48 protein-coding genes (1 of these 48 cut by a window edge) are annotated in these 57671 nt (G+C 56.7%); 28 read left to right on the forward strand and 20 right to left on the reverse strand.

Going from position 1 to position 57671, the window contains the following annotated elements; translation table 11 throughout:
- From ACQY5R_RS03105 to ispG, 5 genes are all read left to right on the forward strand, one after another.
- Window positions 1-197: the 3' portion of an alpha/beta fold hydrolase gene (locus ACQY5R_RS03105; protein WP_428604351.1), read on the forward strand. The gene continues 583 nt to the left of window position 1, outside the view; the window shows 197 of its 780 coding nt (coding positions 584-780); its start codon lies beyond the left edge, outside the window; the stop codon is at window positions 195-197.
- A gap of 201 nt (window positions 198-398) precedes the next feature.
- Window positions 399-2039, forward strand: coding sequence for an ATP-binding protein (locus ACQY5R_RS03110; protein WP_428604353.1), 1641 nt, complete (start codon window positions 399-401; stop codon window positions 2037-2039).
- Window positions 2040-2273: 234 nt separating this feature from the next.
- Window positions 2274-3494 carry an argininosuccinate synthase gene (locus ACQY5R_RS03115; RefSeq protein WP_428604356.1) on the forward strand — a complete coding sequence of 407 codons (1221 nt, stop codon included), beginning with the start codon at window positions 2274-2276 and terminating at the stop codon, window positions 3492-3494.
- Window position 3495: 1 nt separating this feature from the next.
- A complete protein-coding gene (locus tag ACQY5R_RS03120; RefSeq protein ID WP_428604359.1) occupies window positions 3496-3762 on the forward strand; it encodes a PilZ domain-containing protein in 267 nt (88 codons plus the stop codon).
- Between the two features lie 3 nt (window positions 3763-3765).
- Entirely contained in the window at window positions 3766-4986 is a 1221-nt protein-coding gene (gene ispG / locus ACQY5R_RS03125) for a flavodoxin-dependent (E)-4-hydroxy-3-methylbut-2-enyl-diphosphate synthase (RefSeq protein WP_428604361.1), read from the forward strand.
- A gap of 32 nt (window positions 4987-5018) precedes the next feature.
- Here ispG and ACQY5R_RS03130 read toward each other — a convergent pair whose 3' ends face one another.
- The 4 genes from ACQY5R_RS03130 to ACQY5R_RS03145 all read right to left on the reverse strand — a co-directional run bounded on the left by ACQY5R_RS03130 (window position 5019) and on the right by ACQY5R_RS03145 (window position 9213).
- Window positions 5019-6386 carry a patatin-like phospholipase family protein gene (locus ACQY5R_RS03130; RefSeq protein WP_428604364.1) on the reverse strand — a complete coding sequence of 456 codons (1368 nt, stop codon included), beginning with the start codon at window positions 6384-6386 and terminating at the stop codon, window positions 5019-5021.
- A 63-nt stretch (window positions 6387-6449) separates the two neighbouring features.
- Entirely contained in the window at window positions 6450-6863 is a 414-nt protein-coding gene (locus ACQY5R_RS03135) for a DUF6858 family protein (RefSeq protein WP_428604366.1), read from the reverse strand.
- 113 nt (window positions 6864-6976) lie between these two features.
- On the reverse strand, window positions 6977-7681 hold the full coding sequence (locus tag ACQY5R_RS03140) for a Crp/Fnr family transcriptional regulator (protein WP_428604368.1): 705 nt from the start codon (window positions 7679-7681) through the stop codon (window positions 6977-6979).
- 182 nt (window positions 7682-7863) lie between these two features.
- Window positions 7864-9213 (reverse strand): TrpB-like pyridoxal phosphate-dependent enzyme, encoded by a 1350-nt coding sequence (locus tag ACQY5R_RS03145; RefSeq protein WP_428604371.1) that lies wholly within the window; start codon window positions 9211-9213, stop codon window positions 7864-7866.
- A gap of 285 nt (window positions 9214-9498) precedes the next feature.
- Here ACQY5R_RS03145 and uup point away from each other — a divergent pair, with 285 nt between their 5' ends.
- The gene (gene uup / locus ACQY5R_RS03150; protein WP_428604373.1) at window positions 9499-11409 is read left to right on the forward strand and encodes an ATP-binding cassette ATPase Uup; all 1911 of its coding nucleotides are present in this window, start codon (window positions 9499-9501) and stop codon (window positions 11407-11409) included.
- Between the two features lie 34 nt (window positions 11410-11443).
- Here uup and ACQY5R_RS03155 read toward each other — a convergent pair whose 3' ends face one another.
- Entirely contained in the window at window positions 11444-13192 is a 1749-nt protein-coding gene (locus ACQY5R_RS03155; protein ID WP_428604376.1) for a diguanylate cyclase domain-containing protein, read from the reverse strand.
- 245 nt (window positions 13193-13437) lie between these two features.
- Between ACQY5R_RS03155 and ACQY5R_RS03160 the strand changes: the two genes are divergently transcribed.
- From ACQY5R_RS03160 to ACQY5R_RS03195, 8 genes are all read left to right on the forward strand, one after another.
- Window positions 13438-13992 (forward strand): tetratricopeptide repeat protein, encoded by a 555-nt coding sequence (locus tag ACQY5R_RS03160; RefSeq protein ID WP_428604378.1) that lies wholly within the window; start codon window positions 13438-13440, stop codon window positions 13990-13992.
- A gap of 196 nt (window positions 13993-14188) precedes the next feature.
- Window positions 14189-15577: an ATP-dependent RNA helicase DbpA gene (gene dbpA / locus ACQY5R_RS03165; RefSeq protein ID WP_428604380.1), complete on the forward strand. Its 1389-nt coding sequence runs from the start codon at window positions 14189-14191 to the stop codon at window positions 15575-15577.
- A gap of 256 nt (window positions 15578-15833) precedes the next feature.
- On the forward strand, window positions 15834-16325 hold the full coding sequence (locus ACQY5R_RS03170) for an inorganic diphosphatase (protein ID WP_428604382.1): 492 nt from the start codon (window positions 15834-15836) through the stop codon (window positions 16323-16325).
- A gap of 400 nt (window positions 16326-16725) precedes the next feature.
- On the forward strand, window positions 16726-19641 hold the full coding sequence (gene soeA, locus ACQY5R_RS03175) for a sulfite dehydrogenase subunit SoeA (protein WP_428604384.1): 2916 nt from the start codon (window positions 16726-16728) through the stop codon (window positions 19639-19641).
- Window positions 19638-20363 (forward strand): 4Fe-4S dicluster domain-containing protein, encoded by a 726-nt coding sequence (locus ACQY5R_RS03180; protein ID WP_428604386.1) that lies wholly within the window; start codon window positions 19638-19640, stop codon window positions 20361-20363. The genes soeA and ACQY5R_RS03180 overlap by 4 nt, the downstream gene beginning before the upstream one ends.
- Before the next feature lie 70 nt (window positions 20364-20433).
- The gene (locus tag ACQY5R_RS03185) at window positions 20434-21414 is read left to right on the forward strand and encodes a dimethyl sulfoxide reductase anchor subunit family protein (RefSeq protein ID WP_428604388.1); all 981 of its coding nucleotides are present in this window, start codon (window positions 20434-20436) and stop codon (window positions 21412-21414) included.
- Between the two features lie 25 nt (window positions 21415-21439).
- Window positions 21440-22255, forward strand: coding sequence for an esterase/lipase family protein (locus ACQY5R_RS03190; protein ID WP_428604391.1), 816 nt, complete (start codon window positions 21440-21442; stop codon window positions 22253-22255).
- A gap of 112 nt (window positions 22256-22367) precedes the next feature.
- Window positions 22368-22907 carry a hypothetical protein gene (locus ACQY5R_RS03195; RefSeq protein WP_428604393.1) on the forward strand — a complete coding sequence of 180 codons (540 nt, stop codon included), beginning with the start codon at window positions 22368-22370 and terminating at the stop codon, window positions 22905-22907.
- 22 nt (window positions 22908-22929) lie between these two features.
- Here ACQY5R_RS03195 and ACQY5R_RS03200 read toward each other — a convergent pair whose 3' ends face one another.
- Together ACQY5R_RS03200 and ACQY5R_RS03205 are read right to left on the reverse strand one after the other, a co-directional pair.
- On the reverse strand, window positions 22930-23811 hold the full coding sequence (locus ACQY5R_RS03200; RefSeq protein WP_428604395.1) for a hypothetical protein: 882 nt from the start codon (window positions 23809-23811) through the stop codon (window positions 22930-22932).
- A 145-nt stretch (window positions 23812-23956) separates the two neighbouring features.
- Window positions 23957-24835, reverse strand: a complete 879-nt coding sequence (locus ACQY5R_RS03205) for a DMT family transporter (protein ID WP_428604398.1) — start codon at window positions 24833-24835, stop codon at window positions 23957-23959.
- Window positions 24836-25174: 339 nt separating this feature from the next.
- Here ACQY5R_RS03205 and ACQY5R_RS03210 point away from each other — a divergent pair, with 339 nt between their 5' ends.
- Window positions 25175-26644 (forward strand): extracellular solute-binding protein, encoded by a 1470-nt coding sequence (locus tag ACQY5R_RS03210; protein WP_428604400.1) that lies wholly within the window; start codon window positions 25175-25177, stop codon window positions 26642-26644.
- A 23-nt stretch (window positions 26645-26667) separates the two neighbouring features.
- Window positions 26668-29277 (forward strand): EAL domain-containing protein, encoded by a 2610-nt coding sequence (locus ACQY5R_RS03215; protein WP_428604403.1) that lies wholly within the window; start codon window positions 26668-26670, stop codon window positions 29275-29277.
- 6 nt (window positions 29278-29283) lie between these two features.
- On the opposite strand, the gene ACQY5R_RS03220 is transcribed toward ACQY5R_RS03215, so the two are convergent.
- From ACQY5R_RS03220 to ACQY5R_RS03235, 4 genes are all read right to left on the reverse strand, one after another.
- Window positions 29284-29778, reverse strand: a complete 495-nt coding sequence (locus ACQY5R_RS03220; protein WP_428604406.1) for a hypothetical protein — start codon at window positions 29776-29778, stop codon at window positions 29284-29286.
- Between the two features lie 186 nt (window positions 29779-29964).
- Complete coding sequence (gene nei, locus ACQY5R_RS03225) at window positions 29965-30795, reverse strand: endonuclease VIII (protein ID WP_428604409.1); 831 nt, start codon at window positions 30793-30795, stop codon at window positions 29965-29967.
- Between the two features lie 25 nt (window positions 30796-30820).
- On the reverse strand, window positions 30821-32257 hold the full coding sequence (locus tag ACQY5R_RS03230) for a pyridoxal phosphate-dependent decarboxylase family protein (protein ID WP_428604412.1): 1437 nt from the start codon (window positions 32255-32257) through the stop codon (window positions 30821-30823).
- A 98-nt stretch (window positions 32258-32355) separates the two neighbouring features.
- Window positions 32356-34899: an EAL domain-containing protein gene (locus ACQY5R_RS03235; RefSeq protein WP_428604414.1), complete on the reverse strand. Its 2544-nt coding sequence runs from the start codon at window positions 34897-34899 to the stop codon at window positions 32356-32358.
- Between the two features lie 252 nt (window positions 34900-35151).
- Here ACQY5R_RS03235 and yegQ point away from each other — a divergent pair, with 252 nt between their 5' ends.
- The 3 genes from yegQ to ACQY5R_RS03250 all read left to right on the forward strand — a co-directional run bounded on the left by yegQ (window position 35152) and on the right by ACQY5R_RS03250 (window position 37182).
- On the forward strand, window positions 35152-36471 hold the full coding sequence (gene yegQ, locus ACQY5R_RS03240) for a tRNA 5-hydroxyuridine modification protein YegQ (RefSeq protein ID WP_428604416.1): 1320 nt from the start codon (window positions 35152-35154) through the stop codon (window positions 36469-36471).
- Between the two features lie 170 nt (window positions 36472-36641).
- On the forward strand, window positions 36642-36827 hold the full coding sequence (locus ACQY5R_RS03245; protein WP_428604419.1) for a PA3496 family putative envelope integrity protein: 186 nt from the start codon (window positions 36642-36644) through the stop codon (window positions 36825-36827).
- Between the two features lie 163 nt (window positions 36828-36990).
- Window positions 36991-37182: a hypothetical protein gene (locus tag ACQY5R_RS03250; protein ID WP_428604421.1), complete on the forward strand. Its 192-nt coding sequence runs from the start codon at window positions 36991-36993 to the stop codon at window positions 37180-37182.
- Between the two features lie 73 nt (window positions 37183-37255).
- Here the strand turns inward: ACQY5R_RS03250 and ACQY5R_RS03255 are convergent, their stop codons facing one another.
- Window positions 37256-38101 (reverse strand): LysR family transcriptional regulator, encoded by an 846-nt coding sequence (locus ACQY5R_RS03255; protein ID WP_428604424.1) that lies wholly within the window; start codon window positions 38099-38101, stop codon window positions 37256-37258.
- A gap of 189 nt (window positions 38102-38290) precedes the next feature.
- On the opposite strand from ACQY5R_RS03255, the gene msrB reads away from it, so the two are divergent.
- Window positions 38291-38860, forward strand: a complete 570-nt coding sequence (gene msrB, locus ACQY5R_RS03260; protein WP_428604427.1) for a peptide-methionine (R)-S-oxide reductase MsrB — start codon at window positions 38291-38293, stop codon at window positions 38858-38860.
- A gap of 10 nt (window positions 38861-38870) precedes the next feature.
- On the opposite strand, the gene ACQY5R_RS03265 is transcribed toward msrB, so the two are convergent.
- The 4 genes from ACQY5R_RS03265 to ACQY5R_RS03280 all read right to left on the reverse strand — a co-directional run bounded on the left by ACQY5R_RS03265 (window position 38871) and on the right by ACQY5R_RS03280 (window position 41737).
- Window positions 38871-39281, reverse strand: coding sequence for a Mov34/MPN/PAD-1 family protein (locus ACQY5R_RS03265; RefSeq protein ID WP_428604429.1), 411 nt, complete (start codon window positions 39279-39281; stop codon window positions 38871-38873).
- 173 nt (window positions 39282-39454) lie between these two features.
- Window positions 39455-40513, reverse strand: a complete 1059-nt coding sequence (locus ACQY5R_RS03270) for a DUF3549 family protein (protein WP_428604432.1) — start codon at window positions 40511-40513, stop codon at window positions 39455-39457.
- Window positions 40514-40540: 27 nt separating this feature from the next.
- Complete coding sequence (locus ACQY5R_RS03275; protein ID WP_428604434.1) at window positions 40541-40984, reverse strand: YcgN family cysteine cluster protein; 444 nt, start codon at window positions 40982-40984, stop codon at window positions 40541-40543.
- Between the two features lie 465 nt (window positions 40985-41449).
- On the reverse strand, window positions 41450-41737 hold the full coding sequence (locus tag ACQY5R_RS03280; RefSeq protein ID WP_428604436.1) for a hypothetical protein: 288 nt from the start codon (window positions 41735-41737) through the stop codon (window positions 41450-41452).
- 159 nt (window positions 41738-41896) lie between these two features.
- Here ACQY5R_RS03280 and ACQY5R_RS03285 point away from each other — a divergent pair, with 159 nt between their 5' ends.
- The gene (locus tag ACQY5R_RS03285; RefSeq protein WP_428604439.1) at window positions 41897-42739 is read left to right on the forward strand and encodes a tetratricopeptide repeat protein; all 843 of its coding nucleotides are present in this window, start codon (window positions 41897-41899) and stop codon (window positions 42737-42739) included.
- Between the two features lie 17 nt (window positions 42740-42756).
- On the opposite strand, the gene sthA is transcribed toward ACQY5R_RS03285, so the two are convergent.
- The gene (sthA, locus tag ACQY5R_RS03290; RefSeq protein ID WP_428604441.1) at window positions 42757-44154 is read right to left on the reverse strand and encodes a Si-specific NAD(P)(+) transhydrogenase; all 1398 of its coding nucleotides are present in this window, start codon (window positions 44152-44154) and stop codon (window positions 42757-42759) included.
- Between the two features lie 169 nt (window positions 44155-44323).
- Between sthA and ACQY5R_RS03295 the strand changes: the two genes are divergently transcribed.
- On the forward strand, window positions 44324-44461 hold the full coding sequence (locus tag ACQY5R_RS03295; protein ID WP_428604443.1) for a hypothetical protein: 138 nt from the start codon (window positions 44324-44326) through the stop codon (window positions 44459-44461).
- Between the two features lie 55 nt (window positions 44462-44516).
- On the opposite strand, the gene ACQY5R_RS03300 is transcribed toward ACQY5R_RS03295, so the two are convergent.
- Window positions 44517-44951 (reverse strand): host attachment protein, encoded by a 435-nt coding sequence (locus tag ACQY5R_RS03300; RefSeq protein WP_428604446.1) that lies wholly within the window; start codon window positions 44949-44951, stop codon window positions 44517-44519.
- A gap of 436 nt (window positions 44952-45387) precedes the next feature.
- Here ACQY5R_RS03300 and ACQY5R_RS03305 point away from each other — a divergent pair, with 436 nt between their 5' ends.
- The 6 genes from ACQY5R_RS03305 to ACQY5R_RS03330 all read left to right on the forward strand — a co-directional run bounded on the left by ACQY5R_RS03305 (window position 45388) and on the right by ACQY5R_RS03330 (window position 56198).
- Complete coding sequence (locus ACQY5R_RS03305) at window positions 45388-49635, forward strand: EAL domain-containing protein (protein WP_428604449.1); 4248 nt, start codon at window positions 45388-45390, stop codon at window positions 49633-49635.
- Between the two features lie 153 nt (window positions 49636-49788).
- Window positions 49789-50058 carry a hypothetical protein gene (locus ACQY5R_RS03310; protein ID WP_428604452.1) on the forward strand — a complete coding sequence of 90 codons (270 nt, stop codon included), beginning with the start codon at window positions 49789-49791 and terminating at the stop codon, window positions 50056-50058.
- Between the two features lie 276 nt (window positions 50059-50334).
- Entirely contained in the window at window positions 50335-51498 is a 1164-nt protein-coding gene (ercA, locus tag ACQY5R_RS03315; protein WP_428604454.1) for an alcohol dehydrogenase-like regulatory protein ErcA, read from the forward strand.
- Complete coding sequence (locus tag ACQY5R_RS03320; RefSeq protein WP_428604457.1) at window positions 51482-53233, forward strand: NahK/ErcS family hybrid sensor histidine kinase/response regulator; 1752 nt, start codon at window positions 51482-51484, stop codon at window positions 53231-53233. The genes ercA and ACQY5R_RS03320 overlap by 17 nt, the downstream gene beginning before the upstream one ends.
- 130 nt (window positions 53234-53363) lie before the next feature.
- Entirely contained in the window at window positions 53364-54371 is a 1008-nt protein-coding gene (gene cobS, locus ACQY5R_RS03325) for a cobaltochelatase subunit CobS (RefSeq protein WP_428604460.1), read from the forward strand.
- Window positions 54372-54380: 9 nt separating this feature from the next.
- On the forward strand, window positions 54381-56198 hold the full coding sequence (locus tag ACQY5R_RS03330; RefSeq protein WP_428604463.1) for a cobaltochelatase CobT-related protein: 1818 nt from the start codon (window positions 54381-54383) through the stop codon (window positions 56196-56198).
- A 45-nt stretch (window positions 56199-56243) separates the two neighbouring features.
- Here the strand turns inward: ACQY5R_RS03330 and ACQY5R_RS03335 are convergent, their stop codons facing one another.
- Both ACQY5R_RS03335 and ACQY5R_RS03340 read right to left on the reverse strand, forming a co-directional pair.
- Window positions 56244-56921 (reverse strand): ABC transporter ATP-binding protein, encoded by a 678-nt coding sequence (locus ACQY5R_RS03335; protein ID WP_428604465.1) that lies wholly within the window; start codon window positions 56919-56921, stop codon window positions 56244-56246.
- Window positions 56921-57631 carry an ABC transporter permease gene (locus ACQY5R_RS03340; RefSeq protein WP_428604468.1) on the reverse strand — a complete coding sequence of 237 codons (711 nt, stop codon included), beginning with the start codon at window positions 57629-57631 and terminating at the stop codon, window positions 56921-56923. Before ACQY5R_RS03340 ends, ACQY5R_RS03335 begins: the two co-directional genes overlap by 1 nt.
- Window positions 57632-57671 lie beyond the last annotated feature (40 nt).

Below are 57671 nucleotides of genomic sequence, written 5' to 3' on the forward strand. Positions count from 1 at the left end.
GTCCAGTTTATACCGGCCCTACGCTGTTTATCTACGGTGAACTTTCGGATTACCTGCAACCGGCGGCGCAGCCGATCATACAGTGTTTGTTTCCTCATGCCCGTCTGGAGGAGATTCCGCAGGCCGGACATTGGGTTTATGCCGAGCAACCCCAGGCATTCTCTGCCCGGTTGGACGCATTTCTGGATAACTTCTGACACCCTGAACATTCTTTTTTCGGCACGCGTGCTGACGGGCGGTCTTGATGTCATTCAACCTGTCGCAGTGTATTTTTAAAGGCGCACCGCCAATCGGTAGGGGTTAAATTATTCACAACATGCCGGCGCAATGTGCGGTATTCTTTTGCCTATAACTCTTCCTAAAGCAAAAAAACAGATAATCAAGAGTGGGGCCCGACAATGATGGACAGCACGCAAACCGAGATCGGCAGGGTTACCGAAGTACGCGAAAACATCATGATTGCCGAACTGACCCGGATGGATGGCGAAGATTTTCCCGTTGTCACCACTGCGTCCGATGAAGTGGCGGTGGGCCAGTTGGGGGCCTACATGATGGTCAAGCAGCGCGGCATTGAGGTGGTGGTCATGGTGATCAGTGCCGGTCAGGAACGTCTGGATGGCGGTGGTGTTTGTGGCACCCTGACCCTGGTGCCCCTGGGTGAGCTGGATAAGGATCATCGTTTTCACCGCGGTGTGATTCATTATCCAACACCCGGTGCGGCGGTGCACGTCGTACGTCCCGATGAGATTGCCATCCTGTTCGAAAAGTTTCAGTCCACCGGTTTTGAACTGGGTTACCTTCCCACCCTCACCTCCATGGGGGTCTGTCTCGATCCTACCGCCCTGTTTGGGCGCCACATGGCGATTCTGGGTCAATCCGGCGCCGGCAAGTCCTGGTCGGTGGCCAGCATTTTACAACGCACCGTCAAGGTGATGCCGAAAGCGAAGGTGATCCTGCTCGATCTGCACGGCGAATATGTCTGGAGTGATGGGGATGAACACCACTCTGCGTTTGAGGAGGGAACTTATCGCTATCTGGATGCGCGCAACCTGGAGATCCCCTACTGGCTGCTGACCTATGGTGAGTTGGTGGATCTGTTGATCGATCGCGATGACGCCAAGGCCTCCACGCAAATGGCGTTTCTGCGTGAAGTGCTGTTGATGTTGCGACGTAAGGCCAACAGCGGCATGGAGGATGCCCATATCACCATCGATTCGCCGGTCTATTTCTCCCTGGCGGAGTTGTTTCACCAGTTCAAACGGGCCAATGAACAGGTGACCGATTTCGGTAAGGTTAAAGGGGCGTTGTATGGTCAGTTCGATGAGTTTCTGATCAAGATGCAGAGCCGTTTTAACGATGTCCGTTACGATTTCCTGTTCAAGCCGAAAAGACGCAAATCATCCGCCTCTCTGGTGGATCTGCTGCAAGAATTTGTCGGTTTGGTTGAGCCGCAGCGACAGATCACGGTGATCGATTTCAGTTCGGTGCCGTTTGATGTGCGGCCGACGGTATCTGCACAGATCGGCCGGCTCGCCTTTGAATTCAACTACTGGAACCCCCAGTCCCGGGAGTTTCCTCTCCTGCTGGTGTGCGAAGAGGCCCACAATTATATTCCGCGTGAAGCCGGTACCCAGTTCGAGGGCACCCGCCGCTCGATGGAGCGGATCGCCAAAGAGGGGCGCAAGTACGGCGTGGGGCTGGCGGTGGTCAGTCAGCGCCCCCATGAATTGTCGGAGACTGTCCTGGCGCAGTGTGGCAGCTTTATCTGCCTGCGGGTAACCAATCCGGACGATCAGCAGTATATTCGCGATCTGGTACCGGATGCGGAGTCCAATCTGGTGAATATCCTGGCCGCACTGGGACGGGGCGAGGCGATGGCCCTGGGCGAAGCGGTGCCCTTGCCGACCCGTTTCCAGTTCCATCTGCCCAATCCAGCGCCGAACAGCAACGATATAGACTTCTACAATATGTGGCGTGATGGCCCCGGCACGGTCGATGTGGAAGCAATCGTGCGCCGTTGGCGACGCCAGGGACGTTGAGCCGTCCCATAAGATGAGTCGCTGGCCCAGAGCGAAAGCAGATTAACCGTGAAAAACGCGAAGTACGCGAAATAAGGACCCGCAAGGGACGAATTGATTTCGTGATTTTCGCGGTTAAATAAAGGTCGTCCCGCGGCCCCAGGTGCTGGTACGAAAGTCGCCTGACTGGGTTATAATACTACGCTTTCTTGACGGTATTGCCGTATGGTCGGCAGCAATTTACGGAGTTTCCCCATGTCAGCGTCTGGCGTAAAAAAGGTCGTACTCGCATATTCGGGTGGTCTGGATACCTCAATCATCCTTAAATGGCTTCAGGAGGAGTATGGATGTGAGGTGGTGACCTTTACCGCCGACATCGGTCAGGGAGAAGAGGTCGAACCGGCTCGTGCCAAGGCGCAGGCGGCCGGGGTCAAGGAGATCTATATCGATGACCTGACCGAAGAGTTTGCGCGGGATTTCGTGTTCCCCATGTTTCGCGCCAATACCATCTATGAAGGTGAATACCTGCTGGGAACCTCTATCGCCCGGCCGCTGATCACCAAGCGATTGATCGAGATTGCCAAAGAGACCGGCGCCGACGCCATCTCTCATGGTGCCACCGGAAAGGGCAATGATCAGGTACGCTTCGAGCTGGGCGCCTACGCGCTGATGCCGGATGTGAAGATCATCGCCCCCTGGCGTGAATGGGATCTGCTCTCGCGCGAAAAGTTGATGAAGTACGCCGAGGAGCACGGCATTCCGGTGGAGATGAAGCGCAAGGGCAAATCCCCTTACTCCATGGATGCCAATCTGCTGCACATCTCCTACGAAGGCTACGACCTGGAAGATCCCTGGTGTGAGCCGTCGGAGGAGATGTGGCGCTGGAGTGTGTCGCCGGAAGCGGCGCCCGATACCCCTACCTACATCGAACTCACTTTTGAAAAGGGTGACGTGGTGGCCATTGACGGTGAAGCCATGAGCCCGGCCAAAGTGATGACCGAGCTGAACCGGATAGGCGGCGCCAACGGTATTGGAAGGGATGATATCGTCGAGAACCGTTATGTCGGTATGAAATCGCGCGGCTGCTACGAGACACCGGGCGGCACCATCCTACTCAAGGCACACCGCGCCATGGAGTCCCTCACTCTGGATCGCGAGTCCGCTCACCTGAAGGATGAGTTGATGCCCAAGTATGCCGAATTGGTCTACAACGGTTACTGGTGGAGCCCGGAGCGCGAAATGCTGCAGGCGGCCATCGACCAGACCCAGACCGTGGTGAATGGGGTGGTACGACTGAAACTGTATAAAGGCGGCATCATGGTAGTAGGCCGTAAATCGGAAACCCACAGCCTGTTCGACGAATCCATCGCCACCTTCGAAGATGACGCCGGGGCCTATGACCAGAAGGATGCTGGCGGCTTCATCAAGCTCAACGCCCTGCGTCTGCGTGTGGCGGCCCGCCGTCGCAATCGCTGACATGAGCCAGGTGACGGATAATCGCGAGCACACCCGCTTTGCCCTGCGTTCCCAGGTAAAACTGGTGGACGCCGAGGGCAAACAGCGGGAGGTCTACACCAAGGATCTTTCACATGGTGGCCTGTTTTTGATTATCAAGGAAGAGCCACTCCCGGCCGTTGATTCGGAAGTCGAGGTGACGGCGATGGATATTGAAGACCCGTTGCCGCAACGTGCTGTAGTGGTGAGGACCGAACCTGGCCGAGGCATCGCCATCAGGTTTTTATAACCCATGTCCAAGCAGACGATTAAACGTGCTACAACCGTGGCGGTTCGCGTCGATGGCGTGACCATTGGCGGGGGATCACCCGTTGTCATCCAGTCGATGACCAATACCGACACGGCGGATATCGCGGCTACCGTCCGTCAGGTGACGGAGCTGAGCCGTGCCGGCTCCGAACTGGTGCGTGTCACGGTCAACACCGAAGAAGCGGCCCGTGCCGTCGCACCGATCCGTGACGGATTGGATAAGTTAGGCGTGAATGTCCCGCTGGTGGGCGATTTTCATTTCAACGGCCATAAGTTGCTGCAGAAATATCCAGACTGCGCCCAGGCGTTGGCCAAGTACCGGATCAATCCGGGCAACGTGGGAAGAGGGGCCAATCGGGATGAAAAGTTTGCCGCCATGATCGAACTGGCTTGCCGTTATGACAAGGCAGTACGCATCGGCGTCAACTGGGGCAGCATGGATCAAGAGTTGGTGGTGCGCATGATGGACGAAAACGCCCGTGCCGCCGAACCGCTGGATAATGACCGGGTGATTCGTGAAATCATGGTGGTATCGGCACTGGATAACGCTCGGCGTGCCGAGGAGTTGGGACTGGGGCGTGAGCGGATTCTCCTCTCCTGCAAAATGAGTGGCGTGCAGGATTTGATTGGGGTCTATCGGGAACTCTCTCGGCGTTGTGACTATGCCTTGCATCTCGGCTTGACCGAGGCGGGCATGGGCTCCAAGGGGATCGTCGCTTCCACCGCCGCCCTGGCGGTGCTGCTGCAGGAGGGTATCGGCGACACCATCCGTATCTCCCTGACTCCGGAACCGGGTGGCGCCCGTACCCAAGAGGTACAGGTGGCTCAGGAAATTCTGCAGTCCATGGGATTGCGCTCATTCACCCCCATGGTCATCGCCTGTCCCGGTTGCGGGCGCACCAGTAGCGTATTCTTTCAGCAATTGGCCCAGGAGATCCAGGCCTATCTGCGTCAGCAGATGCCACTGTGGCGCGACCGGTATCCCGGTGTGGAAGAGATGAACGTTGCGGTAATGGGCTGTGTGGTCAACGGACCGGGCGAGAGCAAGCATGCCAATATCGGTATCAGCCTGCCCGGCAGTGGCGAGGTGCCGGTGGCCCCGGTGTATGAAGATGGGGAGAAAACCGTCACCCTGAAAGGGGAGCATATTGCCGAGGAGTTTCAGCGCTTGGTCGAGCAGTATGTGATGCGCCACTACGGCTGAAAATACCCCAGTTTACGCGTGTTGATCTGTCGCTATTTAAATCCGACCTGTTCCGCATAGATATCTTTCAGCAGACGTTTAAATTCGGGATGGTTTAGCAACTGTTGTTGTCCTGCGTCGATCAAACGTTGTGCCGCCTGCTTCGGCAGGTTGAAATCCGTGGGGATGGTGGAGAGCGGTTCGCCATCAATCTGCCCCGGACTCTCTTCCAGGTTGATTTCAATAATATAGAGCTCAGGCTGACAGCGGGTTTTATCCTGGCAGGGGCCGGCGCCATTCTCCTTTAGCCAAGGGCCCATCTGACTGTGCAGATACGCCTTGGTCTCGAAGTTATAGTTGCTGAGCGGTGTAGTGCTGGCCGCATCCAGAATCACCGATTGCGGCGGATGGTCCGGGCTCTTTTCCCACTCACTGGGCAACCGCGCGGCGGCGTCGATTTCGATCAGCACGATGCGCTTGGCTTGCTCCACCACTTTACGTTGTTTGGCGTCATTCAGACCATCATGAATGACGATCTGGTCCACCATCGCGCGCAGTCCCAGGTTGTCGGCCAGGCCGCCATCCAGTAAATGGATGTAGGGGTGTGCCGGCTGATTCAGGTAACGGTTCCAGGTTTTGGCCAGCCGATAACGTCTGGGGTTGGTGTGTTTTTCCGTCAGGCCGATCTGTACCCATTCCGGGATAGGATAGCCGCAACTGCCGGCCCGGTTGTTCAGGACGATAGGGGTGAAGATAAGCGGAACCGCGCTGGAGGCGGCGACGGCCCGGGCAACCGGGAAGTGGTCGCTATCCGAACAGATCAGGGAGAACAGTTCCGGGGTGAAGCCGAAGCGGCTGCCTTTAAACAGATCGGTGGCGTTGATGATCACGACCGGTCCCTGGTTGTCGAACAGCTCGCTCAGTGTGTGCTCGCCGAACAATTTCTCCCGGAAATACTCATCCAGTATATCGCCGGAACCGAACGTGGTGGATGAGAGGCGAGACAGGTTATCCAGGGACAACAGGCGTTGGCGAATTTCATCCCGGACATTTTTTTCAATGAAGTCGTTTCGAAAGGTCTTGAATAGCTGTTCGCCATAGAGGCCGTAGTAAGCGGCGATGATGCTACCCCCAGACACCGCGGAAATGATGTCCACCTTATCCAGCAGGGATGCCGCATTAGGCAGGGTGGTGAGCGGGGTCTGATGTAATGCTTCCATGACCCCATAAGCGAAGGCGGAGGCGCGGTTGCCGCCCCCGGAGAGGGTCATCAGCACGATGGTGGAATCCGTCGAGTAGGTAGTTTCGATCGGTTTGGCTACCACCAGGGGTGGATTGTCGGGAAACCGGGCGGTACTGGCGCAGCCGCTAATCAGCAACAGGCTGGTCAGTATGGCGTATACCTGTTGAAATCGATTCATGGAAGCGAGAGTGTGTCCTGTTTTTGACTGTCGCAGGATTACCCCATCCGACGGGTGTGCTTGTCAAGCCGACGAATCGTTTGTTTCCCGATTCTGTATTGCCCGAGCCCAGCTCTCCATGGCGGTGTTGGCGACAGGCATGGGCGCCTCCATGAAGGTGATATGAAAGCTCTCCGGTAGTTCAACGACGCCGATTGAGCGGGGGCGTACAGCCATGGCCTGGGGTGTCGGCAGGGTAAAACCGAAACAGAAAACGATATTGCTCGCGGCCAGGATATCTTCATGAATCTGACCATTCGGCAAGGCGCTTGTATGGGCGTAATGATCAAAGACGGCGATAAAGGTCGCGGCGGAATCGGCTTCGATACAGCTTTTAAGGTGGTTGAGTATCTGCTCGACACTACGAAAGGTGGTCTCTGATTTGCCAATCTCCAGCGAGAACAGGGAGTATGACTCTCGCGTGAGGGATTGCTGCATGGCGGGCTCCTGAAGAATGCTGTGTGAATTCCATAACTCAATCAATTTGCTCAGAGGTTAATGGCTTCAGCGGGCCCGTGCATTGAAAAATCTCAATGTCACAAAATTGTTTGTCAATTGTCAGCAATAAATTCGAGATTGCGTATGTCCAGCAGATATTTATTTGGTTCGGTCTCCACCAGCAGACTCTGGCGTTTGAATTCGGCGATGGTCCGACTGGCGGTTTCGGTGGTGATGCCGAGCATCGCCCCCATATCCTCCCGGGGGAACAGTTCGCACTCACTGGATTCCTGATTGCGTACCAGTCGCAGCAACAGCCGGGCGACCCGCTGTTTGGCGGAACCGGTAGAGAGCTCGGTGAGCCAGGCATCGGCCTCTTCCAGCGCTCGCTGCCAGCGATTCAGCAGTTCCTGGTGTAATTTTGGATTGGTTTTTGACAGTGCCTGCACGACGCTGACCGGCAGACTGCAGGCCTGGGTCGGTTGCAGCACTACCGCATCATGTTTGTAGGGCTGGCCCAAAAGTGCTTCCAGTCCGGTGACATCGGTAGAGCGGATCAACCGCACGATACGTTGCGTCCCGTCGGGCAGGTACTGGATCAGTTTCAGTACGCCACTGCGGATGGTATACAGCCGATCGGCCTGGTCGCCCGCACGGTAAAGGGTTGAACCGGCAGGTAGGGTGTACAGATCAATGGGCTGATGGATAGTGTCGAAATCCTTCTCATCCAAACCGGCAAACAGCACGGAATTACGCAGCGTACAGCTGATGCAGTCGGCAACGCCTTCCCAGGCTTCTTTATCGGAGAGGTTTTTCATTCACAGTACTCTATATGAGGGACCCGGTATCCATTACACAGGGGAGTATTTCAAATTATACCCCAGTTGTGTCGCCAACTTTCAGTAGAGGTAGCCGGAGGGACGGCGAGCCGCTGTTTTACAGTAATGCGGTTCGGGCCCCACCGGCGGTCTACGGGTTGGATGTCGTCCCCGGTATCCGGTCACCCTACCTTCGGAAGATGGGCCAGAGACTTTTTGATCGCCTCTTCCGGATAGTCATAATCCTCCAGTTCGCCGGCAAAGAAGCGGTCGTAAGAGGTCATGTCAAAATGTCCATGGCCGGAGAGGTTGAACAGTAAGGTCTTGGCTTCGCCGGTTTCGGCACAGCGCCGCGCTTCACGGATGGTGGCGGCGATGGCGTGGGTCGATTCCGGAGCCGGTACAATACCCTCGCTCTTGGCAAACAGCACGCCCGCCTCAAAGGTTTCGATCTGGGGCACCGCCACCGCACCCAATAGCCCTTCGTTGTAAAGTTGACTGATCAATGCCGAGTCACCGTGGTAGCGCAGACCGCCGGCATGAATACCGGGGGGCATGAAGTCGTGGCCCAGTGTGTACATTTTCATCAGCGGGGTCAGGCCGATGGCGTCGCCGAAGTCATAGGCGTAGGTACCCTTGGTCAGTGTCGGGCAGGAGGTAGGTTCTACGGCGACCAGTTCCACCTGTTTGCCTGCCGCCTTGTCGGCAAAGAACGGGAAGGCGATACCGCCGAAGTTGGAGCCACCGCCACAGGGGGCAAAGATCATGTCAGGGTATTCGCCGACCATGGCTAACTGCTTTTTCGCCTCTTCGCCGATAATGGTCTGGTGCAGCAGCACGTGGTTTAACACCGAGCCCAACGCATAGTTTGTGTCGGGACGGCCGGCGGCGATCTCCACTGCTTCGGAAATGGCGATACCCAGCGAACCTTCACTGTTCGGATCCTTGGCCAGTATGGAGCGACCGGATTCGGTCAGGTCGGTAGGGCTGGCATGAACGTTTGCGCCCCAGGTGCGCATCATGGTGCGGCGATAGGGTTTTTGGCCATAGCTGATCTTGACCATAAATACTTCCACATCCAGGCCGAACATCTGTCCGGCCAGTGCCAGGGAGCAACCCCACTGTCCGGCGCCGGTCTCGGTGGTCAGTTTCTTGATACCTGCCTGCTGGTTGTAGTAGGCCTGGGCCACCGCGGTATTTGGCTTGTGAGAACCGGCCGGGCTGACCGATTCATTCTTATAGAAGATCTTGGCCGGCGTGTTCAGCATCTTTTCCAGACGATGGGCGCGGTACAGCGGGGAAGGGCGCCATAGGCGCAGCACCTCGCGCACTTCGTCCGGGATCTTGATCCAGCGCTCGGCGCTCACCTCTTGTTTAATCAACTCTTCAGGAAAGATGGCAGCCAGGGCATCCGGCCCCACCGGGTTACCGTCGGGCCCCAGCGGCGGGGAGGGTGGATTCGGCATATCGGCCACCACGTTATACCAATGGGTGGGCATCTCGGATTCTTTTAATAGAATCTTGGTCTTCATCTCAAGGCTACTCCCAAGTTTTTGTAGTTTGGAGGGATCAGATCTGCGGGTCTCTGTCGGACCGATCCCGCAATCTTCACATATTAGGTGTGCCCGATGCCACCGTTTTAGCCCACATTGACCCGAGAGAAGGATAGAGGAAGTTTCCGTTGTAATTAAATTCATCTGTGCGGGAGACTGGCTTATAAAGGTGAAAACCATCAATAATATAGTTCGTCGTTATCCTCTGGCAGCTGGCTACGGTACAATCGGCGTCCCTTGGAGCAACGGTGTGATGGGTGAACAATGGCGCTGATCAATCTGCGCAAGATACAGCTGGGCTTTGGTGGTCCGGCCCTGCTGGACAATCTGGACCTAGCGATTGAGCGCGGCGAGCGGATCTGCTTGCTGGGACGCAATGGCGTCGGTAAGTCGACCCTGATGAAGCTGATCGCCGGTGAATTGCAGGCGGATGACGGGGAGTTCTCCATCCAGCAGGGAGCGGTGATCACCCGCCTCACCCAGGAGGTTCCGGAAGGCATAGAAGGCTCGGTGTTTGACGTGGTGGCGACCGGCTTGGGTGAATTGGGCGATCTGGTACGTCGCTTTCACCAGATTAGTCATCAACTGGCCACCGAAAGCAGTGACAAGTTGCTGGATCAACTCTCCCGGGTGCAGCATGAGCTGGAGGCAGTGGACGGCTGGCAGTCCGAGCAGCGGGTCGAGACGGTGATCTCCAAACTCTCCCTGGATCCGGATATCGCCTTTGCCGCGCTCTCCGGTGGTTTGAAACGCCGCGTGCTACTCGCCCGTGCCCTGGTGCAGGCGCCGGATCTGTTGCTGTTGGATGAGCCGACCAACCACCTGGATATCGCCTCTATCGATTGGTTGGAAGAGTTTCTGCTCAGTTACGACGGCACGCTGCTGTTCGTTACCCACGACCGTATGTTCCTGCGCAAACTGGCTACCCGTATTATCGAACTGGACCGGGGGCAACTCACCGACTGGCCGGGCGACTACGAAAACTTCCAGCGCCGCAAGGCCGAGATGCTGAATGCGGAAGAGAAGGCCAATGCCCGCTTTGACAAGAAGCTGGCCCAGGAAGAGGTGTGGATCCGTCAGGGCATCAAGGCGCGGCGCACCCGCAACGAAGGCCGGGTGCGCGCCCTACAGGCGTTGCGTGCCGAGCGCAAACAGCGTCGTGAACGCGCCGGCAATGTCAGCATGGCGCTGCAACAGGCCGAGCGCTCCGGCAAGCTGGTGATCGAGGCGGAAGGGATCAGCTATGCCTGGGATGGCAAGCCGATTGTGCGTGACTTCAGCACGACCATCATGCGGGGGGATCGTATCGGTGTCATCGGACCCAACGGGGCCGGCAAAACCATACTGCTCAACTTGCTGTTGGGTAAGCTGAAGCCGGACAGCGGTACGATCAAGCACGGCACCAAACTGGAGGTGGCTTACTTCGATCAGCTGCGCGCCCAGTTGGATGACGAGAAGTCGGTGATGGATAACGTCGCCGACGGCAGCGACAAGGTGGAGATCAACGGCAGCAGCAAACATGTGATCAGTTATCTGCAGGATTTCCTGTTTATGCCGGACCGGGTGCGACAGCCGGTCAAGGCGCTTTCCGGCGGTGAGCGTAACCGGCTTTTGCTGGCACGCCTGTTCAGCAAGAGCGCCAATGTGCTGGTGATGGATGAGCCGACCAACGACCTGGATGTGGAGACCCTGGAGCTGCTGGAAGAGCTGCTGCTGGATTATCAGGGTACCCTGCTGCTGGTGAGTCATGACCGGGTGTTTCTCAACAACGTGGTGACCAGTACCCTGGTATTTGAAGGTGAAGGGCAGATCAACGAATACGTGGGCGGTTACGATGACTGGCTCAGCCAGCGCAAGGTGCCGGCGGTGCCAACCATAACCCAATCTGTACCGGCTAAGTCTGTGCAGGCAAAATCGACTCCGGCCAGACAGGCGCCGGTTGTGTCGTCCGGCAAGCCGAAAAAACTGAGTTATAAGGATCAGCGTGAACTGGATGCTCTGCCCAAGCTGATCGAGCAGTTGGAAGGGGAGTTGGAAAAACTGCAGATGATGGTTGCTGATCCCGCTTTCTATAAGCGCCCCCAGGAGGAGAAAGCCGAGACGCAGCGACAGTTGCAGGAGACTGAGTTGGCGCTCGAAACCGCATACGGGCGTTGGGAAGAGCTGGAGTCATAAGCAGTCGGACTGAACGCTACAGCTATTGTCCTACTCAGGTTGCAAAGCAGATTTCGGATCGTTTGGTCTTCGCTTTATATAAGGCAACATCTGCTTGTTGCAGTAGCTCGTCCGGGGTTAGGCCATGCTCGGGGAACACGCTGGCGCCGATACTGGCGCCTATTTCCAGAACGTGATTGTTGATGAGGAAGGGTTCCTGCAAAGCACGTATAATCCGGTCGCCGATTTTCTGGACGAACCCGTAGTCACTGATAAATTCCAATAATATTGCAAACTCATCACCGCCGATCCTGGCCAGCAGATCCGTCTCTCGCAGACAGGTCTCAATTCTCCTGCATACTTCGATCAGTAGTGCGTCACCGACATGGTGTCCGTGTCGATCATTGACGGGCTTGAATAGATCCAAATCCACCAGCAGAACACTGAACTTCCTCTCGGATCGTTTGGCCAGCTTTACCGTCCGATCCATGGTGTCGGCAAATTTCCTGCGGTTTGCAATGCCCGTCAGCGGGTCTTCATAGGATTTCTTCTCCAGTATCCGTTCCATCTGTTTTTGCATAATGACGCTGGCGAGCGCATTGGAGACGGTTTCAAGAAACTGGACTTCAAGTGGGGATTGCCTATGGCCATGCATGACGTAGAGGTTAATGACTCCCAGGGTTCTATTTTTATCCAATATCGGAATGCAGTAGTGGCCGTGGGGTTCCATTCCATTTGGGCGAATTTCGTGGTGATGATCGATCTCCGTCTTGTGGATAATGGTTCCATGCTTTGCCGCCTTACCACACAGGCAGGTGCCAAAATCCACCCGTCCACATTTTTGTAATAGCGGTTCGCCAAGATTTTGTGAGGCGACCATTTCCAAGCTGGTGCCGTCATCGCCTGCCAGAAATATACAGCCCTTCGATTCAACTGCCAGCCATTTGACGTTAAGGATGATATCGAGGCATCTACGCAGGATTTCGTGTAGATTTTTGTTGCCATGTGCGACGGTCAAAACATCATAGAGTGCGGAAGCCGCTTCGGCCCGCTTTTTCGTCATCTCATTGGATTCATCCAGCAGGGCGGTGGTAAAGACACCTCCCTGAATCAGAGAAACAATGACGATCACCATCGCCGCCAACAGATAGGTATCGATGTAATTTGAAAAGGTTCGGGTGAACTCGACCGGTATGAAATCGACCCCCAACATGGCGGTGTAATGCATCGATGCAATGGCAACCCCCATGATGATGGCGGCAAAAATCTTCAAGGTTAGCCGCTGCAGGATCGGTGAACTACGGAAATAGTTGAGTAAGACGATGGCAATGGATGAGACCGCAATGGCGATAACAATAGATAAGACAACAATAGGCCAGGCGTACTCCATGGTTGCATTCATCACCATTGCCGCCATACCCGTATAATGCATACCGGCGATGCCGGATCCAACGCCCGTACCAAACAGCATGGCTTTGGCCGGTTTGATCTCCTGCCTGGAACGTATGGGGACAACGGCCATCGAACAGACCCCTACGGCGAGCGCCAATGACAACAACGTCATGGTGGTATCGTAGTGGACAGGAATAGGCAGATGAAATGCGAGCATGGCAATAAAGTGCATGCCCCAGATGCCTGTTCCGAGACTCAGGCCGAAGGCGGAGATCCACACGCTGTCCCATTTCCAGTTTGTGGAGGAGTAGATACGCGTGACACTGGTGAGGGCGACAAATGCAGAGATGATTGCCACTGCAATGGAAAGGACAACCAGAGAATGGCTGTAACTCCCTATTAAGTACTGCATGTCATCCCCTGAAATCAAATCGCCTTAGGCTATTTAGTATATGTTAAACGTCTGTCAGATTGTATTGAATCTGATGCAACTTTGACTGACCGGTGGAGATAACTCTGGCCCGATTGTCTGGGTGACGTTTGTGACCGACAAGCGGAATCCGTCCGGGTGTTTGGATCGATAAGTGAAGGGCGATCTGCCCCTACCGTTTCAATAACCTACAATATAACCGGGACTTTCAAATTGAGGATAACCGGATGGTTGGTCTGACTCATAAGCTGATGTTTACCATGCTCTGCGTGGCTACGGCAGTCATGGCGGCAGAACCGCCGCATGATCGGCTGCTGGATCAGCGCTTTGCCGAACTGAAGCAGGCGCCGGATGAGTCGCGTGCGCGTGAAATCGAACAGGCGATCTGGAAACTGTGGATGAAGTCAGGGAGTGCCGAGATCGATAAGTTGATGCAGCAAGCGCTGGAGGCGCGCCGCTGGGGAGATTACGACAAGGCGCTCGGACTGTTGGATCGAATGATCGAGATGGATCCCCAATATGCCGAAGCATGGAACCAACGGGCCACCATCCATTTTCTGCGGGACGAGTATGAGCCGGCCTTGGCGGATGTTGCCAGAACACTGCAACTGGAGCCGCGCCATTTTGGTGCCATGGCCGGTCGCGGTGTCATCCGGCTGCACCAGGGGAAGACGGCCCTGGCCATCCAGAGCATCAAGGCGGCGATGGATTACCACCCCTTCCTGAAGGAACGGACACTGGTACCGGCGCAGTTTTTAGCGCCATCTGCAGAGCCGCGTTAACACCGGGCGTTACATTCGATTTTCAAGCCTGCGATATCGAGTCCACAGTATTTAGTGGGGCGCCGGGCCGGTTATGGCGTATGATGACCGCCGTTAACCAGTCAGAACGCAGCGCATACATTTCCCAGTCGTGTCCCCGGGTACGCTGTTAGCCGATGAATGCTCACACTGTCAATACCTCGATAGGACAAATCACGTGAACGCCACCCCCTTCTCTGCGTTGAATCTGCATGCCGATCTGCTAAATAACCTGGCAACCTTGGGCTATGCCCGGATGACCCCGATACAGGCCCAAAGTCTGCCGCCGATTCTGGCCGGGCAGGATGTCATCGCCCAAGGCAAGACAGGATCAGGCAAGACGGCGGCGTTTGGACTGGGGTTGTTACAAAGGCTCGACGTGAAGCGTTACCGGGTTCAGTCGCTGGTGCTCTGTCCTACCCGGGAACTGGTGGATCAGGTCGCCAAGGAGATCCGTCGCCTGGGCCGGGGTATTCACAATATCAAAGTGCTGACCCTGTGTGGTGGCATGCCGTTTGGTCCCCAAGTGGGCTCACTGGAGCACGGTGCCCACATTATCGTTGGCACCCCGGGACGGATCGAGGACCACCTTGGCCGCGGCACGTTGAAGCTGGAGGCTGTGCATACCCTGGTACTGGATGAGGCGGACCGCATGCTGGACATGGGTTTTCAGGAGGTACTGGATCGGATTATTGAGCAGATACCGAAGCCGCGGCAGACACTGCTGTTCAGCGCCACGTTTCCCGATCAGATACAGGCGATTGCCCAGCGCATCATGAACCGACCGGCGATGGTGAAGGTGGCATCGACTCATGACAATCTCAGCATCGAACAGCACTTCTACAAAGTGAGTGACGGCAAACAGCGTCTGACCGCCCTGCGCCTGCTGTTGCAACAGTTTCGTCCGGAGTCGGCGCTGGTGTTTTGCAACACAAAAAAAGAGACCCAGGCGGTGGCCGACCAGTTATGCAGCGCCGGTTTCAGCGCCCTGGCCCTGCATGGCGATCTGGAGCAGCGGGATCGCGATCAGACATTGATCCGTTTCGCCAACCGTAGTGTCTCGGTATTGGTAGCGACCGATGTGGCCGCTCGCGGACTGGATATTGATGCGCTGGATGCAGTAATCAACTATCACATCGCCCATGATACGGAGAGCCATTTGCACCGTATCGGCCGCACCGGTCGTGCCGGTAGCACGGGCATCGCCTGCTCGCTGTACAGCGATAAAGAGAGCCATCGGGTGGCGCAACTGGATGCCGGTATCGATCCGATCCTGGACAGCGAACCGTTACCTCCCCTCGATCTTCTGGATAAACCGCCACTGAAACCCGCCATGGCGACACTGCAGATTGACGGGGGCAAGAAGCAGAAGATACGTCCGGGCGATATCCTGGGCGCCTTGACCGGAGAACAGGGGATTACCGGCCAACAGGTGGGTAAGATCCATCTGGCCGATAACTGGGCGTTTGTCGCGGTGAGTCGAAATGCGCTGAAACCAGCACTGAAGAAACTGACCGAAGGGAAATTGAAAGGGCGCTCGTTTCGGGTTCGGCTGATCGGCGATTAATAAGGATAGCGTGGAGAGGTGCCGGTAGCGGGTTTTAAATAGTCGCGACTGGATTCAAATGAGGCATCTGTTTCGGTCATGGCGGCCTGATCTATCTGACCCTGTTACCGGTACGTTGCCTTGATGATTAAACCGCTAGGATACATACCAGATCCGTGGGACGGCACGTTTTTTGCGCCCACGCGCATGCTTCAAAATCACTGACAAGGTAAGCAATATCACAGGATCGAAAGCGGAATTCCGCTATTCTCAAGATATGGTTTCACTTGAAGATCAAATCCATGGCCCTCCCGAAGTGGAGGTGGTGATTGAGATCCCGCGCGGCAGTTTTCTCAAGCGCGGCAGTAACGGACTCGTCGATTTTGTTTCGCCGCTACCTTGCCCGTTTAATTACGGTTGTGTACCGGCTTATATCGGTGGTGAGGGGGATCTGCTGGATGCGGTGGTGCTGGGGCCGCGGTTGCCGCTGGGGACGCGGGTGACGGTAAGGGCCTGGGGGGCGATCGGCCTGTCGGAACGCTTTATGTATGACGATAAGTTGATCTGCAGTGTCGAACCGCTGCGTGACAACCAGCGTCGTCTGGCGCTGCGTTTTTTCCACATTTACGCCCGCTGCAAGGGGTGGCTCAATTTCTTGCGGGGGCGAAAGGGGGCTACCCGCTGCGAAGGCTGGGGTTCCGCCGCTGCGGCGATCGCGCGGGCGAGGCCGATCGGGCCGGATTGGCGCGGTCCCCAGGTGCCTTATTAGGCTAGCCTGCCAGATTTTCCTCTATACAGCTCTGCTTGGAATACGGGTGATGTCCATGCATCGTGCTGGGTTTCTACCGACCCTATGCGTTCCCACGCGGAGCGTGGGAACGAGGGATACGGTTTCTGCGTGGACACAAAAAAACATCAACGCAAGTGTAGGGGCAACCCCCCGTGGTTGCCCGATGTTTCCGGGCTCCGGGTACCGGGCAGGCACGGGGGCCTGCCCCTACACGGCGTGATGCGATAAGCCTATGATTTATAAGGTAGGGTAATCCCTTCCTGCCCATTCACTCACTCCATGTCTCTATAAACAGCGCTGTAGTTGCGGTGGCAACAAATAGAATATTAGAATAAGATTAATTAATGATTTTTGTCATTCACTGATCCGGGAACTGCCCATGCAAGATCCAACCACCCAATCCGATAACGACCTGGGCCGCGTGGAGGTCAAAACCACCACCTGCTACATGTGCGCCTGCCGTTGCGGTATCCGGGTGACCCTGCGGGATGGTGAGATCCGGCATATAGAGGGTAACCCCAAGCATCCCCATAACCAGGGGGTGATCTGCGCCAAGGGTTCCTCCGGCATCATGAAGCAGTATTCACCGGCCCGTATAACCCAGCCGTTGTTGCGTAAGCCGGGTGCGGAGCGGGGCACCTCGGAATTTGAGGCCATCTCCTGGGAACAGGCGTTTGAAATGATCAGCGAACGGCTGGCCCGCATCCGCGCCGAGGACCCGAAGACATTCGCCCTGTTCACTGGCCGCGATCAGATGCAGGCCCTTACCGGCCTGTTTGCCAAGCAGTTCGGCACGCCTAACTATGCGGCTCACGGCGGCTTCTGCTCGGTCAATATGGCGGCCGGCATGATCTACACCATCGGCGGTTCATTTTGGGAGTTTGGCGGCCCGGACCTGGACCGGGCCAAGCTGTTCGTGATGATCGGTACTGCCGAGGATCACGACTCCAACCCGTTGAAGATCCACATCTCCAAGTTCAAACGGCGCGGCGGTCGTTTTATCTCCATCAATCCGATCCGCTCCGGCTACTCGGCCATCGCCGATGAGTGGGTGCCGATCAAGCCGGGCACCGACGGCGCGTTGATTCTGGCGATCAACCACGAGTTGATCAATCAGGGGCTGTTCGACCGGGAATTCCTGATCCAGTACTCCAATGCTGCCGAACTGGTGGTGGACGATCCGCGACGCGACGATCACGGCCTGTTCAAGCGTTTCGAAATGCATGTGGAGGAGGGTTGTTTCGATCCGGAGAACAAGCTCTGGTGGGACCGGGATCTGGACAAGGAGATCTCCACCCATACGCCGGGCAGCGATCCCCGGCTGCTGGGGGCGTTTCGGCTGGAGGATGGCACCCGGGTGAAACCGGCCTTCCAGTTGTTAAAGGAGCGGCTGGAGGAGTACACCCCGGAGTGGGCCGAGGGGATTACCGGCATACCCGCCGAGACCATCCGCCGCCTGGCCCATGAGATGGGCGTCACCGCCCGCGACCAGAAGATCGAATTGCCGATTCAGTGGACCGATAGTTGGGAGAACGAGCATGAGTCGATCACCGGCAACCCGGTGGCGTTCCACGCCATGCGCGGCATCGCCGCCCACTCCAACGGTTTCCAGTCGATCCGCGCGCTGAGTATTCTGATGACCCTGCTCGGCACCATCGACCGGCCGGGCGGTTTCCGCCACAAGGCGCCGTTCCCGAGGCCGATTCCCCCCTGCCCCAAGCCGCCCAACTCACCGGATGGGGTCAAACCCAACACGCCGCTGGACGGCATGCCGCTGGGCTGGCCGTCGAAGCCGGAGGATCTGTTTGTCGACGAGCAGGGCGAGGCGGTGCGCCTGGACAAGGCGTTCTCCTGGGAGTATCCGCTGTCGGTGCACGGCTTGATGCACAATGCCATTACCAACGCCTGGCGCGGTGATCCCTACTCGATCGATACCATGCTGCTGTTCATGGCCAACATGGCCTGGAACTCTTCCATGAACACCGAGCAGATCCGCCACATGCTCACCGACATGAACGAGGAAACCGGTGAGTACAAGATCCCGTTCCTGATCGTCTGCGACGCCTTCCAGTCGGAGACGGTGGCCTTTGCCGACCTGGTGCTGCCCGATACCACCTATCTGGAGCGTTACGATGCCCTCTCCATGCTGGACCGGCCGATCTCTGAATTCGAGGGGCCGGTGGATTCGGTACGCATCCCGGTGGTGCCGCCGACCGGCGAATGCAAGCCGTTCCAAGAGGTGCTGGTGGAGCTGGGCAGCCGGCTCAAGCTGCCGGCTTTCGTTACGGCGGCCGGCGAGCGCAAGTATCGCGACTATCCGGACTTCATCACCAACTACGAGACTTCACCCGGCTCCGGTATCGGCTTCCTGGCCGGTTGGCGCGGCAAGGGGGGTGAGAAGTTCCTCAAAGGCGAGCCCAATCCGCGCCAGTGGGAGATGTACCAGAAGAACGATTGCTACTACCACTACAAGTTGCCCAAGTCCTACCAGTACATGCGTAACTGGAACAAGGGTTATCTGCACTGGGCGCGCAACCACGGCATGATCCGTTATGCCGAACCGATTACCATCCATCTCTACTCCGAGGTGTTGCAAAAGTTTCGTCTGGCGGCCCAGGGCAAGGGCAAGGGACGCCAGCCGCCGGAGCGGCTGCGCAAGCGCATCGAGATGCACTTCGACCCGCTGCCGTTCTACAGTGAGCCGCTGCTCTCCCGGTTGGTGGATACCCACGAGTATCCGCTCAATGCCCTGACCCAGCGTCCGATGGCGATGTACCACTCCTGGGACTCCCAGAATGCCTGGCTGCGGCAGATCCATACCCATAATTACCTGTTCGTCAATCCGGCCCTGGCACATGCCAAGGGGATCGATGACGGTGACTGGATCTGGGTCGAGTCACCCACCGGCAAGGTGCGCTGTATGTGCCGCTACTCCGAGGCGGTGGAGCCGGGCACGGTCTGGACCTGGAACGCGATCGGCAAGGCGGCCGGTTCTTGGGGGTTGTCGCCCCAGGCCAACGAGTCGCAGAAGGGTTTCCTGCTCAATCACCTGATCCCGGAGGAGCTGCCGCCCTGCGAGTCGGGCGAACACCTCTCCAACTCCGACCCGGTCACCGGCCAAGCAGCCTGGTTCGATGTACGGGTGAAGATCTACAAGGCGGATCCGGATGAACCTGCCCAGACATCGCCCCAGTTCGGTGCCATGAAACCGCTGCCGGGACAAAAGGTACGTCGCGGCCGTTGGCAGGCGTTTTTCGCCGGCAAGCTGGGCAGAAAGAAGGGGAGCCGCGTATGACTCAACTGGCACTGGTTATTGATCTGAATGTCTGCGTCGGTTGTCACGCCTGTGTCACCAGCTGCAAGGAGTGGAACAGCTCCGGCTGGGCCGGTCCGATGCCGGACGAAAATCCTTACGGCGCCGATCCCAGCGGGGTCTTCTTCAACCGGGTGCAGACTTACGAGGTGGGTTGTTTTCCGCACACCGAGACGGTTCATTTCCCTAAGTCCTGCCTGCACTGCGAAGATCCGCCCTGTGTGCCGGTCTGTCCCACCGGGGCCAGCTACAAGCGTGAGGATAACGGTATCGTACTGGTGGATTACGACAAGTGCATCGGCTGTAAATACTGCTCCTGGGCCTGTCCCTACGGTGCCCGTGAGATCGATGCGCAGAACAAAGTGATGAAGAAGTGCACCCTCTGTGTCGATCGGGTCACCGATGAGACGCTGCCCGAATCGGAGCGCAAGCCTGCCTGTGTGCTGGCCTGTCCCACCTCGGCGCGCATCTTCGGTGATATTCACGATCCCGACTCCGTTGCCTCGGTAGCGATCCGCGAGCAGGGCGGTTATCAGCTGCAGCCGGAGTGGGGCACCCAGCCGGCCAACCACTATCTGCCGCGCCGCCGCAGCCAGATGCAGATTCATGAAGATGAGTTGATCCGAGCGGATAATCCGTTGCGCAAGGAAGAGGTGGAAATGCCGATCGAGCAGGGCGATACCCTGGACGATGTGGCTTGGTAGTCCGATAGAGTGGGAACGCTTTTTGTGCCCACGCCGACGGTGCTAGCGGATTTATGAACAGGACAAAACGATGCATCCAGCTTTTTCAGTAATTTTTCTCACCACCCTGATTGGTATCGGGCAGGGACTGTTTCTGGCGCTGTTTACCGGCCAAGTGTATGCCCTGGCCAATCTGATCCCGGTGCAGGAGAGCCTGGGCTTTTATGCCGTCGGCAGTCTCGTCTCACTGCTGTTTCTACTGCTTGGACTGATTGCTTCCGTGTTTCATCTGGGACGTCCTGAGCGCGCCTGGCGTGCCGTCACCCAGTGGCGCACCTCCTGGTTGTCGCGCGAGGTGATTGTCCTGCCGTTTTTCATGCTGCTGGTGTTTCTCTATGGCGTGGCCCACTTCTTCGGCATGACCGAGCCGCTGTTCACGGTGTCGGATACCTTGCCGGTGGATCTGACGCTGCTTATCGGTCTGCTGGCCAGCGTGATGGCGTTTGCCCTGTTTATCTGTACAGCGATGATTTATGCCAGCCTGAAATTTCTGCAGGAGTGGCACACGCCGCTAACCGTGACCAACTACACGCTGCTGGGACTGGCTTCCGGTTTCATGTTTGCCGCCGCCGCTTCCGCCTATATCGATCTTGGCTTGGTGTCGTTGTTTGGCACATGGGCGGTCATCTTTACCTTATTGGGTGCGCTCTCCCGTGGCGCGTCACTGGTGCGTAACCGGGCGCTACGCAACAAATACGGATTGCGCACCGCGATCGGCGTGCGGCATCCCAATATGAAACAGTTGAGTCAGGGTTTCATGGGAGGCGCCTTCAACACCAAAGAGTTTTTTCACGGCCGTACGCCGGGGGCACTGAAGCTGATCCGCTGGTTCTTTTTGTTGGCGGTGTTTCCGCTGCCGGTGGTGTTGATTGCTACGGCGTATAGCCTGGAGTCGACATCACTGCCGATAGCGGCCTTTGTATTGCAATATCTGGGATTGATCGCCGAGCGCTGGTACTTCTTTGCCGAAGCGAAACATCCACAGAATATCTATTACCAGTCGATGGCCTAATGGCCGGTATCTAAGGGAGGCAGATATGAAAAAGCTGAAACGATTGCTGGCTGTGTGGGCGCTACTGTTTGCCAGTGCGCCGCTGCAGGCCGATGTGGCGGTACTGGTGCACGGTTATTTGGGCAGCGCCGCCTCCTGGGAGGAGAGCGGGGTCAATGCAGTGCTGATGGCCAACGGCTGGAAGCGGGCTGGCATCCTACGTACCGATCCCTACGGCGTGGAGTTGATTCCGGTAGTGGGCGATGAGGGTGATAACAGCCTCTACCAGGTGGAGTTGCCGTCCCTGGCGCCGATGATGGTGCAGGCGGATCAACTGCAGGCCATGCTGCAGCAAGTGGCCGAATTGCATCCGGACGAGCCGATTGCCCTGGTGGCCCATTCAGCCGGCGGTGTCGTGGCACGTATTGTCCTGGTGCGGGGTGGTGTACCCCACGCAAAGGCGTTGATCACTATCGCCTCACCCCATCTCGGCACCGGCCGGGCGGTGCAGGCGTTGGAGAGTACCGATATCCCCTATCCGTTCTGTCTGGTACAGAACTTCTTCACTGGCGGCAAGACCCGTCTGCTGCGTGAGTCCCGTGGAGCGTTGGTGGATCTGGTGCCGGCCCAACCGGGCAGTCTGCTGTTTTGGCTTAACAGCCAACCCCATCCGCACATCGCCTATCACTCCATCGTACGTCCCGGCCCAGTCGGGCTTGGTGATGAACTGGTGCCCGCTTTCAGTCAGGATATGAATCGTATCCCGGCCCTGCAGGGGCAATCCGATGTGACGGTGGTGAGCGCTCCCCATAGTCTCAATGTTCAGGACGGTGTTGTGCTGGCTCAGTTACTGAAGGAGTGAGTGCGGCCGCTTTGGATTGTTATCAGGCACATACTGCGCGCGAGGGAAACTTGTTACAGCCGCCTTGTTAAACTATGGTTGTAATTAATGAGGCGGTTACCTGAGGTGTGTAATGGGCAATGTCGCTGATTTCTCGAAGTACAAAGCGCGCAGGGATTACGACCAGCAATTGGTGAACAAGGGATGGGTGCCGACCCGGTTGGACGCGCAAGCGGTGGGTGGCGTATCGATATATATTTACGATGATCACACCCGATTGTTGCTCTATTCTGTGATTGATCCTGCCAGCCTGAAAGCTATCGCACGGCGGGTTCGGCATTCCGAACAGGGTGATCTGCTCTCACTGGCGGAGAAATTGAGCGGATTGATCAACGATTTCTCACAACACCCGCCATTTCAGGGCGACCGGCGTTTACCCCTTATCGCGCAGGCGGCTGCCTGGTTCACCGGTTTTTCCCTCTCTTTGATCAACCGTTACTCGCTAAAGCGTGAGTCGATCGTCATCTTCAGGTTGGTGGATATCGAAAACCGGGAGAGTGCTTTCCACCTGGCGCATCTGGAGTGGCCGGAAGTGATGGACCGGCAGTTGGTCGAGTCTCAGCTTTCGGGGATGGCCCGGTCTCTTCGTCGTGATCTGTTCGGGAGTGGCTGACGCGGATAGAGCGGTTGTATCACTAGCGGATCAGCTTTTCCGCGTCGGCGATTACAACGGATACCGCTTTTCCCGCCGAGCGCTGCGCTGCCCAGCCGAGAAAGGGTTGAGCCAACCCGCGCTGCTGACCGAAATAGTTCAGATCCATATTTAGATAGTCACCGGCACGGTTGATCACCACCTGCTCTGTGATGCCGTCATGCAGCGTGGCGATCGTGAGTTGTTCCCACTCAACCGAATAACCGGCCCGTTGCGCTTTCTGGATTTGTTCGACCAGTATTCTCAAGTCACGGGCAATCGTTTCGCAGCGTGCCTGTTTGTCTGCGCGATCGTCCAGCGTGCGGAAAACAAAGATCAGACCATCGCCGGTTTCATAGATCGCCCCTTGCCGGTGCGTGATACGCCAGCCGCCCCGTGGTACGTGAGATGCGGAGGGTGTCTTTGTCGGGGGCTCACCTGATTCATGCGCGCAGTCATGCAGTTGGCAGTAGCGGTCGATGATCCGCTGTTCCATCGATCCGGCCTCGGCGATTTCCGGGCCACTGATCACGATCGGTGTATTGTCGACGAAAATAATAAGTGGACCGGAGTGGTCCGGTTCAATGTCGATCCGGCTTTGATAGCTGAGTGCTTGCACTTGTGACTTGAGCTGGTCGATGAATGATTTCGATTCCCGCCGCCAACGCGCCAGTTTCAACTGCGCCCGGCTCTTTTGGTGCTGTTCGAAGGCGCTCTCACGGTAACTCTTTTGGTAGGCGGTGATCAGTTCGTCCAGGGCGATGGAGGCGAAGTCATAGCGCGCCAACTTGTCTGATTCGGCTATGCGCGTGGCCAGGTCGTGGAACGGTTTTTTGGCGATGGCCGCATCGGCCGCCCAAGTGGGACCCAAACCGAACAAAAGCATGGCGGTTACGCCATAGATGCCTAGCGGTTTTCGGATTATCCGCCATATAGGGTACGGAGAGGATGTCATGATGTCCCAGTATAGGGCTTTCATCGCCGCTGTCTGTGAAATGAGTAGTATGACAGCGGATGGGGGGCGTTTCCGCTCAGAGATCGGGTGTGAGGAGTTTGAGCCGGCGTAGTCTGGCCTGGCGCAGTTCGATCAGGCCGACACCGGCAATGGTCAAGGTGCCGCCGACCACCTTATACAGGGTCAACGCTTCATCGAGTATCAGGATGCCGGCCGCCACACCGATCATTGGCGCCAGGAGAGAGAACGGTGCCACTTGGTTGATGCTGAGGCGGGCAATCAGCCGATACCACAGATAGTAGGCCAGGATGGATGAGCCGACGACAATGTAACCCAGCGCGGCCCAGGCGCTCCAGCTGGCACCCTGTATGCTGTGCCACTGATCCGACTCGAACAGGAGTGAACAGACGACCAGAATAGGGATGGCCAGCAGGCTCATCCAGCCGATTATGGTTAGCGGATGGATATCGCTACGCCGCTTAATCAGCACATTGGCCCAGGCCCAGCAAAAAGCCGATATCAGCAATGCAAACATCGATAGCGGGGCACCTCCCTTCGGCTCGCCGGCCAACAGGGCGGCACCGGAAAAAGCCAGCGCCACACCCAGGATACGTACCTTCCCCAGGCTGTCGGCAAACAGCAGAGTGGAGAGTATGAGGCTGAACGGGATACCAAGTTGGATCATCAAGGCGGTGGTGGCGGCATCCACGCCGCGCAAGCCGATAAACAGCATGCCGAAATGACCGAATCCCAGCACCAGGGCAAGCATGGCGATACTGGCGAACTGATCCCGGGAGGGGCGAAAAAAGGGGGTGAGCAGCAAGGCGACCAGGGTAAAGCGCAACGCGGTCAGGGTCAGCGGGGGGATTTCGCTCACCGCGGTTTTGATCACCACAAAGTTAAATCCCCAGATCACCACGACGGCGAGTGCCTGGATTAGATCGGAGGGTTTCATCTTAATCGGTCACCTGTCGGGAGTGTCTTGTCGACGGGGGCTGGAGCTGCCCTGATAAATCTGTCTGCACTATACCAGTTTGTCTGTGGAGTACTAAGTGAATAAAACCTTTATTTTCAAATGGATAAGGTTTATGCAGGATGCTGTCGGCGGTTTTTTCTGGCTAATGTTTCATGTGTCCGGGCCGATAACACCGCTAATAGGATCCAGTATCTGAATAATAAGTGCGAACAGCTGCTGTTTACCGCACAGGGACCCCGGGTGAAGTTTGTCGCTATCGGCCAAGGATTACCGGCGGTTTCTGTTTCCAGGATATCGAATACCGGTGCAGGAGTAATGATGAAGCGTTCCTTTTTTTTCAAACCGAAGCGGATGACCATACCACTCTGGCTAGCCCTGCTCCTGATGCTGCCAATTGTGCACGCCGGTGAGCAGGCTACGCGGGCGGTGCTGATGGTGCGTGAGCTGGTTGATAACGGGGAGATAGCTCCCGGTACCACTCTGAAACTGATGGTCAAGCAGGGCAATATCGCCAGCTTTCTTGGTCAGGATTTTGAGCTAAAGGCGCAGTGGGAGCGTTTGACCGGCACCGTTCTGGATGTCGGCATCATGCCCCAGTTGGCTTCCCATGAATTTATCCGTAGCAGTAAAGAAGTGGATATCACCATCGCCCGTAACCGCGAATATCCGGACCTGGTGAAACAGGGACTGATTACCGATTTGACTCCCTTGACGCAGCGGTTCGGTTTTACGCTGTCGGAGGATACGGCGAGTGGCTACATCCTGCCGCGTTTACAGGCTTATTTTGACGATCGGATATACGCCATACCGGCGGATGGGGATATGGCTTTACTCTACCTACGACAGGACCTGCTGCAGGATGAGGCGAATCGCAAGCGCTTTCATGAACGCTACGGCGAGGCGTTAAAAGCGCCGGAGACCTGGGCGGATTATCTGCGCCTGGTCGCGTTCTTTAATCGTCCGGACAGCGGCTTTTACGGGGCGCTTGAACCCCGGGAACCCCTCACTGCCTGGATGTATTGGATGCCGCGTTACGCTTCTCAGGCATATCCCAACCAGTATCTGTTCGATGAACAGATGCATCCGCTGATCGCCTCTCCTGCCGGCGTTCGGGCGACGGAGAACTTCGTGCGTACGGTGCCTTTTTCGCCACCGGATATTCTCGGTATGGGCAAAGATTACAGCTATACGCTGCCTTTTTTTCTCAACGGAAAAGGGTTTGCCACCATTATCACATTGGCCGGCGCGAAACTGTTCAACCTTGACACCTCGGCCGTAAAGGGTAAGTTCAAAGTGGTGCCCATGCCGGGTAATCGGGTAGATGGTCGGTTGATTCGTCGCTCCACACTGATCTACGGAAACAATATCGTCATTCCCCGACAGAGTCGTCAGCCCCTGCTTGCCTTTCTCTATGCCATGTGGGTGACCGATCCGGATGTGTCGGTCGATTCGGTGGGGGTTAAGGCTGGTTTTGCCGATCCGTTTCGCTATAACCATTTGGGTAATGCCCGAATCAATGCGGTTTACACGACAGAGGCATTGGCGGTTATGCGAAATGGGTTGACCGATGTCGTACCGGCGGGAACAGGGTTACCGGGAGACGACGAATATATCGCTGCGTTGAATCAAAATCTCTGGCGTGCCGCCAAAGGGGAGTTGACGGCCGCCTCCGCCATGGCGAACACTGCACAGGAGTGGGAGCGGATCACCGATCGTTACGGACGTGAAAAGCAAATGCACTACTGGCGGCAGAGCCATCAACTTTATCCCCATGGCCGTGAAGAGTAGCAGGGAGCCGGTTACTGATGTACATGAGACGATTCAGATCGTTCCGTAAAAAACTGCTGGCGGCGTTTGGCGGTATCGGCATCCTGGTCATGATCATGTTGCTGTTGGGTAATCAGATTGCCGGGGTATCGATTAAGCAGTTTACCCAGGTGATTTCCGATCAGGTGGAGGTACTGGCCAGCGCCAATGATCTGCATCTGCGTATCGGGCGGTTGCGACTGGTTGAGATTGAGTTGCCAAGCCTGACGGACTACTTTGCAGTTGTGACTGAGATTCAGTCGCTGAAAAAACAGATAGAGGAGTTCCAAGCGGAGCTGGATCGGTTTGAGGCGCAACAGCAGCATGCCAGCAGCGAAGTGATGCGCAGTATCCGCAGTAGCTGGAATCTGTATCAAAAAGATCTGCAAACGGTGATCCGGCATGCGACCAGTATGGAGATGGCGGAGGCCTCCCGGGTATCTACCTATCAATCCGACTCCCACTTTAAAAACATCCAGCGGCTCTTGCAGACGGTGACCAACAGCATGAAACAGGCTGTGCGGGCGGCCTATCTGGAGACCGAGGCCGAGCAGCAACAGCTCAGAAGCAGCTTTACCTTTGTCTCACTGCTGGGTCTGTTTATCGGAATTCTGTTTGTGTTGCTGTTTGCCCGTTCCCTATCGATACGGGTGACGTCGTTGCGTGATGCCGCCGAACGTCTATCCCAGGGTCACACCAGCAGTCCCATTCATGTCGACGGTGATGACGAGCTGACCAATCTGGCTGACGCCTTCAATCAGATGCAGAAGCAGATTCAGACTCGAGAGCGTGCCCTCAAGGAGGCCCATGACACGTTGGAAATGCGGGTGGAGAGTCGTACCCAAGAACTCAACCAGTCCAATCTACAGTTACAACAGGAGATGGAAGAGCGGCAACGGGTGGAGATCTCTCTGAAACTGTTGTCGCAGGCGATGGAGCAGAGCCCGGTTGGGGTCTTTATTGCCGATATCAAGGGGCGCATTGATTACGTCAATGACGCCTTCGTGAAGAATACCGGCTACAGCAGCAGTGATTTGACGGGAGAGAGTTTTCTGCTGTTGATCCAGAAAACCATCCCGCGGGATGTGGCCCGTGAACTGATCGTCAACATGAATGCCGGCATGGAGTGGCATGGTGAGGTCGAGGTTAAACTTGAGAACGGATCGTTGGAGTGGATGAGCCTGCTGATCACGCCGGTTAAGAATGCCGCCCAGCAAATTACCCACTTTCTGGCCATCAAGGAAGATGTCACGGTGCGTAAACAGCAAGAGGCGAAAATCCTCTATCAGGCTCAGTTCGACAGCCTTACCGACCTGCCCAACCGTGCACTGGCCATGGATCGTCTGTCCCAGATTATCGCCACTGCCGAGCGGCATGAGAGCAAGGTGGTACTGATGTTCCTGGATCTGGATGATTTTAAAAAGATCAACGATTCGCTCGGCCATGAGATGGGTGACAAATTATTGATGCAGGCTGCCGCTCGACTGAGAAAGGCGGTCAGGAAAAACGATACCGTTGCGCGCCAGGGGGGCGATGAGTTTCTAGTGATATTGGGCGGACTGGCTGCCGGTGCCGATGCGGAACCGGTACTGGAGAATATCCTCAAAGCGTTTAACCGCTCCTTTTTGGTCGATGGTCACGACCTGGTGGTGACACCCAGTATCGGGTTGGCCGTCTATCCGGATGATGGCGATGATCCGAGCAGGCTGCTGCGTCATGCCGATCTGGCGATGTACCAGGCAAAGGAAGATGGGCGCAACACCTTCCATTTTTATAATCAGATGATCCATGATTATTCGTTGCAGAGACTGGAGCTGGAGCGGGAACTGCGACATGCGTTGGATCGGGATGAGATGGAGCTCTATTACCAGCCGCTGATCGATATCAAGAGTCGCCAACTGATGGGTGCCGAGGCGCTGATGCGTTGGAATAGTCGCGCCTTTGGCTTGGTGTCACCGAGCCAGTTTATCGGGCTGGCGGAGCAGACCGGCCTGATTGTGCAGTTGGGGGAGTGGGCCATGCAGCATGCCTGTCAGCAAGCTTGTCTGTGGCAGAACCTGTTGCCTGATTTTCTGCTCTCAATCAATGTTTCGCCGCGACAGTTCCGCGGTAGCTTTATTACCGGCACCATCCAGCGCAGCCTGGAACGGTCAATGTTCCCGGCCAGGCAATTGCAGGTGGAAGTGACTGAAGGATTGCTGATCAGAAATAATCCGGAAGTCCAGGAGGCGCTTACGACACTGGACCGGATGGGTGTCCGGCTGGCAATGGATGACTTCGGTACCGGCTACTCTTCCCTCAGTTATTTGAAAAATTTCCCGTTCCATACTTTGAAGATCGATCGTAGCTTTATAAACGATATGACCGAAGACCCGAATTATCGCACCATTGTTTCTGCCGCTATCAGTATGGGCAAGGCGTTGGGATTGTCACTGGTGGCAGAGGGTGTGGAGACCGAAGAACAGTTGGCGATATTGACCGAAGAGGGTTGCGAAACCGCACAGGGTTTCCTGTTTGGCAAACCGATACCCGCGGCCGAATTCAGTGATTGTTGGATGGAAAAGGATGAGGGGGAATCCGATGAAGAGGCAATTTACGGTATGGCGGATAGGTAGTGGGCTCTAGCATCCTTTGCAATGGGAGTAGGTGCGGTGGAAGGTCTCCTGCAGAATCAGCGCGTCGCTGCTGGCCCGATGGCGAGCCAGTTTCATCTCCGCAATCACGGCTGTTTTGGTGGGGTGCCAGAGCAACACCTGCTGTTCGCTGATCAGGCTGCGCAGACTGTCCAATGCGAACAGTTGGGGCATGCCGCACAGGTCGTAGAGTTTTCCGATCCAGGAGACATCGTGTGCCCAGGCGTCGGTATAGACCTTCTTGCCCTGTAGCAGGCGGTTTAGTTTGTCGGCAACCTCTTTGGGTGGTCTTCCCCTCTCCAACAGTAGTTGTCGGGAGATGCCGTGGATGGCTTCGGCGTCTTTGTCCCAGAAGGTCCAGTGATGGGCCGGTTTGATGATATGGCAGAAACTTTGCCCATTGGGGAGGATGACACCTACCTCAATAGGGTAGCTGTCACGCCCGAATCCTGAAGCCTCAATATCGATGATAGCCGGTCGCATGATCCCTCGCCGTTTGCACCCTTATACACTGATCGGCCGTTGGGGTCATGTCTAGTGCATTTGTAATACGGTGCTGAAAGCTATCGAAGGAGGATTTTTTAACAGTACATGGCGCGCTGAGCATGGTGTACTAACTCCGAACTTCCTGATCAGACGGATACCTCGATTTTAAAGGGTGGTTGGTATTTACGCCTCGTTCGAGGGCTGACAGTGTGTGCAGAGGTAGCACGCCTGTCCTGACTGTATTCGTTTTTTGATGGGATGGCCGCAACGATAGCAGGGCAGCCCTTCGCGTCTGAACAGATAAAAACGTGCCTGCTCGAAGCTGGCGCCATCCGCCAGCAGATGGTGGGCGGTAGCCGGGTCGTTAGTGATGCCGCCGGTACGATAGGATTGTCGGGGCAGGCGGAACAGAGCATCGGCCAACTGCTTGAGTTGGTCGGCAGAGCAGTCGCGGGCGCGCCGGGAGGGGTGCAGGCCGCTGTCGAACAGGATTTCGCAACGCAGGTAGTTGCCCAGTCCGGCGATGAAGGATTGATCGGTCAACAGTTGGCCAAGCTGGCGGTTTCTGAAGGTCGGTAGGTTTAAGCGTTGCAGCAGCCGGTCACGGTCGCTGTCCGGGTGCAGAATATCCGGTCCCAGGCGGCTCAGGAAGGGGTGCTCCCGGAGTTGCTGCTCATCCAGCAGTTCGATGGTGGAGGCGCTGTAGAGCAGCGCGGCTGAGCGATCGCTGATCAGGGCGACCCGCAGTTGGCGCCGGGTAGTCGGTTGTAGATCTGCCGGACCGGTATACCAGCGCCCGTAGAGTTGATTGTGGGTATAGAGCGTCAACGCGTTGTCAAAGCGGGTCAGCATCGCTTTACCCCGGGTCTCAACCGCCGTTATCCGACTTCCCTTGAGCACTTTTTCATAGACCTTCAGCCGGCTAAGTCCGAAGGTGACCTGACGCAAGGGTTGGTTTAACAGTGCCGTCTCAACCTGGTCGGCGGCACGGCGGATCTCCGGACCTTCTGGCATCGTCGCCGCTCCTTTTTTTCTGGGCTCAGTTGAGGGTAGCCCGGATCGTTTCGATCTCGTCTAAGAGTGTTTCAACATCTTCCAGGCTGGTGCAGGGATTCATGAAGACCAAGCGTAACCAGCGTCGGCCGCGATACAGGGTGGACGAGATATAGAAATCGCCCCGCTCCAACAGTCGCCGGCGGATCTCCAACTGACATTGATCGTCACCTTCGATGCGGAAACAGACGATATTGATCTCCGGGTGAATCGCCAGTTCGAAACCGCTTCGTTGTTCGATCTTTGCGGCCGCTTCGGCGGCGCGTTGCACCAGCCCCTCAATCTGTTGCGCGAGACCTTGTTCCCCCAACGCCGCCACGGTCATGAACAGGCGTAGACCGAGACCTGCCTTGGTACACTCCACTGTACGCGAGATAAAGTCGAATCCGGGTTGATCCTTGGCATGCAGCAGGTAACTGGCCTCCTGTTCGAAAGCGTGATCCAGGTGGCGGTGATCCCGGACCAAGACCGCGGCACAGACCGTGGGGGTGCTCATCATCTTGTGGGCATCCCAGACCACCGAATCGGCCTGGTCAATGCCCTGCAGCAGGTGACGCAGTCGGTCCGAAACCAGGGCTCCCCCGCCATGGGCGGCATCTACGTGCAGCCAGATGCCGTGTTCTTGGCAGATGGCGGCGATCTCCGGTAGCGGGTCATAGAGCCCGGCGGCCGTGCCACAGGCATTGGCTACGATCGCCAGGATACGTTTGCCCTGTGCCTCGAGCGTGGCGATCTGCTCCGCCATGCGCGAGGGTTGCACCCGGCCGTCTGCGTCCGCTGGCAGGGTCAGGCAGTTATCTTCTCCCAGGCCGAGTATCGCCACGGCTCGCTTCATGGAGTAGTGGGACTGCTCCGGTACCAATACCAGCAGGTTTCCGGGATTGCCCGATTTCCAGAATTCAGGTACCCGGGCGCTACGTGCCGCCAGCAGAGCTGTCAGGTTGGCCAGTGATCCGCCGTGGGTCAGGACCCCGCCGGCATGGGCGGATTGCGGGTCAAGCTGTCGGTTGCTGGGCACACCCTGCCAACCGATTTTGCTCAACATCCAGTTGAGCATGAAGTATTCGATACTGGAGGCGGCCGGCCCCATTTCGTAGATGGCCATGGCGTTATTGGTGGCGCCGTCGATCAGGGAGCCGAGTGCGCCGGTGGGGTGCGGCACGGCGACTTGATGGGCAAGAAAGCCGGGGTGATGGAGGCGCGTGGTGGCGGCCAGGTAGTTGTCGACAAACTGTTTCAGGGGTTCACCGGTCAGCCCTCCCTCGGCGATGTGTTGCGGCAACTTCAGTTGTTCAACCAACTGTTCCAGAATCGGTTGGTGGATGACCGGGACAACCTTTTCGGCTGATTCGCGGATATAGTCTTTCAGTGCCTCTACGACGATGGCGGCATCTTTGGAAAATGTGGCTGTCTGGTTACTCATGCGTCTGCCCTGTGCTACTCGGTTGTCCCTAGGTTGAGTTCAGAACGGGCAAGGATACTGCAATCCCGACGCTGAACAAAGCGCCGGGAAGTAAGTGACTAGTTTTCCAGCGGGAATGAACCGGCCAGCAAGATCGGTTCGATCGATTTGGCGGGCATCGGTCGGGTAATGAAGTAACCCTGCAGCTCATCGCACTGGTGGCGTTTCAGGAATTCGACCTGCTGTCGGTTTTCCACCCCTTCAGCCACGACCGAAAGACTCAGTTTGTGGGCCATGGCGATCATGGCCGATACCAGCTCGGAATCATCTTGATTGGTCGGCACGTCGCGGATGAAGGAGAGGTCGATCTTGAGCTTGTTGATCGGCAGCCGCTTGAGGTAGCCGAAGTTGGAGTAACCGGTGCCGAAGTCATCGACCGAGATATGTACCCCCCGACTCTTCAATGCCGTCAGCATTGGCACAACGTCATCCGGGCGCTCCATCAACGCGCTTTCGGTCAGTTCCAGTTCCAGGTAATGAGGTGCCACCTCTGCCGCATTCAGCATGGCGATCACCTGCTCACTGAAATTACTCTGTATCAATTGCCGGGCCGAAACATTGACTGCTATGCGGAACCCGTCCATCCCCATCTGGATCCACTCACGGCACTGGTTGATGGCGGTCTGCATTACCCAGTCTCCCAGTTCGGGGATGATGCCGATATTTTCTGCCAGCGGTATGAATAGTGCGGGTGAAATGTACCCCAGTTCGGCATGTTGCCAACGGATCAGCGCCTCGACTCCGGTTACTTTACCGCTGCCCGCCATCACCTTGGCTTGATAGTGCAGGGTGAACTCTTGATCTTTTATCGCTTTACGCAGATTGCTCTCCATGGCCAGGTGTTCCAGCGAGGTGGCGTTCATGGTGGCGGTATAGAGCTGGTAACTGTTGCGCCCGTCATCCTTGGCGCGATACATGGCGGTATCGGCATTACGGATCAATGTTTCGCTGTTGTTTCCATCATAGGGATAGATGCTGATGCCGATGCTGGCGGTGATATAGAGGGTGTTGTTGGCCAGGGTGATCGGCCTGGAGATGGCGTTGATCACCCGGTGCACCATGGCTACGGCGGCATCGGCATCATCGATCTCCTGCAATAACAGGGTGAATTCGTCGCCGCCCATACGGGCGGCGGTATCGCCCTCCCGCATCTCATTCTGGATACGTTGCGCCACCTCCACCAGCAGTTGATCGCCGGTGCTGTGTCCCAGGGTGTCATTAATGCGCTTGAACAGATCCAGGTCGATGAACACCATCCCCAGCAGATGATTGTGTCGGTGGGCGTTGGCGATGGCCACCTTGAGGCGGTCATGGAACAGGCGCCGATTCGGCAGACCGGTCAGTACATCGTAGTAGGCGAGGTTTTTGATCTGCTCTTCACTCTTTTTCCGATCGGTGATATCGGAGAGGATGGCAGCCAGTTTGGTGATCTCGCCCTTGTGATTTCGGATGGCATTAATACTCAGCCATTCCGGATAGATCTCCCCGTTTTTGCGTCGGTTCCACACTTCTCCGGCCCAGTAGCCGTCGTTGTGCACGGCGCTCCACATTTTTTGGTAGAACGCGGTATCGTGGCGGCCGGATTTGAGTAGCGCCGGTGTATTGCCGATGCTCTCTTCTGCGCTATAGCCGGTTATACGGGTAAAGGCGGGATTGACCGACTGAATGAAGCCTTTGGCATCGGTTACCATGATGCCGTCACGTGAAGCCTTGATCACTTGCTGTGCCAAGTGCAGGTTCTCTTGCGAATGCTCCAAGGCGATGCGCCGATCCCGCAATGCGTTGCGCAGGTCATCGACATGGCTGTGGTCGATGCCGGCGAGGATCTCGGAAAACGAGAGAATGCCGACCAGTTGACCGTTTCGATCGGTGATGCCCAGGTGGCGGAAGCCTTGCTGATCGAAGATGGTCCTGGCCTGCATCAAGGACAGGTGACCCGGTTGCATCAGTAGCGGGCTGCTGGCGATTTCTCCGACACATGCCTCGGTTTGCTGGGTGGCGATAGTCTTGAGAAAATCCCGCTCGGTGACGATGCCGTAGGGGGACCCTTCTCCATAAAAGACGGCCGCCGCATCCACCTGGGCGTCGCGTATCTTTTTTATCGCCCGGGGTAGCGGCAACTGTGCATCGAGCATGACCAGAGGCCGTTTCAGGATGGTGGATATGTCGCGCAGCAGCAGGTCATGTTCAACCCCCTGGGCGCGGACCAGGTCGCTTTGGCTGAGCAAGCCGACCGGCTGGACATCGCTGTCGATCACCAGCAGGTGACGGATGCGTTCAATCTGCAGCAGTCGTTCGGCCTTTTCCAGGCTGGCATGCTGGTCGATGCATTTGACCGGCTTGCTCATGACGGAGGAGACCGGCTGAAAGATCGCCTGCGGATCGCCCACCAGATCCAGTTTCAGTGCGTCAGATTCCGTCCAGATGCCCAGCAGTACTTGATGGTCGGTAATGACGATGGAGCTGCAGCGGGATTGCCACATCATCTCGGCAGCGGCAATGACCGGTGTCGAAGGTGGACAGTTGAGGATCTTCTTACTAATGATGTCGCCAACGGTGATGCTTCGCTTGGATTCGTTGACGAATTCTTGACTGCAGATCATTCCGGATTGCCAGGGTTAAGTATTGTACCGCGAGCGGTAATCGAGTTCGTGTCATTCTCGGGTAGCTTGACCGACTGGCCTGGATAACCCAGAAGATACTGTGGTTATGGCGGCAGGATGCCTATTACCTTTAGCTAATATGAATCCTTTTTTGGTTATTTCCCCGGTGAATTCGTGGATTTGTTCTTTTGGCCCTGTGTCGGGCTCTGCGCTATAGTGCGCTCCTCTGAAACAGCAAACCCTTTTACCCCCATGAAACGACCCGAATTGCTCTCCCCGGCGGGAACCCTGAAAAACATGCGCTACGCCTTTGCCTATGGCGCCGATGCGGTCTACGCCGGGATGCCCCGCTACAGCTTGCGAGTGCGTAACAACGATTTCATGGAGGAGAATCTGGCCACCGGCATTGCCGAGGCCCATGCCCAGTCCAAGCAATTTTTCCTGGCCTGCAATCTGATGCCCCATGGGGCCAAGCTGAAGACCTTTATGGAGGATATCGCCCCGGTGGTGGCATTGGGGCCGGATGCGCTGATCATGTCAGATCCGGGATTGATCATGCTGGTGCGGGAGCGCTGGCCGGCGTTACCGGTGCACCTCTCGGTACAGGAAAACACGGTCAATGCGGCGTCGGTGCGGTTTTGGCAACAGGTGGGGCTGTCACGGGTGATCCTCTCTCGTGAACTGTCGCTGGATGAAATCGAGGAGATTCGCCAAGCCTGTCCGGATATGGAACTGGAAGTTTTCGTGCACGGCGCACTCTGTATCGCCTACTCAGGCCGTTGTCTGCTGTCGGGTTATTTCAACCACCGTGACGCCAATCAGGGTAGCTGTACCAACTCCTGCCGCTGGGAATACAAGGTGGGTCAGACGGCAGCCGGGGAAGCGATGACCGGCGTCGCCCAGTCGGGGCAGACACGTCATCCGGCGGCCGATGGCGTCTATCTGCTGGAAGAGAAGGAACGGCCCGGCGAGTACATGCCGATCTTCGAGGATGAACACGGCACCTACATCATGAATTCCAAGGATCTGCGGGCGGTGGAGCATATCCATCGGCTGGTGCAGATCGGGGTCGACTGCCTGAAGATCGAGGGCCGTACCAAATCCCATTACTACACCGCCCGGACGACTCAGATTTACAAGCAGGCGATCGACGATGCGGTTGCCGGCCGGCCGTTTCGTCCCGAGCTGATGAGCGAGCTGGAGAACCTCTCCAGCCGCGGCTATACGGACGGATTTTATCAGCGTCATGAAAGCCAGGAGCTGCAATCTTATCGCGACAACTCTTCCCGCAGTGCCCGGCAACAGTTTGTGGCCGAAGTGACCGCTGTAGATGAGCAGGACGGCAAAGCCGTACTGGATGTGAAAAACAAATTTGCCGTCGGCGATCGCCTGGAGCTCCTCACTCCGGCCGGTAACCGGCAGTTTGTGCTGGAATCGCTGGAAGATTTGGACGGCCGTTCCATGACGGAAGCGCCGGGAGGCGGCTATGTGGTCAAGGCGCGGTTGCCGGGTGAATGTGCCGACATGGGGTTGATTACCCGCCTGCTGGAAGAGACCGGCCATCCACTCTAGGGTTATCCCTTTACCCCGAAAAAATTTGCCAATCTCCACTGATTTTTCCAATCTGTAGGGTAAAGCGTTGATTAATAATTTTTATCATCACGACAAAAATTATTAACTTTACCTGGCCTTGCCACAGGGGTAATTACTGCACCTCTTTTGTTTGCGTGAGTTGGGCTCAAATGAATATGGTAGATGACGTGCTGGAAGACGATGATCTGGACGCTGAGGAAGAGTCCGACCTGGACTATATCTCCTCCAAGGCGAAAAAGAGTTCGCCCGATGCGCGGCGCCGGGTCGAGCAGCTGATGGAACTACGCCGGTTGCGACAGCTGTTGGGCGATCCAGATTTCAACGGCTTTGATTGACTGTTTGGCCTTTCTGGCCAGGAGTATCCAGGGTTAAGAACCGGAATAAATAGGCAATTTTGATTTCTCATAAAAATTTTAAGTTGTTTTTCCGGGCCATTTCGCAGTAAAAATTATCATCTGAATAATCAATTTCTAGCCATTAATTGTTGGAGATCTGACAGTGAGTAGACGTTCCGATAGGGATGAGTATGATGACGACCTCGGCGAGTGGTCGGATGTGGTGCATCATAAGAATCGCAAGCAGAATGATGGGGGCAGAAGCAAACGCTCAAGTATGCGCGACAAGGAGAGTGGCCCACGTAAACCGAACAGCCCACGCAGGAATACCAACAAGCATTCGGACTATTTTTGATTCATTTTGAGCCGGCGCGCGCTCCCGCCGCGCCGGCTCTATCCCGCTCCTGCCTGCGTCACCGCGCCAATATTCAGCGTGACGGCTTCAGGTACTCCCAGGCACTTTTTATCGGTTGGCGCTGCTCGCTTTCCGGGCGAATGACCAGATAAATCTGCCGCTCCAGCACCGGTGCGTCTTCAACCTGGAACAGGGTCCCCTGTTGCAACGCCTGGGTCACCATCTGCTCGGCCAGGTACGCGGTACCTCCCTGTTCCCGAATCAGATCGTAAGCCAGATCACCGGAGCCGCAGCGCAGCCTTGGCATGGTTACGTCGGGAAAATGCTCCGCATGCTGCGTGGCGAAACTGTTGCCCCAATCCACCATGGTATAGTCGGCTTGTACCGCCTCGTTAGCGGATAGTCCCGGGTGAGAAGAGACCATCAGCAGCGGTACATCCATGACCTTGCGGATCAGTAGTTCCGACATCTGGGGCGGCTCGAACATGAACACCAGATCGAGCAGACCGGCGGTAAGGCGCTGGATCAGGGTGTCCCGGGTCAGAATCTCCACCTGGATCATCATCTCCGGGGTCTTCCGGGACAGTTCCAGGCAGACCGCTTTTACCAGGATGGCCCAGAGGTCATTCATGCAGCCGATAGCGATGGAGTCGGACAGTGACGACTCCATGGCGATATCCTGCCGCGCTCTCGCCCACCCCTTTACAATGGTTTCGGCATGGCGCTGCAGACGGTTGCCGGCCACGGTCAATTGGATGTCGCCTCGCTTGCGAATAAACAGCTCGACCCCCAGGGTCGACTCAAGCTGCTTGATGCGGGCACTGACGGCCGATTGGGTGACGCAGAGTGTTTCGGCCGCTTTGCCGAAATGGCGAACCTTGGCAACTTCAAGGAATGTTCTGAGCAGCGCAATATCCATGCAAAACGTTCGCTAAATTAGGGGTTTGCGGAGCATGACATTTCATGACATCGAATGCAATTCGGGCCTGTCCGTTGGCTTGGTGTGGCTCAATCTGGCAAATGTCACAGTTTTATAACGGGCGAAACAAAGCGCCGGTGTTCTGGGTCTCTGTTTGCAGACATTCACGCATTTATTTAGGAGTACGAGATGAGAGAATATTTGACAGCCATTGCCCTGATGGCCGCGGCGACCACGCTGGGAGCCCAGGCGGCCAGCGATAACATGGCATCGGACAAGACGATGTCGCAACCGGCGTCGACCTCGATGATGACGCCGGCCCAGCGCTATGCGAAGCCGACGGATGAGCAGTTACGTAAACGGCTAACGCCGTTGCAGTATGAGGTCACCCAGGAAGAAGCAACCGAGCAACCCTTCAAGAATCCCTACTGGAATGAGAAAAGGGCCGGGATCTATGTGGATGTGGTGACCGGTGAACCGCTGTTTTCCTCCCGCGACAAGTTTAAGTCGGGGACCGGCTGGCCCAGTTTTACCCGGCCGATCAGACCGGATGCCGTGGTGAAGGAGAGAGATTTCAAACTGATCTGGCCCCGCACCGAGGTGCGCAGCCGCTATGGCGATTCTCATCTGGGGCATGTGTTTGATGATGGCCCCCAGCCCACCGGTTTGAGGTACTGCGTCAACTCGGCGGCGTTACGCTTTATCCCGCGAGATGAGTTGGTGGCCGCCGGTTATGCCGAGTATCTGGGCGATCTGTGATCAGAGGGTGTCAGGAAACCAGGTCTTCCTCTTCAAACCGGTTACTGCTCAGTCGCCAGGAGCGTAGTTCGGCGATTCCCCCCGGGGTGATCGACGCGATCAGGTAGGAGTAGCCGGGGGAGACCATGTGTCGTTCGCCCTCTGTGGGAATATGACTCTGGTCTGGTAGGGCACGCCAGATTCCGACGATCTCCAATCCCTGGTGTTCGGCTGTCTCCTCAACCTGTTGCGGGTTGAGGAGTTCCAGCCGGAAGTCGCCTTCCATCTGCTCGGGATAGCTCACCTGCTCAACCTTGTGTACCGATATATGCCCCTGTACCTGTTTGCCGAACAACACACCACAGGTCTCATGGGGATAGGCGAGACTCGCCAACAGCCCCAGCTGATCACGCAGATGTTGGGACAAGTAAAGGTGTGACATGTACAAAGAATAGGGCATATTTCTGGCAACGGAATATTTTTTTGCCGGAACCCTATGATTTAACAGGTATTTAATGTGGTATTAGTGAGGCTGGATAGGATCCGGCGTCGTACTCGGACCCTGTCTCAGGTAGATAAATTCTTGATGTGAGGCCGCGACCAGCGTTCGCCTGGTCAGTTTTGATTCACACCGTGGAATAGGGCGCCGATCGCTTGGGAGAGTGGTGCAGAGCGGTTGGGATCGCGCACCGCCGTGAGGATCGGTTGGCGCATGCCCGGCAGATAGAGCAGGTCGGCCATGCAGAGATTAAACGCCTCCTGTCCAGCGCTGTTTTCGGCCAGTCGCTCCAGGAACAGATTACCGAGAGTTCCGTCCAGGAGCTGCTCCCAGGCGCGCCCCGAGACAGCTGTCAGGATCTCGATGTGGTTACCGGTCGGAGAGGACAGGACGTCATGGATCAGCTTCTGTTGTAGCGATTGAGAGCGGGAACAGGCGCTGCCGCGAATGGCGGCCGCCAGCAGGCCGGGGTCGGGTGAGGGCTGTGCCAACTCCTGCTCAACCCGCTTCAGCAATGCCTCGGTGACCGGCACGGCAAGGGTCTCATTCTCCAGGCAGTGGCACAGCGCGATCAGCGGTTGCGTCGGCATCGCTGTTATCGCCTTGGTTACCAGGGTCTCATTCTCTTCCTGATCCAGCCGAGCCGCCACGTCGGCGATGCCCTGGTAGCCGACAAAGGACCACTGCTCCCAACCGGGTTCACCGGCAAAATAGCGCTGTGCGTGGGTGTAAAAACGGGAAGGGGGCGCGTTGAGCAGGCGAGAAATACGGGCATGGAACACCGCCATGCGGTCATCCTTCGGTTTGAAGCTGTAGGGGTTGTCCTGCAGTGCCGATTCCAACTGCTCGCCCTCTTTGTCGGCCTGCATCTTTTCCCCGATTCGCTCAATCAGGCGATGCATGAAATCGTCACGCGCCGCCTGCAGTAGTTTTCCCTGCTCATCCAACGGCATGCGCAGGAACCAGATTAAAGGTTCTTGCTGTCCACGCTTATCCTGGAATAGCAACGCAAACCACGCCTGCTGCTGTAGTGGGTAAGGGTAGGGGATGGCGGTCTGTTCAAATTGCAGGAAGCGATCGCGGGCGATCTTTACCACCCGGCGTCCCATGTCAAAAAAGCGTAAACGGGCGCCGGTGGTTTCCAGGAATTCGGTGATGGTACTGATCTGTTGCACGGGTGGTCTCGCAAGGAATGGATGGGGTCACCGGATCCAGTCTATGATGTGGTGTTCCAGGTCGTCGGCCTGCAGCTCACTGATCACCCGTCCGCCCACCGAGTGGCCGCTGAAGATAACGCTATCTTCCTCCCCGCTGATGAGCGGGTGCCAACTCGGCAGCGGCTTGCCTTCCGCCAGCAGGCGATAGGCGCAGGTCTCGGGTAGCCAATAGGGGTCTTGCAGGACATCGAGGGTGATGGTGACACAGTCCGGTACGTTGGTGGATCGGTTGGGATAATCGCTGCAGCGGCAATCCGACTGGTCGAGATAGCGACAGCAGACATTGGTGAACTGGATCTCCCGAGTCTCTTCATCTTCAAAACGGTGCAGACAACATTTGGCGCAGCCGTCGCACAGTGACTCCCACTCTTGGGCGGTCATGGCGGAGAGGGGCTTTTGGGTCCAGAAAGACAATTCGGCGGAAGACATGCGCGTATTCTACCAGCCATTGAAGGGGTGTGGCTCCCCTTCTGTTGGATTTCGTCGGAGAGAGGACGTAGTGAAAAACCGACCCCGTCGCCGGAATACGTGCGTCTGCGGCTAAAATCCCGAGTTGGCAGGATGGGATGGGGGAGTGGAAGCAGAGCGTCCTGCGCGTGGAATGGCCTTGGCTAAAGTTACTATTTTCTATCAGAATTTTACGCTAACCCTTTGTCCGTTTGGGAAATTGTCCACACCAAGCCGAGATTGAACCCAACAACCGGGGTTTGAAGCGGGCGAAGTGGCCCTATTTTGAAAAGTCAACATAAGATATTGATTTATAAAAACAATTAAAATCGTATAAAAAATAACCAATTTAATATTAAGGTTTTATGAATGGGCCGTTCCGGGTCTTTTCAGCCGCTTTTCCACAATGTTATCCACAGGATTTGTGGATAACTGGTTGCGCGGCAATTACTCGACGCCAGCAGATGGAGGGGTGTTTTGAATCGGGGGCTTTTTTTGCGCGGGAAGGGCTTCGCGTTGCAACTGCTGATCGAGCAGACGGTTCCGCTCACGTTGTGCCGCGATCTGTGCCTGTAACGCCTCCAGGCGGCTCCGCTGTGCCTGGGTCGTCTGCCGTATTTGCTCGGCCTCTTGCTGAAGCCGATCCCGTTGCGTCGCCATCTTTGCCGGGTCATCGGCCGCAAGCGGAGTAGAGATTAACAGCAGAAAAGGGATCAGGTGGCGTAGCTTATTCATCGTTGTTGGAATCGGGGCGAAAGGGTGAAATCAGACGGCTATTGTGCCAGTTGCCGGGCGAATCTTCAGCAATGGATTGCGGATAGTCTCCAGGAAGGGGAAATGGGTCGATTTTCATGGGATACTACGCCGTTTTCTTTTTCTTTAGGAGTCTACGGGATGCTCTCACCGCGGCGTTCCATATCGCAGGGGCAGGATACCGATCGGTCGCAACGGCAGGAAGCCGTCACCTACGAACTGGGCGTGGCCGCCTACGCGCGGCGTGCCTATGACGAGGCGTATCGTTGCTGGTCGCAGTTGGCTGAACGTGGCGATATGCAGGCGCAATACGGTCTGGCGGTGCTGTTCGATCGTGGCGAGGGGATTGCCCGGGATCTCTCCAAGGCGGTGGACTGGTACCAGCGGGCAGCGAACCAGGGCGTGGCGGATGCACAGTACAATCTTGCCCTGCTCTACAACGAGGGGATCGGGGTCCAGGCCAGTCGCCAGCGTGCGATAGGTTGGTTTCGCAAGGCGGCCGAGCAGGGCGATGCCGAGGCGCAATATCGTTTAGCCCGCTGTTATGACCAGGGTTTGGGGTTGGTCAAAGATCCGAGCCAAGCGGCTGCCTGGTACCGAAAAGCGGCGGAGCAAGGGCACGCGGCAGCGCGCAACTGCCTGGGCGACATGTATCGAACCGGTGATGGCGTTAAGCGCGATTACGCGCAGGCGCTCTATTGGTTGACCCTGGCGGCGAGACAGGGCTATGGCTACGCCCAGGTGAATCTGGGTTACCTGTATGATCACGGTCTGGGCGTGGCCGCAGATCCCCAAGAAGCGATCAACTGGTACCGTGAGGCGGCCCTGCACGGTGATCCCATGGCTCAATACAACCTGGCCGAGATGTTCCGTATCGGGCGGGGTGGGCAGCAGGACCGACAGCAGGCGATCCGCTGGTATCGCAAGGCGGCGGCACAGGGACACCCCGGTGCCGCCAAGCGCCTTAAACAGTTGGACGCCTGAGCGTCCCCTGCTCGGATTTAAAAGATGCGGTTGAGGCCGTTCAACGCCGCCACGCGGTAAGCTTCGGCCATAGTGGGGTAGTTGAAGGTGGTCTCGGTGAAATAGAGCAGGCTGTTGGCGCTACCCTTTTGCGACATAATGGCTTGACCGATGTGAATGATCTCCGCCGCTGTCTCACCAAAACAGTGGATACCCAGTATCTCGAAGGTCTCGCGGTGGAACAGGATCTTCAGCATGCCCACGGTATGTCCAGTGATCTGCGCCCGGGCGATACTTTTGAACATGGCATGGCCCACCTCGTAGGGGATCTGCTGTTCTGTCAGTTCCCGTTCGCTCCTGCCGAGTGAGCTGATCTCCGGATTGGTGTAGATACCGGTAGGAAATTGTTCGATCAGGCTCCAGTCACACTTGCCGGCGCTAATCTGTGCCCCGACAAAACGACCCTGATCGTAACTGGCGCTGGCCAATCCGGGAGGTCCGGCCACATCTCCGGCGGCAAAGATATGCGCCAGGTCGGTCTGGTACTTTTCGTTGACTTCGATCTGCCCCCGGTGGTTGATGCGGACGCCGATCTCTTCAAGCCCCATGCCGCCGGTGTTGCCCGAGCGTCCGTTGGCCCAGAGTAGGATGTCTGTCTTAAATTTTTTCCCTGATTTGCAATGCAACACTACACCGTCATCCAACGGCTCGACTTGTGTGTACTCTTCGTTATTCCGAATCACCACTCCCTGGTTGCGCAGGTGGTAGCTAAGGGCATCGGTGATCTCATCGTCGAGAAAGGAGAGCAGGCGGTCACGGGTATCCACCAGATTCACTTTCACATCCAGATTGCAGAAGATAGAGGCATATTCGCAGCCAATCACCCCTGCGCCGTAAACAGTCAAAGATTTGGGGGTGTGTTTCAAGGACAGGATGGTGTCACTGTCGTGTACCCGTGGATGGGAGAAATCGATATCGTCCGGGTGATAGGGGGATGAGCCGGTGGCAATCACAAAGTGATCGGCCGTTACCTGCTCGGAGGAGCCGTCCACATGCAGAATATTCAGCGTGTGGGCGTCGAGAAAGTTGGCGATACCATAGAAGATATCCACATTGTTACGGGAGTAGTAGCGATAGCGAGTACTCACTTGCTCCTGGATAACCGAATCCGCTGCCCGCAACATGCGTGGATAGTCCACGTTGACCTGTTCCACCGTGTGCTGGAACAGGGGGTTGCGCTTGTAGTCCACCATCATTGAGATGTTATGGCGTAGCGCCTTGCTGGGGATGGTACCCCAGTGGGTGCAGCCGCCACCGACCTTGTCGTGTTTTTCGACAATGGCGATCTTCTGGCCGGATTTGGTCAGCTTCATGGCCGCGCCTTCGCCGCCGGGGCCGCTGCCGATAACGATGGTGTCGAAATGCTTTTGCGTCATATTGTCAGTTCTTCAGAGAGGCTAGTGGGTGGCCGGAAGGTGTCCGCCGAACTGCTGTGGCGGCAATGCCGGCCCAAGTCTTGTTATCTAATTTTTTAATATAATCATTAGTATACCCTGTGTATACGGTTCGGGCCAGAAATAGAACGGATCTCCCTGTTAATTTAGGATGACCGTATTATTATTTTTGATGTTTTTGTTGGCGGAGTGTGATTTTTATTGGTTGGTGTGCGGCGGCGGTCAAGTTAATGCGGCTATTTGTGGTGAAGAAGCGGTTGAAACGGGGAATGGTATTGGCCTGTTTTGATATACCTGCCTACGCCGTGAAGCAGCTTGCCATCATGGCGTAGGCAGGGGGTCGGTCAGAGTCTGTGGGGCAAATTCTTGCGGATGGTCTCCACATCATGGGCGGTGAGATTTTTGGATATCTCCGTGGCTACCATTTTTTGCAACGGTTGCGGCTGTTGTTTTCTCAGCAGACCGAGGAAGCTGGGTGCGGCGATGACGTGAAGTTTGTTGAAATGGCCCTGGGCGCGGCCGGATTCCAGGGTGGCACAGACCTGGTGTGCAAAACGTACCGCTTCATCATATTTAGCCTCATCCGTGTGTCCGATATCGTGGCTGCGTGGGCCGGCACTGCGGTCGCGGCCCGGCTTGTCCGCGAGCAGATCACCGGTATGCAGGCGGGCTTCAGGATGATCCAGTGTCTGGATTTCGACCAGTGGGCTAAAGGCGTTCTCGGCGGAGAAGATTCGTGCACGGCTTGTGTCAGCTACAACTACCCAGGCTGCATTCATAATTATTCCTCTCTCAGGTGATGATCGGGTCGACGACCCTGGGCCTTAAAGTATAGAGGATTCTCACCCGAGAGATACGGAACGGTTTGCTCAAAAATTCCCTCTTCCGGAAACGATGAGGGCCTTCCGGGTTATCTTTCTGAAGCGTCATTTTCTCCTTTCTTGGCGCAACGGGTTAATTGCGGTCACATTTTTTCGCAATTCGAAATCCACGAGGTCACCCTGTTCGTCTATGTTTATAGGCTATAGGTTCTGGCTTGGTAGCCGCTACCTCTAGTGACGGACGAGCCGATTGTGGCCAGGCGTGCTTTTCGGACCATTGGGTGATCGGTGATCCGAGAAGGGAATCCAACCCAATGGAGCGCCGTAAAATTCAATCGAGATGAGGCGGGAGTGGTAATGAATGGATTCGGCCAAGACCATCCTTCAGAAATAAATGGATACCGGTAGCTACACCGAACTTCTCAATAACGTCATCCTGCTACTGGCATTGGCGGTTATTTATGAAGTATTGGGACTGACCCAACTGGCCCACAAGCGTTGGCGGGAGGTCAGTACGGGTCTGTTGGTGGGCGTGACCGGTGTCGTGCTCATGCTTACCCCTTGGGAATTGGCGCCCGGAATCTTCTTCGATACCCGATCGGTTTTGTTGAGCTTGTGTGGACTGTTTTTTGGCTGGGTTCCCACGCTGATTGCGGCGCTCATAATTGGGTCGGTGCGCGTACTCCAAGGTGGCGATGGGATGATGACCGGTATTGCCGTTATTGTCTCCATGGCGCTGGTCGGTCTGGGGTGGCGCCATAGGCGTGCTGCCAAAACAGCTTCAATCAGTTGGTTTGAATTGTATCTGTTTGGTGTCGTCACCCATCTGGTCATGCTTGTCTGCATGCTGCTGATGCCGTCAGGAATACGCTGGACTGTTATTCAGACAGTGTCGCTGCCGATACTGGTGATCTATCCGGTTGCTACCCTGGTGATGGGGTTGATGCTGCAGCGGCAGGATCAACTGCGGCAACTGTATCAAGACATAAAATTCAAGAATGCCTTGCTGGAGACGGAACAGGAGTCGTCGGGTGATGGCATCCTGACCATGGATGAGCAGGGGCATATTCTCTCCGCCAACCAGCGTTTTATCGATTTATGGAGAGTTCCCGAGGCACAGCTTGCCGGCCATTCCGTAGAGGCGATCACCCAACTGATTCTGGATCAGATCACTGAGCCGGAAACACTTGTCCGGCAATTGAGTCACCTGGAGGAAAGTCCGCGGGAATTACTGAGTACCCTTGTCCCGTTAAAGGATGGTCGTGTGTTTGATCTTTACTGCACACCGCTACGTGGGGAAGACGGGGGCAGCTATGGGCGTATGTGGTCCTTTCGCGATGTAACGGAGCGTGAACTGGCGGCACTGGAACTGGTCAAGGAGCGCAACCAGGCGGCCAACATCCTGGAGGGAACCCATGCCGGTAGCTGGCAATGGGAGATTGCCAGCGGGCAGTTGGTTGTGGATGCCCGTTGGGCGGAGATGTTCGGTTGGACCCTGGATGAATTGCTCCCGATCGATATCACGACTTGGCGGAGTCGTCTGCATCCGGATGATTTGCCCCTGTTGAATGAAGCGTTGAAGCGACACTTTCACCGCATCACGGATTATTTCGATATGGAGTATCGCCTGCGCCACAAACGGGGGTATTGGGTGTGGGTCAATACCCGCGGCAAAGTCGTGCGGTGGGGAAGCGATGGAAGGCCGCTGCAGATGAGTGGCACCAACCTGGATATCAGTCAACGCAAGCAGGTAGAACAGGATCTGAGGGTCAGTGAGACGCTATTTCGTAATAGCTTTAAGGTGAGTCCGGTAGCGGCTTCGATCTCCGGTGTGAGGGATGGTCGTTATTATGAAGTCAATGAAGCCTATACCGAAACGTTTGGTTGGACCGAGGAGGAGTTGCTCTCCGGCAGATCTGTAACCATCGGCTTGTGGCCATACAAGGAAGATCGGGATGCTTGGCTGGAGGCACTGTATCAACATGGCATCCTGCACAACTATGCGGTGAAGATGTTTAACAAGGCCGGCCAACTGCTGGATATCCAACTCTCCGCCTGCCTGATCGATTACACCGATGAACCCTGTATCCTCACCATGCTGCATGATGTGACCGAGCAGCGGCACGCCGAGGATGAGATCAGAAAGCGTGAGATGCGTTATCGCGCCCTGTTTGACAGCGCCGATGTTTCGATCTGGAATGAGGATTTCAGCGAGCTGTATGGTGAATTGGAGCGGTTAAAAGCTGAGGGTATCACGAGCTTACGTCAGTATTTGGTGGAGAACCCGGCGGCTGTTTCTGAACTGACGCAAAAGATCAAAGTGCTGCATGTCAATCAAGCGACTCTGCGGCTGTTCGAGGCAGCGGATGAAGGCGCCTTTGTCGGCTCCATTGAGCACTACTTCGGCGAGAATACCCATAACGTCTTCATCAATGAACTGTGTGCCATATGGGAACGGCGTCACCACTTCAGTGCCGAGGTAAAACTCAAGACCTTGGCAGGCCGGAGCATCACCTGTGTGATCTCGCTCCCCCTTTCCCAAAGCGAGGAGGATATGCGCAACGTGCCGGTCAGTTTCCTGGATATCACCGACCGGGTAGAGGCTGAGCAGGCATTGGCAGCGAGCCAATCTCTCTACAGCATCATCATCCATTCCATGGATCAGATCGGTGAGGGACTGTTTATCGTGGCGGCAGACTCGCGTATCGAATACATGAACCAGACCATGATCGACTGGTTCGGTGATCACACCGGTGAGTTCTGTCGTGAATCGATTACCGGACTCAAAGGGGTCTGTGGTATGGAATCCTCCACCCAGAAGAGTGGTCTGGGACGTACAGTGCAGTACCAATCCGCCACCGCCGATGGGAAATATTTCGAATTTGTCGGTACCCCTATTGTGAACCGGGATGGCAGCGTCTCCCGATTGGAGGTAGTACGGGACGTGACTGAGCGAAAGCGTTATGAAGAACAGATCGCCACCCTGTCCCAGGTGGTGGAGCAGAGCCCGGTCTCGGTGGTGATAACCGATATCGATGGCAATATCGAATATGTGAACAGCGCTTTTGAGCGGACCACCGGCTATCCGTCCGCGGAGGTCGTCGGTAATCATACCCGGTTGTTACAGTCCGGATTGACACCGGAGACCAAATATCAGGAGTTATGGGCGGAGATCACTTCGGGCCATTCCTGGCAGGGTGAACTTCAAAGCAAGAAAAAGAGCGGCGAGCTGTTTTGGGAGAGTGTGCACATCGCCCCGGTACTGGATGAGGTTGGAAATATTAAGAATTTCCTGGCGGTGAAGGAAGACATTACGTTACAGAAAGTGCAGGAGGAGCGGATCCTGCAACAGGCTCATTTTGACAGTCTGACCGGTTTGCCGAACCGTTTTCTCTCCCTGGATCGTCTCTCTCAATTGATCAAGGATGCCAGCCGTAGCGGCCGTTATGTCGCCGTGCTGTTTCTGGATCTGGATGATTTCAAGAAAGTGAATGACAGCCTCGGCCACGAAGTGGGTGATCAACTGCTCGGCATGGCGGCGGAACGTCTCAGTTCGACCATTCGCGATCAGGATACGGTGGGTCGTTTGGGTGGCGATGAGTTTCTCTTCTTGCTGGGTAGTCTCGTCGATATCAATCACTCCGTGCACGTGGCCGAGCACATTCTGGAGCAGTTCCGCCGCCCGTTTGTGCTGGATGGCCGCGAACTGGTATTAACGGCCAGTGTCGGAGTGGCGATCTACCCCGATGATGGCGATACCCCGGCTGAATTGTTACGGAATGCCGATACGGCGATGTATTACTCCAAAGAGGCGGGGCGTAACACGTATCACTATTTTACCGATGAGATGAATCAGGGGGTCTCGCGGCGATTGAATCTGGAAGAGCAACTGCGTGGTGCCCTGGTGCGAAACGAGTTCAAGGTTTTTTATCAGCCGCTGATTGAAATTGCCACGCGTCGCATCATCGGTACCGAGGCGTTGTTGCGTTGGAACAATCCCAAATTGGGCGCGGTATCGCCGGCTGAATTCATCCCCATCGCCGAACAGACGGGGCTGATTGTTGCCATTGGTGAATATGTCATCACAGTGGCAATGGAACAGCTGGCGGTCTGGCAGCGGGACCATCCGGGGCCGATGAAAATGGCAGTGAATATCTCCCCGCGACAATTTCGCGATCCCCAGTTGGTGCCGTTTATCCAGCAGCAGATTGAACAGGCCGGCATTCGGGCCGAATCGCTTGAATTGGAGATCACTGAGGGGGTACTGCTGAGTGGTTATACCCATGTTGAATCGGCCTTGTCACAGCTGAACCGACTCGGTGTGGCTATCTCTATGGATGATTTTGGTACCGGCTACTCATCCCTCAGCTATCTGCGCAGCTATCCTTTCGATATTCTTAAGATCGACCAGAGCTTCATTAACGATATTACGATCGATGAAGGCGATCGTGAATTGGTCAACGCGGCGATTGCCATGGCCCATGGGCTGGGTTTGAAAGTGGTGGCGGAGGGAGTGGAGACCGAAGAGCAGTTGCACCATCTTATCAGTCAGCGCTGTGACTACGCCCAGGGCTACCTGTTCAGCCAGCCAGTGACCGGAGACCAGATTAAGGCTTTACTCAACAGTGAAGAGATCGCCTAGCACAACCCGCTAACTGGGCCGGTTCGAATCCTGAGTGGCATTCATTCCCGGCCGCCATGGCAAGTCGCGGTGAGAAAAACAGTTGCAGCAGAGAGGCCATTGACTTATTTAATGGTTATGAATAGCGCAGACCCGACCTGTAGGATATGAGTGATGAAACCGACTGAAGAAGAACTGGAGCTGGCGCTGCAAACGGCGTTACAGATGCGCAATGAGGGAGAGGATCCCCATCATCTGGCCAAGGCGTTGATTTATCTGCACCGGCGTGACGAGATGCTGGAGCGGGTGCTGGACCACCTGGAACTGTTCCTGCGCTTTGGGCTGCCGGTGGAAGAGCATATGAAGCTGGTTCGCCTGGTGGAGGAGGCGAAGGTTCAGGAGATCAAAGAGGCGGGGACGGATCCGGAAAAATTGGGTTTGTAAATCCGGTAAGTGCCGTGTCCGTCACAAACGGTTTGCTCCCCCAAACCGTCATATCATATAAGCCACACCGGCCTACCCCGCTGTTTTGAGGGTTGACCTGGCCGGCAAATAATAATTATAACGAATACGTTATACTCAGATATGTTCCGGTGCCTGCCAGGTTGGTGGCGGATTCAACCTTGACCGGTATCTGGGTATGGCTCACCTTAAATAAAGGTAGACAGTGGTTTGACACTTCCCTGAATATGCCCCCTCATCAGCAGCTGGAATGGATCAATGAGTAATGATTTGTCCAATCTTCGTAAGTTTGTCGCACCTGAAGTGATTTTTGGTTCCGGCGCGCGTAAAAGCGTCGCCAACTATGCCAAGACTTTCGGTGCCCGCAAGGTGTTACTGGTTTCTGATCCGGGAGTCGAAGCGGCGGGCTGGGTCGATGACGTTTCCCAGACCCTGGGCGAGGCGGGAATCGATCACGTTACCTTTACTCAGGTTTCTCCCAATCCTCGCTCCCATGAAGTGATGGCCGGTGTCGATTACTACCGGGAGCAGGGTTGTAACGTTATCGTTGCCGTGGGCGGTGGCAGTCCGATGGATTGCGCCAAGGGTATCGGTATCGTCAGCGCCAACGGCAAGCATATCCTCGATTATGAAGGAATCGACCAGATCCGTTCCCCCATACCGCCGTTGATTTTTATTCCCACTACGGCGGGTACATCGGCCGATGTTTCGCAATTTGCCATTATCAATGACCAGTCGGAGCGGGTGAAAATCTCCATCGTCAGCAAGGCGGTGGTACCGGACGTGGCCTTGGTGGATCCCGATACCACCTTGACTATGGATCCCTTCCTGCGTGCCTGCACCGGTCTGGATGCCTTGGTACATGCGATCGAGGCGTTCGTTTCCACCGCTTCAGGCCCGATGACTGACATGTTTGCGCTGGATGCTATCCGTCTGATCAATGGTAATCTGGAGCAGCAGGTGGCCAATCCCAACGATGAGCGGCTGCGCGAACAGATCATGCTGGGCTCGATGAAGGCGGGGCTGGCCTTCTCCAACGCCATCCTTGGTGCCGTGCACGCCATGTCCCACAGCCTGGGCGGGTTTCTCGATCTTCCCCATGGCTTGTGTAACTCAATCCTGCTGGAGCACGTGATCAACTATAACTACAGCGCCGCCACGGACCGCTTCAGGATCATCGCCGACACCATGGGCTTGGATACCCGTGGTCTCAACAGTACCGAGGTGAAGGCGCGACTGTTGGCCCGGGTGGTGGAGTTGAAACAGAATATCGGCTTGTATCAGAAGTTGGCCGAAATCGGCGTCCGTACAGCCGATATACCCACCCTGTCCGCTAAAGCCGTCAAAGATCCCTGTCTGTTGACCAACCCGCGTAAATCCAATCGACGTGATGTCGAGGTGGTCTATGAAGAGGCGCTCTGAGTCGCCTGACCCGGATGCGGAGGAGCAAGAATTATCCTTCCAGGACCTAATCGGCCTAGGCTCACACTCGGCCCGCAAGAGCCACTACTCCGTCCTGGAAGAGAAGCTGGCGGAGCTGGAGGCGGAGCGTAATCGTTACAAGTGGCTTTTTGAAAACGCCCTGCACGGTATTTTCCAGGCGGATTTTAACGGTACGGTGCGGGCGGCCAATCCGGCGTTTGCGGCCATCTGTGGCTATGACGACAGTCGACAGATTATCGATCAGCCACAACTGCTTGAAACACTGTTTGACGACCCCGCGGACTATGCACAGTTGAAGCGGGAACTGCGGCAGACCGGCAAGGTGTACCGATTTCTCTCCTCCCTGAATAGACGTGACGGTGTACGCATTCATGTCTCGATGAACGCGCTGTTGAAGAGTGAGGCGGGGGAGGAGCTGTTTGAAGCCTTCGTGCTGGATATCTCCGCCTTCAAAGAGGCGCAGGAGGCGCTGACCCGATTGAACGAAGAGCTCGAGGCGCGGGTTATGCGGCGTACCCGGGAACTGACCGTGCTGAACGAAAAGCTGGTGTTGGAGATCGGCGAGCGGGAACAGATGCAGGAGCAGTTGCGTCTGGCCAAGGAGGCGGCGGAGCAGGCCAACCTGAGTAAGGACAAGTACCTGGCTGCCGCCAGCCATGATCTGTTGCAACCGATGAATGCGGCCCGGCTGCTGGTGTCGACCCTGCGGGAGCGGACACTGGCTGAACAGGACAGCTATCTGGTGGAGCGAGTGCATTTGGCGCTGGAGGGTGCGGAAGAGTTGCTGAATGATCTGCTGTATATCTCCAAGCTGGATCAGCAGGCAGTGCAGCCGAAGTTTGAAGTGTTTTCGATCCAGCAGTTACTCGCTTCCCTGGAGGGGGAGTTCCAGCCGCTGGCCGCCTGTTCCGGTCTGCAACTGAAGGTGCTCCCGTCCAGCCTCTGTGTCCGTTCGGATGTCCGCCTGCTGGGGCGAATCCTGCGCAACTTCATCAGCAACGCGCTGCGATATACCAATCAGGGTCGGGTTCTGGTGGGATGCCGGCGCAAGGGCAGCCAGCTGAGCATTCAGGTTTGGGATACCGGGGAGGGGGTGCCGGACGATCGGTTGACAGAGATATTTCATGAGTTTTATCAACTGGATAGCCATCGCCGTAGCGGACGCAAAGGGGTTGGCCTCGGGTTGGCTATCGTGGATCGCCTGGCACGCATGCTGGATCATTCGATTGAGGTCAGTTCCTGGCCGCAGCAGGGATCGATGTTTTCGGTGGAAGTGCCTCTGGCGGACGCCGTCGAGTCGCAACAGGCCGCCTATAAGCCGGAGATGGCCGGTGACAACCTGGAGGGCGCCTGTATCCTGGTGTTGGATAATGATGAAAATATCCTGATCAGCATGGAGGCGTTGCTGCGGCAATGGAACTGTGTAGTCTATCTGGCTCGTGACCAAGAGGAGGCGATCGACCTGTGCAAGTCCCGTTCTCTGCGACCGGACGTGATCCTGGCTGATTATCATCTGGATCGGGGACAGACCGGCACCGATGCGGTGTTGGCGATGCGCCACTGTGCCGGTACCGATATCCCGGCGGCGATTATCACCGCCGACTACAGTGATGAGAGCATCCAGCTATTCCAAGATCTGCGTATGCCGCTGCTGAATAAACCGGTGAAGCCGGCCAAGCTGCGTGCGCTGTTGAGTCATCTGTTGCGCGATTAACTACTCCAAGTGGTGGACGGAGTGATACCTAAGAAGCATTCAATCTCTTCTTCCGGGCCGATACACTAGGCAGGCTCCGCGCTTTGCGGTCCCCCGTAGTCGGCTATTTTCTAAATGGGAATCCGGTAAAATGAGTGATCTTGAACCCGCCCTGAGTGGAACCCACGGCTTTTTTCTGCATGCCCCCGACCTCTCCATGCCGGTGCGCGAACTGTTTGATATCGACAGCGATATGACGGTACCGGCGTTCTCCCAGGGTAATGAGTATGTGCCGGACCTCGATTCCAGCTACCGTTTTGATCCCGAGACCACCCTGGCTATCCTGGCCGGGTTTGCCCACAATCGGCGTGTCATGTTGCAGGGGTATCACGGCACCGGCAAATCATCCCATATTGAGCAGGTGGCGGCGCGACTGCGCTGGCCCTGCATCCGTGTCAACCTGGATAGCCACGTCAGCCGTATTGACCTGATCGGCCGGGATGCCATCGTGCTGAAGGATGGGCAGCAGGTGACGGAGTTTCGGGAAGGCATACTGCCCTGGTCCCTGCAGCATCCCTGCGCCCTGGTGTTTGACGAATACGACGCCGGTCGCCCCGATGTGATGTTCGCCATCCAGCGGGTGCTGGAGGTGGAGGGAAAACTGACCCTGCTGGATCAGAACCGGGTGATCCGTCCGCACCCCTTTTTCCGTCTGTTCGCCACCGCCAACACCATCGGCCTGGGTGATACCACCGGCCTGTATCACGGTACGCAACAGATCAACCAGGGGCAGATGGACCGCTGGTCGCTGGTGCAGACCCTGAACTATCTGCCGCATGACGTGGAAGTGGATATCGTGCTGGCCAAGCTGGCGGAACTGGATAACCCGGCGGGACGCGAGACGGTCAGTGCCATGGTGGAGCTGGCGGACCTGACCCGCCAGAGTTTTATCAACGGCGATCTCTCCACCGTCATGTCACCACGCACGGTGATTACCTGGGCCGAAAACAGCTGTATCTTCAACGATTGCGCCTACGCGTTTCGCGTCACCTTCCTGAACAAGTGTGATGAGCTGGAGCGGCCGGTCGTGGCGGAGTTTTATCAGCGTTGCTTCGCCCAGGAACTGCCCTTGAGCGCCACTTGTGTGGCGCTGAGCTGAGACGGGCCCGTGCCGGAAACCGCCGCCGATCTGTTCCAACGCGTCACCGGCGCCACCCTGCGCGCTCTGGCGGCGGCGCCCGATACCCCGGTCCGTTTTGCCCCTTCCGCAACCTCCACCGATGAAGATTCGGTACAGCTTATCGTGCATGGCGAGGGAGCGCTGTCGGCCGATGACCGGCAGCGACTACGCGGCCAGGCCGATGCCGCGGCGTTGCGACTGCGTTTTCACGATGCCCGGCTGCACCGCCTGCAACTACCGGGGGACGGTGAGGCGCGCCAGCTGTTCGAACTGCTGGAGCAGGCCCGGGTCGAGGTGTTGGGTACAGCCCGCTTACCGGGTGTGGCGCAGAATCTGGCCGCGTTGCTGGAGCGCCGCGGTCGGGCACTTGGCTGGGCCCGGGCACAACGACGTGCCGATGTGCCGTTGGCGGAAGGGGTGGCCCTGCTGGTACGGGAACGATTAAGCGGCGGTGGACTGCCCGTTGCCGCCCACCGGGCGGCCGATTTCTGGCGCCCCTGGGTGACGGATCAGGGCGTGATGCTGCAGCTGGATGCGTTGCGTCTCGTGATCGGTGATCAGGCTGAGTACGGCCGGCAAGTGTGTGATCTGCTGACGGACCTGGGGCTGGATATGCGTCCCCGGGAGGCGTCGGCCAGTGTCGCTCCGTCCTGGCCGGACGAGTCGGGAAACGAGGGCGATGCGACAGACGCCGAGGGTGGGGCTGAATCGGCCGATCCGGGAGGTGGCGAGGCCGCTGAGGACGCCGGACAGGTGTGGCCGGCCAAATCCGATAGCGAGGGAGGGGGGCTGTCTGAAGCGGCGGCCGACGGGGGCGTTGCTGAGCAACCGGTCCGCGTCAACTGGCTCGATCCGCAACAGGCTATCTGCTCCGATTATCGGGCCTACAGCTGCGAATTCGACCAGGCGGTGGAGGCCGACGAACTGGCCGACAGTGATGAACTGGCTGCGTTGCGCCGCCAACTCGATGGTCAGCTATCGCCGTTGCAGGGATTGGTGGCGCGTATCGCCAACCGGCTGCAGCGGCGTCTGCTAGTGCAACAGCAGCGAGCCTGGGAGTTCGATCAGGAAGAGGGGCTGCTGGATGGGGCGCGGATTGCCCGGGTAGTTGCCAACCCGACCCATGCACTGTCTTATAAACGGGAAAAACCGGCGGCATTTCGCGATACCGTGGTCACCCTGTTGATCGACAACTCCGGTTCCATGCGCGGCCGGCCGATTACCGTGGCGGCGCTGAGCGCCGATATCCTGGCCCGCACTCTGGAGCGTTGCGGGGTGAAGGTGGAGGTGCTCGGTTTTACCACCCAGGCCTGGAAAGGGGGCCGGGTATGGGAGACATGGCAGCAAGCGGGAGAACCGGATAATCCAGGCCGTCTCAATGAATTGCGGCATATCATCTACAAACCGGCCGATCAGCCCTGGCGCCGGGCGAAGAACCGCATCGGCCTGATGTTGAAGCCGGGATTACTGAAGGAGAATATCGACGGTGAGGCGCTGATCTGGGCCTACCGGCGCCTGATCCGGCGTCCCGAGGCGCGCAAGATCCTGTTGGTGATTTCGGACGGTGCACCGGTGGATGACGCCACCCTGACGGTCAATCCTCCTCATTACCTGGATGCCCACCTGCGGCAAGTGATCCAGTGGTTGGAGCGACGCACGCCGGTGCAGCTGATGGCTATCGGTATCGGTCACGATGTGACCCGCTATTACCGACAGGCGCTGATGCTGCGGGAACCGGAAGAGTTGGGTGGGGCGATGCTGCAGCAGTTGGCGCAACTGCTGGATACCCGATTGGCGCCCGGTTGAGCGGCGGAGAGAAGGATGGGTTTTCCATCCGGGATTGATGAGCGGTCAGCCCCAATCATCAAACAGGCGGCTGACCTGTTGTGCGATGGTGACCGGATCGCGTCGTTCGTCGGCGTTCAGATTAATCGGTATTTCCCGCTGGATTTGCGTTGGGCGGCCTCCCAGTAACAAGACGCGCTGGGCCAGTTGCACCGCTTCCCGGGGATCATGGGTCACCAGCAACACCTTGAGTTCATGGTGCTCGATGATCTGCAGCAGCAGCAAACGCAGTTGTGCCGCCCGCGCCTGATCCAGCGAGTTGAACGGCTCATCCAGGATCAGTATCTCCGGTTCCCGCACCAGCGCGCGGGCCAGCGAGACACGCCGCGCCATTCCCAGGGAGAGCCGGGAAGCCTCCAGCGTGGCGACCTCCTGCAGACCGACCTCTTGCAGCAGCTGTTGAATCTTTTCCGGCCGGTCGGGTGCCACCAGTGCGATGTTGTCGTAGACACTGCGCCACGGCAACAGGCGCGGTTCCTGAAATACAAAGCCGAGCTGTACCTGCCGGTTGTTGATCGTGCCTTCAAAGTCGTTGTCGAGCCCGGCGATAATACGTAACAGGGTGGTCTTGCCGCAGCCGGAAGGGCCGAACAGGGCGGTGGTCTCCCCCTTGGTCAGATCGAATTGAATCGGCCCCAGGACGGTATGTTGCCGGTAAGTCTTGCGCTGGATGTGAATCTGCATTACGCGTCCCGCCACCGATTCACGCGCCGTTCCCAGGGTCGGATCAGGCCCTGTTCGATGCCCCAGATAATGACGATAAAGGCCAGTGAATAGGCCAGTATCCCGCTGACATCAAACAGCTGGAAATAGAGGTGCAGTTGGAAACCGACGCCGTTGCTGCGTCCCAGCAGTTCGACCACCAATACGATCTTCCAGACCAGCGCCAGGCCGGAACGGGCGGCGGCGGCGACAAAGGGTGTCAGTTGTGGCCAGATCACCGCTTTTAAAGTGGTGCTTCGCGACAGCCGGTAACAGCGCGCCATCTCCAGCAAGTCCCGGTCCAGTGCCTTGGCCCCTTCGCGTAGCGTGACGGCCACATTGGGGATCTTGTTAAGGGCTACCGCCAGCACCGCCGCCGCTTCGTTCAGTCCGATCCACAGGTAACAGAGAATAATCACTACCAGGGCAGGCAGGTTGAGCATAAGCAACAGCCAGGGATCGAAAAAACGGTCGGCGGTTTCGTGCAGGCCCATGTAGAGTCCGATGGCGCTGCCGACGGCCATGGCCAAGATAAAGGCGCCACCTACCCGTCCCAGGGTGATCAGGCAGTGGTGTAGCAGGTCGCCTCCGCCCAGTTCAGTGGCGATGCGCTGGAATACCAGCCAGGGGGTGGGAAGGGTCTCGGTGTGGATGATAAGGGCGGTCAGTGTCCAGAGCACCAACAGCAGCATCAAGGAGGCGATCTGCAGGCGGGCCTCCCGCCATGATGGG

The sequence above is a fragment of the Sedimenticola sp. genome (assembly GCF_050289425.1).
Classification (GTDB): Bacteria; Pseudomonadota; Gammaproteobacteria; order Chromatiales; family Chromatiaceae; genus Sedimenticola.

Coding starts and splice junctions, on each gene's coding strand:
- ACQY5R_RS03205 (WP_428604398.1), bottom strand. CDS start 24,835: ATGAAACCCTCCGATCTAATCCAGGCACTCGCCGTCGTGGTGATCTGG.
- ACQY5R_RS03230 (WP_428604412.1), bottom strand. CDS start 32,257: ATGAGTAACCAGACAGCCACATTTTCCAAAGATGCCGCCATCGTCGTA.
- ispG (WP_428604361.1), top strand. CDS start 3,766: ATGTCCAAGCAGACGATTAAACGTGCTACAACCGTGGCGGTTCGCGTC.
- ACQY5R_RS03110 (WP_428604353.1), top strand. CDS start 399: ATGATGGACAGCACGCAAACCGAGATCGGCAGGGTTACCGAAGTACGC.
- ACQY5R_RS03265 (WP_428604429.1), bottom strand. CDS start 39,281: ATGTCACACCTTTACTTGTCCCAACATCTGCGTGATCAGCTGGGGCTG.
- ACQY5R_RS03180 (WP_428604386.1), top strand. CDS start 19,638: ATGACTCAACTGGCACTGGTTATTGATCTGAATGTCTGCGTCGGTTGT.
- ACQY5R_RS03295 (WP_428604443.1), top strand. CDS start 44,324: ATGACCGTATTATTATTTTTGATGTTTTTGTTGGCGGAGTGTGATTTT.
- ACQY5R_RS03235 (WP_428604414.1), bottom strand. CDS start 34,899: ATGATCTGCAGTCAAGAATTCGTCAACGAATCCAAGCGAAGCATCACC.
- ACQY5R_RS03215 (WP_428604403.1), top strand. CDS start 26,668: ATGAGACGATTCAGATCGTTCCGTAAAAAACTGCTGGCGGCGTTTGGC.
- ACQY5R_RS03310 (WP_428604452.1), top strand. CDS start 49,789: ATGAAACCGACTGAAGAAGAACTGGAGCTGGCGCTGCAAACGGCGTTA.
- ACQY5R_RS03255 (WP_428604424.1), bottom strand. CDS start 38,101: ATGGATATTGCGCTGCTCAGAACATTCCTTGAAGTTGCCAAGGTTCGC.
- ACQY5R_RS03130 (WP_428604364.1), bottom strand. CDS start 6,386: ATGAATCGATTTCAACAGGTATACGCCATACTGACCAGCCTGTTGCTG.
- uup (WP_428604373.1), top strand. CDS start 9,499: ATGGCGCTGATCAATCTGCGCAAGATACAGCTGGGCTTTGGTGGTCCG.
- ACQY5R_RS03340 (WP_428604468.1), bottom strand. CDS start 57,631: ATGCTGCTGTTGGTGCTCTGGACACTGACCGCCCTTATCATCCACACC.
- ACQY5R_RS03300 (WP_428604446.1), bottom strand. CDS start 44,951: ATGAATGCAGCCTGGGTAGTTGTAGCTGACACAAGCCGTGCACGAATC.
- nei (WP_428604409.1), bottom strand. CDS start 30,795: ATGCCAGAAGGTCCGGAGATCCGCCGTGCCGCCGACCAGGTTGAGACG.
- ACQY5R_RS03155 (WP_428604376.1), bottom strand. CDS start 13,192: ATGCAGTACTTAATAGGGAGTTACAGCCATTCTCTGGTTGTCCTTTCC.
- ACQY5R_RS03220 (WP_428604406.1), bottom strand. CDS start 29,778: ATGCGACCGGCTATCATCGATATTGAGGCTTCAGGATTCGGGCGTGAC.
- cobS (WP_428604460.1), top strand. CDS start 53,364: ATGAGTGATCTTGAACCCGCCCTGAGTGGAACCCACGGCTTTTTTCTG.
- ACQY5R_RS03190 (WP_428604391.1), top strand. CDS start 21,440: ATGAAAAAGCTGAAACGATTGCTGGCTGTGTGGGCGCTACTGTTTGCC.
- soeA (WP_428604384.1), top strand. CDS start 16,726: ATGCAAGATCCAACCACCCAATCCGATAACGACCTGGGCCGCGTGGAG.
- ACQY5R_RS03280 (WP_428604436.1), bottom strand. CDS start 41,737: ATGAATAAGCTACGCCACCTGATCCCTTTTCTGCTGTTAATCTCTACT.
- ACQY5R_RS03210 (WP_428604400.1), top strand. CDS start 25,175: ATGAAGCGTTCCTTTTTTTTCAAACCGAAGCGGATGACCATACCACTC.
- ACQY5R_RS03195 (WP_428604393.1), top strand. CDS start 22,368: ATGGGCAATGTCGCTGATTTCTCGAAGTACAAAGCGCGCAGGGATTAC.
- ACQY5R_RS03285 (WP_428604439.1), top strand. CDS start 41,897: ATGCTCTCACCGCGGCGTTCCATATCGCAGGGGCAGGATACCGATCGG.
- sthA (WP_428604441.1), bottom strand. CDS start 44,154: ATGACGCAAAAGCATTTCGACACCATCGTTATCGGCAGCGGCCCCGGC.
- ACQY5R_RS03160 (WP_428604378.1), top strand. CDS start 13,438: ATGGTTGGTCTGACTCATAAGCTGATGTTTACCATGCTCTGCGTGGCT.
- ACQY5R_RS03305 (WP_428604449.1), top strand. CDS start 45,388: ATGGATACCGGTAGCTACACCGAACTTCTCAATAACGTCATCCTGCTA.
- yegQ (WP_428604416.1), top strand. CDS start 35,152: ATGAAACGACCCGAATTGCTCTCCCCGGCGGGAACCCTGAAAAACATG.
- ACQY5R_RS03115 (WP_428604356.1), top strand. CDS start 2,274: ATGTCAGCGTCTGGCGTAAAAAAGGTCGTACTCGCATATTCGGGTGGT.
- ACQY5R_RS03245 (WP_428604419.1), top strand. CDS start 36,642: ATGAATATGGTAGATGACGTGCTGGAAGACGATGATCTGGACGCTGAG.
- ACQY5R_RS03275 (WP_428604434.1), bottom strand. CDS start 40,984: ATGTCTTCCGCCGAATTGTCTTTCTGGACCCAAAAGCCCCTCTCCGCC.
- msrB (WP_428604427.1), top strand. CDS start 38,291: ATGAGAGAATATTTGACAGCCATTGCCCTGATGGCCGCGGCGACCACG.
- ACQY5R_RS03200 (WP_428604395.1), bottom strand. CDS start 23,811: ATGCTTTTGTTCGGTTTGGGTCCCACTTGGGCGGCCGATGCGGCCATC.
- ACQY5R_RS03170 (WP_428604382.1), top strand. CDS start 15,834: ATGGTTTCACTTGAAGATCAAATCCATGGCCCTCCCGAAGTGGAGGTG.
- ACQY5R_RS03135 (WP_428604366.1), bottom strand. CDS start 6,863: ATGCAGCAATCCCTCACGCGAGAGTCATACTCCCTGTTCTCGCTGGAG.
- ercA (WP_428604454.1), top strand. CDS start 50,335: ATGAGTAATGATTTGTCCAATCTTCGTAAGTTTGTCGCACCTGAAGTG.
- ACQY5R_RS03120 (WP_428604359.1), top strand. CDS start 3,496: ATGAGCCAGGTGACGGATAATCGCGAGCACACCCGCTTTGCCCTGCGT.
- ACQY5R_RS03185 (WP_428604388.1), top strand. CDS start 20,434: ATGCATCCAGCTTTTTCAGTAATTTTTCTCACCACCCTGATTGGTATC.
- ACQY5R_RS03145 (WP_428604371.1), bottom strand. CDS start 9,213: ATGAAGACCAAGATTCTATTAAAAGAATCCGAGATGCCCACCCATTGG.
- ACQY5R_RS03320 (WP_428604457.1), top strand. CDS start 51,482: ATGAAGAGGCGCTCTGAGTCGCCTGACCCGGATGCGGAGGAGCAAGAA.
- ACQY5R_RS03140 (WP_428604368.1), bottom strand. CDS start 7,681: ATGAAAAACCTCTCCGATAAAGAAGCCTGGGAAGGCGTTGCCGACTGC.
- ACQY5R_RS03335 (WP_428604465.1), bottom strand. CDS start 56,921: ATGCAGATTCACATCCAGCGCAAGACTTACCGGCAACATACCGTCCTG.